The 57,671-nt window shown below is 55.9% G+C and carries 55 protein-coding genes and 2 tRNA genes (2 of these 57 only partly in view); 31 read left to right on the forward strand and 26 right to left on the reverse strand.

From position 1 onward, the window contains the following. The 7 genes from G583_RS15870 to G583_RS0112005 all read left to right on the forward strand — a co-directional run. Positions 1-738, forward strand: the 3' portion of a protein-coding gene (locus G583_RS15870) for an ABC transporter permease (RefSeq protein WP_022871420.1). Its footprint begins 102 nt before the window's first position; only the last 738 of its 840 coding nucleotides appear in the window; its start codon lies off the left edge, out of view; the stop codon is at positions 736-738. Continuing rightward, a complete protein-coding gene (locus tag G583_RS0111980; protein WP_022871421.1) occupies positions 735-1,394 on the forward strand; it encodes a sulfate/molybdate ABC transporter ATP-binding protein in 660 nt (219 codons plus the stop codon). The genes G583_RS15870 and G583_RS0111980 overlap by 4 nt, the downstream gene beginning before the upstream one ends. A gap of 145 nt (positions 1,395-1,539) precedes the next feature. Then, on the forward strand, positions 1,540-2,004 hold the full coding sequence (panD, locus tag G583_RS0111985) for an aspartate 1-decarboxylase (RefSeq protein WP_022871422.1): 465 nt from the start codon (positions 1,540-1,542) through the stop codon (positions 2,002-2,004). 223 nt (positions 2,005-2,227) lie between these two features. Next, positions 2,228-3,127, forward strand: coding sequence for a transporter substrate-binding domain-containing protein (locus G583_RS15875; RefSeq protein WP_022871423.1), 900 nt, complete (start codon positions 2,228-2,230; stop codon positions 3,125-3,127). Between the two features lie 95 nt (positions 3,128-3,222). Next, a complete protein-coding gene (locus tag G583_RS15880; RefSeq protein WP_022871424.1) occupies positions 3,223-3,975 on the forward strand; it encodes an amino acid ABC transporter permease in 753 nt (250 codons plus the stop codon). Then, the gene (ehuD, locus tag G583_RS0112000; protein WP_022871425.1) at positions 3,972-4,691 is read left to right on the forward strand and encodes an ectoine/hydroxyectoine ABC transporter permease subunit EhuD; all 720 of its coding nucleotides are present in this window, start codon (positions 3,972-3,974) and stop codon (positions 4,689-4,691) included. Before G583_RS15880 ends, ehuD begins: the two co-directional genes overlap by 4 nt. Before the next feature lie 10 nt (positions 4,692-4,701). Then, positions 4,702-5,475, forward strand: coding sequence for an amino acid ABC transporter ATP-binding protein (locus G583_RS0112005; protein WP_022871426.1), 774 nt, complete (start codon positions 4,702-4,704; stop codon positions 5,473-5,475). Between the two features lie 81 nt (positions 5,476-5,556). Here the strand turns inward: G583_RS0112005 and G583_RS15885 are convergent, their stop codons facing one another. Beyond that, complete coding sequence (locus G583_RS15885) at positions 5,557-6,735, reverse strand: YkvI family membrane protein (RefSeq protein WP_022871427.1); 1,179 nt, start codon at positions 6,733-6,735, stop codon at positions 5,557-5,559. A gap of 273 nt (positions 6,736-7,008) precedes the next feature. Between G583_RS15885 and G583_RS0112015 the strand changes: the two genes are divergently transcribed. After that, complete coding sequence (locus G583_RS0112015; protein ID WP_022871428.1) at positions 7,009-7,770, forward strand: hypothetical protein; 762 nt, start codon at positions 7,009-7,011, stop codon at positions 7,768-7,770. On the opposite strand, the gene ygfZ is transcribed toward G583_RS0112015, so the two are convergent. The 3 genes from ygfZ to G583_RS0112035 all read right to left on the reverse strand — a co-directional run bounded on the left by ygfZ (position 7,767) and on the right by G583_RS0112035 (position 10,638). Further along, complete coding sequence (gene ygfZ, locus G583_RS0112020; protein ID WP_051129724.1) at positions 7,767-8,966, reverse strand: CAF17-like 4Fe-4S cluster assembly/insertion protein YgfZ; 1,200 nt, start codon at positions 8,964-8,966, stop codon at positions 7,767-7,769. The genes G583_RS0112015 and ygfZ overlap by 4 nt on opposite strands. A 6-nt stretch (positions 8,967-8,972) precedes the next feature. After that, positions 8,973-9,635 (reverse strand): nitrobindin family protein, encoded by a 663-nt coding sequence (locus tag G583_RS0112025; RefSeq protein ID WP_022871430.1) that lies wholly within the window; start codon positions 9,633-9,635, stop codon positions 8,973-8,975. A 175-nt stretch (positions 9,636-9,810) separates the two neighbouring features. Continuing rightward, a complete protein-coding gene (locus G583_RS0112035) occupies positions 9,811-10,638 on the reverse strand; it encodes a hypothetical protein (RefSeq protein ID WP_022871432.1) in 828 nt (275 codons plus the stop codon). Between the two features lie 87 nt (positions 10,639-10,725). Here G583_RS0112035 and mshD point away from each other — a divergent pair, with 87 nt between their 5' ends. The 9 genes from mshD to G583_RS16755 all read left to right on the forward strand — a co-directional run bounded on the left by mshD (position 10,726) and on the right by G583_RS16755 (position 16,899). Next, the gene (gene mshD / locus G583_RS0112040; RefSeq protein ID WP_022871433.1) at positions 10,726-11,634 is read left to right on the forward strand and encodes a mycothiol synthase; all 909 of its coding nucleotides are present in this window, start codon (positions 10,726-10,728) and stop codon (positions 11,632-11,634) included. 8 nt (positions 11,635-11,642) lie between these two features. Continuing rightward, positions 11,643-12,659 (forward strand): NUDIX domain-containing protein, encoded by a 1,017-nt coding sequence (locus G583_RS0112045; protein ID WP_022871434.1) that lies wholly within the window; start codon positions 11,643-11,645, stop codon positions 12,657-12,659. A 51-nt stretch (positions 12,660-12,710) separates the two neighbouring features. Further along, positions 12,711-13,061: a GNAT family N-acetyltransferase gene (locus G583_RS0112050; RefSeq protein ID WP_022871435.1), complete on the forward strand. Its 351-nt coding sequence runs from the start codon at positions 12,711-12,713 to the stop codon at positions 13,059-13,061. Between the two features lie 44 nt (positions 13,062-13,105). Then, entirely contained in the window at positions 13,106-13,939 is an 834-nt protein-coding gene (locus G583_RS0112055) for a thymidylate synthase (RefSeq protein ID WP_022871436.1), read from the forward strand. Between the two features lie 13 nt (positions 13,940-13,952). Continuing rightward, positions 13,953-14,483: a dihydrofolate reductase gene (locus tag G583_RS0112060; RefSeq protein WP_051129725.1), complete on the forward strand. Its 531-nt coding sequence runs from the start codon at positions 13,953-13,955 to the stop codon at positions 14,481-14,483. After that, complete coding sequence (locus G583_RS0112065; protein ID WP_245540628.1) at positions 14,467-14,709, forward strand: NF038396 family protein; 243 nt, start codon at positions 14,467-14,469, stop codon at positions 14,707-14,709. The genes G583_RS0112060 and G583_RS0112065 overlap by 17 nt, the downstream gene beginning before the upstream one ends. A 6-nt stretch (positions 14,710-14,715) precedes the next feature. Then, positions 14,716-15,888, forward strand: a complete 1,173-nt coding sequence (gene asd / locus G583_RS0112070; protein WP_407635170.1) for an aspartate-semialdehyde dehydrogenase — start codon at positions 14,716-14,718, stop codon at positions 15,886-15,888. A 161-nt stretch (positions 15,889-16,049) separates the two neighbouring features. After that, positions 16,050-16,433, forward strand: coding sequence for a P-loop NTPase family protein (locus tag G583_RS0112075; RefSeq protein ID WP_022871440.1), 384 nt, complete (start codon positions 16,050-16,052; stop codon positions 16,431-16,433). Between the two features lie 118 nt (positions 16,434-16,551). Then, positions 16,552-16,899 (forward strand): hypothetical protein, encoded by a 348-nt coding sequence (locus tag G583_RS16755; protein WP_156832115.1) that lies wholly within the window; start codon positions 16,552-16,554, stop codon positions 16,897-16,899. 72 nt (positions 16,900-16,971) lie between these two features. On the opposite strand, the gene G583_RS0112080 is transcribed toward G583_RS16755, so the two are convergent. Further along, positions 16,972-17,589, reverse strand: a complete 618-nt coding sequence (locus tag G583_RS0112080) for a TetR/AcrR family transcriptional regulator (protein WP_022871441.1) — start codon at positions 17,587-17,589, stop codon at positions 16,972-16,974. A 134-nt stretch (positions 17,590-17,723) separates the two neighbouring features. Here G583_RS0112080 and G583_RS0112085 point away from each other — a divergent pair, with 134 nt between their 5' ends. The 4 genes from G583_RS0112085 to G583_RS15890 all read left to right on the forward strand — a co-directional run bounded on the left by G583_RS0112085 (position 17,724) and on the right by G583_RS15890 (position 23,324). Next, positions 17,724-20,027, forward strand: coding sequence for a YhgE/Pip domain-containing protein (locus G583_RS0112085; protein WP_022871442.1), 2,304 nt, complete (start codon positions 17,724-17,726; stop codon positions 20,025-20,027). A gap of 185 nt (positions 20,028-20,212) precedes the next feature. Beyond that, positions 20,213-20,725, forward strand: coding sequence for a DUF4442 domain-containing protein (locus G583_RS0112090; RefSeq protein WP_022871443.1), 513 nt, complete (start codon positions 20,213-20,215; stop codon positions 20,723-20,725). Positions 20,726-20,991: 266 nt separating this feature from the next. Next, entirely contained in the window at positions 20,992-21,747 is a 756-nt protein-coding gene (locus G583_RS0112095) for an isochorismatase family protein (RefSeq protein ID WP_022871444.1), read from the forward strand. Positions 21,748-21,899: 152 nt separating this feature from the next. Further along, the gene (locus G583_RS15890) at positions 21,900-23,324 is read left to right on the forward strand and encodes an MFS transporter (RefSeq protein ID WP_022871445.1); all 1,425 of its coding nucleotides are present in this window, start codon (positions 21,900-21,902) and stop codon (positions 23,322-23,324) included. A 51-nt stretch (positions 23,325-23,375) separates the two neighbouring features. Here the strand turns inward: G583_RS15890 and G583_RS15895 are convergent, their stop codons facing one another. The 13 genes from G583_RS15895 to glyA form a co-directional block, all read right to left on the reverse strand. Next, positions 23,376-24,191 carry an IclR family transcriptional regulator gene (locus tag G583_RS15895; protein WP_022871446.1) on the reverse strand — a complete coding sequence of 272 codons (816 nt, stop codon included), beginning with the start codon at positions 24,189-24,191 and terminating at the stop codon, positions 23,376-23,378. 151 nt (positions 24,192-24,342) lie between these two features. Then, on the reverse strand, positions 24,343-26,454 hold the full coding sequence (locus G583_RS0112110; RefSeq protein ID WP_022871447.1) for an acyltransferase family protein: 2,112 nt from the start codon (positions 26,452-26,454) through the stop codon (positions 24,343-24,345). A 169-nt stretch (positions 26,455-26,623) separates the two neighbouring features. After that, positions 26,624-27,730 (reverse strand): UDP-N-acetylmuramate dehydrogenase, encoded by a 1,107-nt coding sequence (locus G583_RS0112115; protein WP_022871448.1) that lies wholly within the window; start codon positions 27,728-27,730, stop codon positions 26,624-26,626. 4 nt (positions 27,731-27,734) lie between these two features. Further along, complete coding sequence (locus G583_RS0112120; RefSeq protein WP_022871449.1) at positions 27,735-28,202, reverse strand: MaoC/PaaZ C-terminal domain-containing protein; 468 nt, start codon at positions 28,200-28,202, stop codon at positions 27,735-27,737. 10 nt (positions 28,203-28,212) lie between these two features. After that, entirely contained in the window at positions 28,213-28,647 is a 435-nt protein-coding gene (locus G583_RS0112125; RefSeq protein WP_022871450.1) for an FAS1-like dehydratase domain-containing protein, read from the reverse strand. A gap of 2 nt (positions 28,648-28,649) precedes the next feature. Next, positions 28,650-28,928, reverse strand: a complete 279-nt coding sequence (locus G583_RS0112130; RefSeq protein WP_156832116.1) for a hypothetical protein — start codon at positions 28,926-28,928, stop codon at positions 28,650-28,652. A gap of 24 nt (positions 28,929-28,952) precedes the next feature. Then, positions 28,953-30,119 (reverse strand): RtcB family protein, encoded by a 1,167-nt coding sequence (locus G583_RS0112135; RefSeq protein ID WP_022871452.1) that lies wholly within the window; start codon positions 30,117-30,119, stop codon positions 28,953-28,955. Between the two features lie 90 nt (positions 30,120-30,209). Then, positions 30,210-31,601, reverse strand: a complete 1,392-nt coding sequence (locus G583_RS0112140) for an L-serine ammonia-lyase (protein WP_022871563.1) — start codon at positions 31,599-31,601, stop codon at positions 30,210-30,212. Between the two features lie 3 nt (positions 31,602-31,604). Next, the gene (locus G583_RS0112145; protein ID WP_029629560.1) at positions 31,605-32,192 is read right to left on the reverse strand and encodes a sarcosine oxidase subunit gamma; all 588 of its coding nucleotides are present in this window, start codon (positions 32,190-32,192) and stop codon (positions 31,605-31,607) included. Further along, complete coding sequence (locus tag G583_RS0112150) at positions 32,185-35,088, reverse strand: 2Fe-2S iron-sulfur cluster-binding protein (protein WP_022871453.1); 2,904 nt, start codon at positions 35,086-35,088, stop codon at positions 32,185-32,187. Before G583_RS0112150 ends, G583_RS0112145 begins: the two co-directional genes overlap by 8 nt. Then, positions 35,085-35,375: a sarcosine oxidase subunit delta gene (locus G583_RS0112155; RefSeq protein WP_022871454.1), complete on the reverse strand. Its 291-nt coding sequence runs from the start codon at positions 35,373-35,375 to the stop codon at positions 35,085-35,087. Before G583_RS0112155 ends, G583_RS0112150 begins: the two co-directional genes overlap by 4 nt. Positions 35,376-35,391: 16 nt before the next feature. Beyond that, positions 35,392-36,609: a sarcosine oxidase subunit beta family protein gene (locus G583_RS0112160; protein ID WP_022871455.1), complete on the reverse strand. Its 1,218-nt coding sequence runs from the start codon at positions 36,607-36,609 to the stop codon at positions 35,392-35,394. A gap of 2 nt (positions 36,610-36,611) precedes the next feature. Further along, complete coding sequence (gene glyA / locus G583_RS0112165) at positions 36,612-37,928, reverse strand: serine hydroxymethyltransferase (protein ID WP_022871456.1); 1,317 nt, start codon at positions 37,926-37,928, stop codon at positions 36,612-36,614. 159 nt (positions 37,929-38,087) lie between these two features. Between glyA and G583_RS0112170 the strand changes: the two genes are divergently transcribed. The 3 genes from G583_RS0112170 to G583_RS0112180 all read left to right on the forward strand — a co-directional run bounded on the left by G583_RS0112170 (position 38,088) and on the right by G583_RS0112180 (position 41,167). Continuing rightward, positions 38,088-38,747 carry a GntR family transcriptional regulator gene (locus G583_RS0112170; protein ID WP_022871457.1) on the forward strand — a complete coding sequence of 220 codons (660 nt, stop codon included), beginning with the start codon at positions 38,088-38,090 and terminating at the stop codon, positions 38,745-38,747. Positions 38,748-38,919: 172 nt separating this feature from the next. Then, a complete protein-coding gene (locus G583_RS0112175; RefSeq protein ID WP_022871458.1) occupies positions 38,920-40,263 on the forward strand; it encodes an MFS transporter in 1,344 nt (447 codons plus the stop codon). A gap of 139 nt (positions 40,264-40,402) precedes the next feature. Beyond that, positions 40,403-41,167: an IclR family transcriptional regulator gene (locus G583_RS0112180; RefSeq protein ID WP_022871459.1), complete on the forward strand. Its 765-nt coding sequence runs from the start codon at positions 40,403-40,405 to the stop codon at positions 41,165-41,167. 13 nt (positions 41,168-41,180) lie between these two features. Here the strand turns inward: G583_RS0112180 and G583_RS0112185 are convergent, their stop codons facing one another. After that, on the reverse strand, positions 41,181-42,161 hold the full coding sequence (locus G583_RS0112185) for a universal stress protein (RefSeq protein ID WP_022871460.1): 981 nt from the start codon (positions 42,159-42,161) through the stop codon (positions 41,181-41,183). Positions 42,162-42,249: 88 nt separating this feature from the next. Between G583_RS0112185 and G583_RS0112190 the strand changes: the two genes are divergently transcribed. After that, positions 42,250-43,602: a Na+/H+ antiporter family protein gene (locus tag G583_RS0112190; RefSeq protein ID WP_029629562.1), complete on the forward strand. Its 1,353-nt coding sequence runs from the start codon at positions 42,250-42,252 to the stop codon at positions 43,600-43,602. A 16-nt stretch (positions 43,603-43,618) separates the two neighbouring features. Here G583_RS0112190 and G583_RS17015 read toward each other — a convergent pair whose 3' ends face one another. Beyond that, positions 43,619-44,278, reverse strand: coding sequence for a YczE/YyaS/YitT family protein (locus G583_RS17015; RefSeq protein ID WP_022871462.1), 660 nt, complete (start codon positions 44,276-44,278; stop codon positions 43,619-43,621). A 348-nt stretch (positions 44,279-44,626) separates the two neighbouring features. Here G583_RS17015 and G583_RS0112200 point away from each other — a divergent pair, with 348 nt between their 5' ends. After that, entirely contained in the window at positions 44,627-45,880 is a 1,254-nt protein-coding gene (locus G583_RS0112200; RefSeq protein WP_022871463.1) for an aminopeptidase P family protein, read from the forward strand. A 321-nt stretch (positions 45,881-46,201) separates the two neighbouring features. Here the strand turns inward: G583_RS0112200 and G583_RS0112205 are convergent. From G583_RS0112205 to G583_RS0112225, 5 genes are all read right to left on the reverse strand, one after another. After that, a tRNA-Met gene (locus tag G583_RS0112205) sits at positions 46,202-46,278 on the reverse strand. Between the two features lie 62 nt (positions 46,279-46,340). Next, positions 46,341-46,412 (reverse strand) — tRNA-Thr (locus G583_RS0112210). An 82-nt stretch (positions 46,413-46,494) separates the two neighbouring features. Beyond that, a complete protein-coding gene (locus tag G583_RS15905) occupies positions 46,495-48,294 on the reverse strand; it encodes a DEAD/DEAH box helicase (RefSeq protein WP_022871464.1) in 1,800 nt (599 codons plus the stop codon). 175 nt (positions 48,295-48,469) lie between these two features. After that, positions 48,470-49,648 (reverse strand): cystathionine gamma-synthase, encoded by a 1,179-nt coding sequence (locus G583_RS0112220; protein ID WP_022871465.1) that lies wholly within the window; start codon positions 49,646-49,648, stop codon positions 48,470-48,472. 20 nt (positions 49,649-49,668) lie between these two features. Beyond that, on the reverse strand, positions 49,669-51,192 hold the full coding sequence (locus tag G583_RS0112225) for a pyridoxal-phosphate dependent enzyme (RefSeq protein WP_022871466.1): 1,524 nt from the start codon (positions 51,190-51,192) through the stop codon (positions 49,669-49,671). A gap of 57 nt (positions 51,193-51,249) precedes the next feature. On the opposite strand from G583_RS0112225, the gene G583_RS0112230 reads away from it, so the two are divergent. Further along, on the forward strand, positions 51,250-52,233 hold the full coding sequence (locus tag G583_RS0112230) for a DNA-3-methyladenine glycosylase family protein (RefSeq protein WP_022871467.1): 984 nt from the start codon (positions 51,250-51,252) through the stop codon (positions 52,231-52,233). Here G583_RS0112230 and trxA read toward each other — a convergent pair. Continuing rightward, entirely contained in the window at positions 52,230-52,613 is a 384-nt protein-coding gene (gene trxA / locus G583_RS0112235) for a thioredoxin (RefSeq protein WP_022871468.1), read from the reverse strand. The genes G583_RS0112230 and trxA overlap by 4 nt on opposite strands. 158 nt (positions 52,614-52,771) lie before the next feature. On the opposite strand from trxA, the gene G583_RS0112240 reads away from it, so the two are divergent. The 4 genes in view from G583_RS0112240 to G583_RS15910 are tightly spaced (at most 9 nt apart) and all read left to right on the forward strand, a layout consistent with a single transcriptional unit that may run on beyond the window. After that, positions 52,772-54,418: an ABC transporter substrate-binding protein gene (locus G583_RS0112240; RefSeq protein ID WP_022871469.1), complete on the forward strand. Its 1,647-nt coding sequence runs from the start codon at positions 52,772-52,774 to the stop codon at positions 54,416-54,418. A 9-nt stretch (positions 54,419-54,427) separates the two neighbouring features. Further along, complete coding sequence (locus G583_RS0112245; protein ID WP_245540629.1) at positions 54,428-55,363, forward strand: ABC transporter permease; 936 nt, start codon at positions 54,428-54,430, stop codon at positions 55,361-55,363. Then, complete coding sequence (locus G583_RS0112250) at positions 55,360-56,151, forward strand: ABC transporter permease (protein WP_022871471.1); 792 nt, start codon at positions 55,360-55,362, stop codon at positions 56,149-56,151. The genes G583_RS0112245 and G583_RS0112250 overlap by 4 nt, the downstream gene beginning before the upstream one ends. Beyond that, positions 56,148-57,671 carry the 5' portion of an ATP-binding cassette domain-containing protein gene (locus tag G583_RS15910; protein WP_022871472.1) on the forward strand. The gene runs 102 nt beyond the window's last position, so the window shows 1,524 of its 1,626 coding nt (coding positions 1-1,524); its start codon is at positions 56,148-56,150; its stop codon lies off the right edge, out of view. The genes G583_RS0112250 and G583_RS15910 overlap by 4 nt, the downstream gene beginning before the upstream one ends.

Raw genomic sequence — 57,671 nt, forward strand, 5'->3', positions numbered from 1 at the left:
TTTGTGCTGCCGTTTATTGCACTTCTCGTTGACATCACCTGGTCTGACCTCCCGGATCTTCTCACCAGCCCGTCTGCTCTGGATGCCTTGGCGTTGTCGCTTCGCACAGCGATCCCGGCAACCCTGATATGCATCGTCCTGGGGGTCCCCCTGGCCCTTGTGCTTGCACGCACTAACTTTCCTGGCCGCACCCTGACAAGGTCCATTGTGTTGGTTCCGCTGGTCATTCCACCCGTGGTAGCGGGCATCATCCTGACGGAGGCTTTTGGTCGAAGTGGGCTGCTGGGTGAGCAATTATCTGCATTCGGGATAGATATCGCGTTTACGACTGCAGCCGTGGTCATGGCTCAAACTTTCGTTTCCCTACCATTCATGGTCACCAGTTTGGAATCCCATCTCGGTTCTTCGGGCCAACATTTTGAACGTATGGCTCAGTCCCTTGGCGCATCGAAGTGGCGAACGTTTGTCACCATCACACTGCCATTGCTTCGTCCCGGTCTGATCTCTGGCACGGTACTCACGTTTGCCCGCGCACTCGGTGAATTCGGGGCGACCATTACCTTCGCCGGGTCTCTGCAGGGCACGACCCGGACTATGCCCTTGGAAATATACCTTGCCCGAGAAACAGATCCTGACGCCGCAGTTGCCTTATCTTTGGTCCTCATCCTGGTGGCCATTGCTGTCATCGCTGTCGCGTACTTCCGCCCAACCAAGAACACTGACTCAGTAGCGTCATGACATTCTCGTCGTCCAACACCAACCTCAACGTTCAGGTAACCATTCGCGAGCGCAACGTTGATTTGGCATTCAGCGTTCCGACCGGGCAAACGCTGGCCCTTGTGGGTCCCAACGGCGCAGGAAAAACTACAACTCTTCTGGCATTGGCCGGCTGGCTGATGCCAGATACCGGTTACGCCCACCTGGCAAACACCGTTCTCTTTGACTGCCCTGATCCACTGGCAAAACCAAAAAGCTGGCTGCCGGCCAGGCACCGCAGAATTGGCTACCTCTCGCAAGATCATCACCTATTCCCCCACATGTCTGTCCTCGACAACATCATGTATGGCATGGATCGAGCAGGGATCACCGGCCGCACCGCGCGAAAAGCCCAGGCAGAAGAGTGGTTAGCACGGGTCGACCTTTCGGGATATGGTCAACGAAAACCAACCCAACTTTCCGGTGGCCAAGCTCAACGAGTGGCGATTGCCCGAGTGCTGGCTTCCGGCCCACGGCTCGTTTTACTGGATGAACCCTTAGCAGCGCTTGATGTCGAAGCAGCCCCAGCCATTCGACAGCTACTGACCAAAGTGTTGCAAGACCATACGGTGGTACTTGTGACCCATCAACACGAAGACGTCGAAGCCCTGGCTGATCACGTCCATCGGATCCAGTAACCGGCCTGCATCTTCAGATTGCGTCCCAGAGTTCTCGCTGTGGGAATAATGCTGGGTTCTGCGACATTAATATAATCACGGTAGCCTTATACTTTGGCTACCCAACCGGCGACCTATTTTTCTATCACGCTGAGAGGCAGAATCTATGTTGCGCACCATGTTCCACGGCAAAATTCACCGTGCCACAGTAACCGAAGCCGATCTACACTACGTCGGTTCTGTCACTGTGGATCAAGACCTCTTGGATGCCGCCGGCATCCTGCCAGGTGAATTGGTGTCGATCGTGGACATTACCAACGGAGCTCGCCTCGAAACCTACACCATCGCTGGTGAACGAAACTCTGGCGTTCTGGGAATCAATGGTGCAGCTGCGCACTTGATCAATCCGGGCGATCTCGTCATCCTCATCGCCTATGCCCAAATGAACGACGCCGAAGCCGCAAGCTATGAGCCCAAAGTTGTGCATGTTGACAGCAACAACCGCATCATGAGTTTGGGACACGATCCGGCCGAGGCTATTGCTGAAGGAATGCAACGCCCACCGCATGCTCGCTCACTTCGTGATAGTCAAGCCGAACTCGTGGACCAGTTCACAACTTCGCACCGATAGAACTATTTCAGCGCCCTTTGGTGCCGATAAAGTTTTCATAACACCATCACAATAGTCCTCGAACTGTTGAGCTAGTCACACTCATCCCGTTATGGTGGTCAACATCCTGATGAGCAGGTGTTCTTAATCACTCAACCGAGGAATAATGCACCACAATCATCCGCGTGGCTGCTCTGACACAGGATCGTGGTTGGTCGGTGCATCATAAGGATGGTTATCTTTTATGCTTCGAAGCACATCGAGAATAAGTAAGGTCGCTGCACTGTCAGCTACAGCTCTGCTGGCCCTCACCGCTTGCGGTGGCGACGACAATGGCGAAGGCGCCGATAACGGGGAATCCGGTGATGTGATCACCGTGGGCATCGCTGGCGAGGTTCCCTACTCCTATCTTAACGACGACGGCGACCCAGAAGGTGCCACTGTGGCACTGGCCGAACGGATTTTCGGCGACATGGGTTACGAAGTCGAAGCAGAATTAGTCGACTGGGACAACTTGATTCCTGGTCTGAACGCAGAACGTTTTGATGTCATCTCTGCGGGGATGTCCATCACCCCAGAGCGCTGTGAAGAAGCCGCCTTTGCAGAACCAGAAATCATGTACACCACCGCGCTCTTGGTGGAAGAAGGCAACCCCCATGATGTCCAGGACCTCGACGATGTCCTGGAAGCCCAAGAAAATGGTGAGGACATCACGCTCGCAACACTCACGGCCGGCATCGAAGCAGGCTACTCCACCGACATGGGCCTGGACTACGACGGTGTAGGCAGTGCTGATGAAGGCATCGAAATGGTCCAAGGTGGCCGGGCCGATGTCTTCGCGCTCACCGCTATCTCACTGACCGAGATGGCCGGCGATGCAGACGGCGTTGAAGTCACTGACCCATTCGTTCAAGAGATCGACGGCGTAAAACAATATGGCGCCGGCTCCACCGTGTTCCGTCAGGATGACACCGAGACGCTTGATGAATACAACGAGCACCTCGCGCAGTTGAAGTCTGATGACGAGCTAGGCGAAATCATCGGTGAGTTTGGATTCACCGATGCCGAGGTCCCACCGGAGGATATGACCGCCGAAGCACTCTGCGCCGGCGACCTCGAATCCCTCCAGGATATCGAGGAATAATCGCATCCTTCCCATTTCCCTGACGGCTCCGTCCGGCCAATCAACCGGCCGGGCGGAGCCGCTCTTTTCATAGCAAAAGGAATTGGAGACCTCTCGTGGACTATCTCGATGCACTCTCCATGCACGCCTCTCGCCTCTGGGAAGGCCTGCTACTCACACTGCAGCTAACGATCGTCAGCGGAATACTAGCCTTCATTGTTGCTGTGGTCCTCGGCTTGATGGCAGGCAGCACAAAAAAGCTCCTCCGCTTCCCCGCGCGGATCATCGTCGAATTCTTTCGTGGCACCTCACTCCTCGTGCAACTCATGTGGCTGTTTTACGTACTTCCCCTCTTCGGTCCCAGCCTCGATGCGATGCTTGTCGGCATTTTTGCGCTAACCCTAAATTATGGTGCCTATGGCGCTGAGGCGGTCCGAGCCTCTATGACCTCCGTGCCCCAGAGTCAGTGGGAAGCCACCATCGCACTGTCTATGTCATGGCAACATAAGATTCGCCGGGTTATCTTTCCCCAGGCATGGGCCCTGATGTTGCCCTCCTTGACTAACCTCTGGGTACATCTACTCAAAGGTAGCTCGATCGTCTACATCATCGGCATGAGCGAATTTACCTTCGAACTTCTCCAACTTCGGCGTACGACCGATTGGTTCTTTGCGCTCGCCGTGGTCGGACTCGTTGTATATTTCCTCATTGCATTAGCCCTGACCCAACTGATGCGGCTGTTGGAAGTCCGTGCAAAGCACCGGCTCGGACGAGGCCCTAGCCTCAAAGAAATCCTCTCACCGATGCCTCCGAAGCCATCCGTTGCTGACGAGACACCGAAGCCCCATGTGACGGGAGGGTCCCGATGACTATTTTCGCAATGCTAACTTCCAAGGTCACAGGAACCGTCGATACACCTGACATTGATGACACCACCAGTTTCTGGCGTTGGGACTTCGCTTGGGAAGTCCTGCCGGAAATGCTGCGGTCCTTTATCCAGGTGACCTTGCTCGTCACTGTTGTCGGCACGCTAATAGCTGTTGTTCTTGGACTGGCAATCGCCATCCTCATACGGGTTTTGCCCCGGCCGCTGGCGTGGTTTATCACCTGGGTTGCAAACTTTATCCGGATGACACCGATCGTTGTTCAACTGCTCGTAGTGTTCTACGGCTTTGTCTGGATGGAGCCCATGACCATTGCCTTGCTGGTCTACGGTGTGCACTACTCCACGTATATGTCGGAGGTCTACCGCGCGGGTATTGATTCTGTACCTACCGGCCAGTGGGAAGCCACGACGGCGCTTTCAATGCCAGCCACTCGCGTATGGAGCCGGGTGATCATCCCGCAAGCGCTGCGTTCCACGGTGCCATCGCTCGGAAACTACGCGATCTCGATGTTCAAAGATACACCCTTTTTGATCGCGATCTCTGTGATGGAAATGGTGACCACCGCCTTGGAAATTGGTGGCTTCACATACCGCTACATCGAGACCATTACCATCGCCGGCCTGATCTTCTTGGTCGCCAGCTATCTCACCGCCGTCCTCGTCAATCGATTGGAAAAACGACTTGCCTACAAACACTGAGCACCAGCACATGCAACACGTTATCGAATTTCAGGATGTCGAAAAACGATACGGCGACAAGACGGTCCTCAAAGATCTGAGCTTTACTATCGAACGTGGCGAGCGCGTCACGCTCATCGGCCCCTCAGGTTCGGGGAAGACCACAGTCCTGCGCCTCGTGATGACTCTCGAAGAGCTCACTGGGGGCTACGTCTTCATTGATGGCAAGCCGCTAGCCTACGAGCAGCGCGGCGGAAAACGGGTCCCCGTCTCAAAACGTGACCAAAAACAGCTCCGCACCCGCATCGGAATGGTATTCCAGCACTTCAACCTCTTTCCGAATATGACGGTCATAGAGAACATGATTGAGGCGCCGGTACACGTGCTTGGAAAATCCAAAGCCGACGCCACCGAGCGGGCACATGAACTACTAGCGCAAGTAGGATTGCCCGATAAAGTCGATGCACATCCCACCTCCCTGTCTGGTGGACAGCAGCAGCGTGTCGCGATCGCGCGCGCATTGGCTATGGATCCTGAAATCCTTTTGCTGGATGAAGTGACTTCTGCGCTCGACCCAGAAGTTGTCGGGGACGTATTGCAAGTCCTCCGGGACGTAGCCGCAACAACAAATGTCACGATGTTGATCGTGACCCACGAGATGAGTTTCGCCCGGGACGTGTCGCATCGAGTGATGATGCTGGACGGGGGCAAAATCATCGAAACCGACGATGCCGAGACTATCTTCACCAACCCGAGCAACGAGCGAACCCAACAATTCCTTTCCGCCGTGCTGCGCAACGACTGAGACGGACAGTACCCCGCGTATGAGGCAAAAGCGGCCCATTCGGCATATACACCGAATGGACCGCTGACTTGTTTTGCTAGCTTAGCGAGCCTCTGATGAGCTTGACGTTGCGGCTTTCGTCGGTTCACCCTCTGCCTTGCGACGTTTTGTGCTAGCCCGCCAAATCGTCACAACAATCATGATGCCCAGCAGGACCGCACCAACATAGCCATTGAGTACGTAGACAATATTGACCATCTCATCAAACGGCAACCAGAGACCGACCACTGTACCCAACAATGCCAGCACGATTGTCAGGACTTTGTACTTCTGCGTACCGTCTGGGAAAAACCGTGACGAAACAGTCCACAGCAAAGGAATGGCTGTGGTGTAGATACCCGCCAAGATCATCAAGGAAATCAACGAAGCGACGAATGGTGCGATGTCTCCAGCCAGCACCAGCATCGGAATCTGCATTCCTGCTACGCGATCGATGTTCGCCAATAAGCCCATACCAACCACGATGCAGGCCAGTGAGAAGATCACACCGCCAACAATACCTCCGGCACGAGCTTCACGATGAGTCGGCACAGTCTTACCAAGAGCGGTCAGGAATGCCGCCAACCAAAGCATGCAGAAGCCCACATAGCTCAACCCAGCCACGATCCAATGATTCGAGGCCTGCTGAACGTCGAGATCGCCTACCATGTTATGACCAGCCAATAGGCCGGTCTCTGCGTTCAGAATACCCACGACACCCAGACCGATAGCCACAACAACGATGATCGGGCCGATTTTACCGATGACATCAACCAGGGAATTCAGGCCAAACAGCACGGTGATGGCTACCAAAATCGTGAGACCGAAGCCACCCACCCAACTTGGCAAATTATAGTGTTCGTCAAATACGGCTCCCGCTCCCGCGACCATCACCGTAAACGACAAAAACACAAACAGGATCGAAAAATAATCGAAGAACTTTCCGACATACTTTCCGGCATAGTATTCAAAAATCTGTGAGGGCTTTTCAAACTGGTGGCGGCGCCCCACAGTAAGAAACTGCACGGAAACAAAGCTAATGAGCGCCAAGACGATGAGCCCGGTCCCAAAGAGACCCCAGAAACCGTAGGACGCATAGTACTGCATAATTTCCTGACCGGTGGCGAATCCCGATCCAATAAGAAACGCCATAATAGCGCCACCGTATGTCAGCACACGCAAAACGCTAGATCGCTCCGTAGAAAACAGGTGCGTCTTCTTTCTTCGTGTTGTTTTTCCCATGTGAAACCTTCTGTGTTGAGTGATGGCTGATATATTGAAATGATGTTATGAGATATATCACGATATTCGCACTCTAGGCTAGGCAAAGGTGAGCGTCAACACTTTGATTCCTAACTGTCACGGAGACTGAGGAGGTTGAAGCTTGACCTGCGTCTGTCGTTGCAAAACCGGGCATCGCAAGGCTGTTACAACGCGGGAAGCGCCAGCTAAGATATGGACAATATTCACTACGTTGTCCAGGCGCGTGCCTGGTTCGACTGCTAGGAGGCACTATTGTTCAGAGATGCCCGTAGTTTTCCTGGTCTGTCGAAATCAAACCAAGATGTCATACTCGCAGCCTGGGCTCGTTCCTTGGGTGTGGATGTAGCTGAGTTTTACCGGGCCAATGAATCACTGGATCCCTTCTCTCGTCTTGAGGTCGCCGGCGAATCTCGGGGTGAAGGCTGGGATCCGCAAACCGCAACGTTCCTCCAACTGTTCGATGTGTCGCTGCTCTATGGGCCACAGTGGTTTCTCGATAGTGCGCGTCAGATTCCAAATGAAGTCTTAGCTCTTGAGTCGAGCATGCTGGAAGTCGGCTACGAAGCCCATGCTCGTTCTCATGGAGAAGAGGCCATTTTCTATGCCGAGGATATTCCGATTTACGATGATGCCCAGCTGAATATCACGTCGACGAGGCGCAACGCCCAACGCTTAGCTCGTGCATGCCCACCGGATGACACTGCGGTACTCTCGCTTGAGTCCATGGATCATTATTTTACAATTTCGACTTTCGAAAACCCTGCCCCGCCAATAGCTGGCGCAGGGTATGATGTTTTTTCAGCCTCGATCGGTCACCTGGCAGTACTCGTGGCCGCGGCTCAGCGCGCCAACGGATACGGCACTTTCACACTGGCGCGCGTTGCTGAAGAATGTATGTTCGATGGGCTCATCCCTCAGTGGGTATTACCCTTGGGCGATGACATCGGGGAAAAAATGGCCGCAGACGTTGGTTTCGTCCTTTCTGGGCTTCGAACCAGCGTCACGTTTACTTAGCGACGTCGTAGGTCGGTGAGGCCTTGGACACGCCCCACAACCTTGCCTGCACTTGGTGAAGTGAGAATCTCCTGTGACGCTGCAGTGAAGTTTGGCTTCTCTTGTTCAGCAGCATCTTGCGGTGGCACCTCGCGAATGATCAGTTCCGCATCCGGTTTAGTGTTGCGACGAATCATGGCAGTACCAATGGCACCCATCTCATGGTGCATGGCCACGGACTTGAGTGTGCCAACAGATCGTGCAGACGTCATAGCGGCTTCATCATCAGTTTCGGGACGGACGATGATCTCTGCCCCGACCTCGGGCAGGCCGTGGACGGATCCATCAATCATGAGACCGACAAGACGGCGTGGTGGATGCCCTAGGTTATGGACGCGTGCTACCGTTTCCTGTCCCTTATAGCAGCCCTTTTCCAGGTGAACTGCGGTGCGAAGCCAGTCCAGCTCGTGCGGTATGGAGCGTTCATCGGTATCGAAGAGTTGACGTGGTCGGCCTGCTGCTACGCGCAGCGCCTCGGACGCCATCGTCCCGGCAATACGGAAATCGTCAGGAAGACCCTCGATAGTCTCTACTAATTTCTCCGAATCAATGATGTAGAGCCGCCAGGCGTAATCCTCGTGGATGGCCGGATGATCAGCTGGATCCTCGGTGTACGCGTATCCCCCGGGCGAAATGCCTGGCCATGGGTCGACCCAAACAGAATCCGATAGTCCCGGTACAGCTTCGGTGGCTCCGATAAGTGCGAGTTCGCCGGTACGATCCGTCACTTCGACTCGGGCAGCAAACTGCATCCGAGTAAGCCAATCGACCAGGGTCGCGTTCATGGTCGGCTCGGTCAACAGGTAGGTTGTTTCGCCATCTTCATAAATTTTCGTGGCGATTTCGACGCGGCCTCGCAGGTCCAAAAAGAGTGCTTCGCTGCTAAACGGTGCGTTTAGGCCTTGCGATTGCTGAGTGGTCAGCGTCTGCAACCATGACAGGCGGTCTGAACCGGTAATGGTGACTATGCCGTAATGCGAGAGATCAACTACTGCTTTACCGTTGGCCAGTGCCCGTTGCTCTTGAACCGGGTGACCGTAATGGCCGGCAACGTATTGATCATACGAATCTGCCGCAACTGCACCGTGAATGGCATGTTCACCGCAGAGCAGCGGTGAGGTTTTGGGTATGTATTCGATGTGCGTTACGTCAAGCATTAACACTCACGTTTCATGTTTGCCGGGCAAATGGGGTTTGCCCGGTGGGAGGCGGCCATCATTTTCGGATGGCATTTTATCTAGGATCCCAGAAGCGTGCGGTTGGGGTTCTTCACCTTCTGCGGTGACGACATCCCAGCGCCAGAACATTTGTCCATTGACTAAACCGTAAATGCGGTTGGCTGAATGGTACTGGCCGCTCAGGGTCCCCTGCAGAACGGCATCGGCTTTCAACTGGATCTGTGGGCCGCGCACTATCCCGTAGTACAGCTCAGACATTGAGCCCGGGTGGGTAATGGTGGCGGTGATGGGAAAATCTGTTTCGTTCTTGCGTAGCTGCTCGACGTCTTCAGCAGAACGGTATGCCGGCACAACATCAGCCGGCGACATGCCTGGACCAACGTCGGCGGTATGGCGATCTCTGTCAAGCGCCCAATACCCGGATTCGAAGGTCAGCGGACGGATCAAGGTACCGTCTTCTTCCGAAAGCCAGGTTTCGGCGCGGTACTCCAGAAACGGCAGTCCCGTTTCAGCAATATCAACGCGCTGGTAGAAGATCTCTGTGCCTTCTTCGCCAGCGCCGAGGCGGCCTTGTCCCTCCCAGGAACCGATTAACCAGGAAAGTGGTGCGAGTTCCGGGAGGAGATCGTATGGAAGTTCAGTAGCCACCGGAGTATTTAGCGTTGACCTTTGTAGAGGTTCCGGATGACCAGCAGTGCGAACAGGGCCATGCCCACGCCGGCCAGGCCAACGAGGACAGTAAAGAAGATTTCTAAAGCTACAACAGACATGGCACTTAGTTTACTCACAAAGTTCGGCACTGACGAGTCAGTGCCACGGATTATTACCAGGGCAAAACATGGATAACGAAGTAACCGATCATTCCACTGACAATCGTTGTACCTGTGCCCACGGCAACAGCACTTGCTGGATGCTGACGTGCCGCCGCTGGGAGCTCACGGGTATCAGCAAAACTCTCGGTCAACGCGACCGTCAACGCAGCGATGATCCCAGCGAGGACCGCTGGCACCGACAGTGGGCCGGGGCGCAGAAATTGCAGAGCTACGGCAACAAGGGTTGCGATCACCACGATGGCAACCATCCGCACTCGCAGCCTCGTCTTCAGCAGGGTTGCCAAGCTAGCAGCCGCCACAGCAGCAAGGATGGTGAGCATCAACCAGGTCAACCCGGTGATCCGCTCGACTCCTAATACGCCGTCTGCGACTTCATACTTATTGCGCAGCAACAGTGCCCATCCCCCGACCGTAGCGACAACGACGGCTCCCATCGACAACATCGCGGTGGTCATGATGCGATGAACCCCGCCTGGCAGGGTGAAGGTTTGGACAACAAACATTGCCAGGATGCCCAATGCGCCTGCCCCGCCGATCGGTGCCAGCCATAGTTCCGTCGGCGCCGATGAGAAATCTGCGTGGGCGGGCAAGAAGGACACAGACCAAACAGCCGCTAAGCCGGTAGCTCCCAATATTGCCGAAACACCCAATCGTGTGCCTGCAGTACACAGGACGGGCCATGTCAATGCGAAGACAATCACCAGCGCAGAGACGACCAAAGGGCCGGTTAGGGCAGGCAGGTTGGGCAAAAACGCGGTCAATACTGCCAAGATTGTGGCTGCAGAGACCGTGGTGAAGACTGAGATTGTTCTACGCACCCCTCTATCATGTCACGTCAGTGCTCCACATCTTGGCTGGAAGACAGTTTCGGCCCGAGATTTGACCGGAACCGTTATTGTGGGGGCATGACTCATTTGCGTGTGCTTGCCCCGTCCGAAACCGTCAGTCAGCTTTCTCAGCTTCGCAAACTTGCAGATTCCTCCGTTGCGGTCGATCACAACGAACCGTTTGGCGATCAGACCTGGGTTGAACTCCGAGCCGGCAATGCATGGTTGGTAACGACCGGTGAACAAGAACTGACCGGCGCGTCAGCCGTTGTCATACCGACTGATGCAGAGCAGCCTATTTTGGTCGAGCTTGTAGTTGCTCCCGAAGCTCGTGGCAACGGTCTCGGCCGAGCACTCGTGGACGCCACCCAACAACTCGTGATTGACCACGCTCTCGATGATCAAAACATGACCGCATGGACGCACGGAGACCATCCAGCTGCGCGTGGACTTGCGACTTCGATCGGGCTAGAACCGGCACGTATTTTGTATCGCATGGCGTTAGAAATTGACCGCGAGTCTTTCGGGGAGGTCAAGCTCAATGACGCGTATACGATTCGCACCTTTATCCCCGGCGAGGATGACGCCGACTGGTTGGCGCTGAATGCGACCGCTTTTGCAGATCATCCTGAACAGGGTCAACTAACCCAAGCAGATCTAGATGCACGCAAAGCAGAGGATTGGTTTGATCCAGCGGGCTTTTTTGTTGCCGAGGACGCAGCCGGCACCATGGTGGGGTTTCATTGGACGAAGACGCCGGTAGGCTCGGCGGCCGGTGAGGTCTATGCGGTGGGGGTTCATCCAAGCACCCAGGGCACTGGGCTTGGCAAAGCACTCACGATCCGCGGTATGAATCATCTGGCCTCGGCTGGACTGGAAAAAATCGTGCTCTACGTTGACGACGAGAATCGACCTGCAGTCAACCTGTATACTTCCCTGGGCTTCGGTATTGAAAACACCGATGTCATGTTTTCCTCGAATAGCTAGGAACGTACATGCGCCCGGCAAAACGCATTGGCAAACTCACCACCGCACGCGTCACAGCGGCCACTAATGATCAAGGTACCAACGCCAAGATCGTAGCCGCAGGTACCGTCCCGTGGCGGATTAAAGCTGGCCAACTTCAAGTACTGCTCATCCACCGTCCCCAATACAACGATTGGTCCTGGCCCAAGGGACGGTTGGATCCTCACGAGACACTGCCCGAAACAGCTTGGCGGGAAACCAAAGAAGAAGTGGGGTTACGCCTCACCCTTGGTATTCCGCTGGGTGTGATCCGTTACAAAACCTCAAACGGCAATAACCGCAAAGAGGTTTGGTACTGGGCAGCACGAGTCATAGACCAACGGCCAAAACCGGATGCCAACGAAGTTGATGAAACCCGCTGGGCAACCGTTGAAGAAGCCAAGAAACTTCTCACCAAGAAACTCGATAAGAAGCCGCTCAAAGTTTTAGCCGAAGCCTTCGAAGCCCATCACCTCGCCACGATTCCGTTCATTGTGCTGCGACAAGCCAAAGCGATCCCCGCAGAGTCTTGGACTAAAGACGAAGTCGACCGACCACTGGCTGATTCCGGATATACCCAGGCGAAGGCGGTTTCAAAATTACTGCGCAGCTGGGCGCCTGCCCGGATCGTGACGTCAAAATATACGCGTTCTTTGGAAACTATCGCACCGTTCGTCAAGAAACACGGCGGCGCAGTTCGCAACAAGAAATGGGTAAACCTCAGAACGGTCAAGGCCCATCCAAAATTTATGGCCAAACGTTTGCGAACGGAGTTTAAACGCCACGAACCAACTCTCGTATGTGCCCAGCCCTCGGTCACGAAGCGGATCCTCAAGGAGATCAAGTCGTGGGTCCGCGAAGACCGGTATGCCGTCGTGAATCCCAAAGACGTCTATACGAAGAAGAAAGCAAACCTCTCCCCTGGCTCAATCCTGGTGGTTCATCGTGCCACCCATCTTTCCGGGAAGATCGTGTCGGTGGAACGCTACGAGCCCAACGTTCATTAGTGCAACCGGTTGCACCTATCAGGGCCACCATCGGGTTGGTAGGGTGAGAATATGATTACATCGCTGGGCGGGCAGCCAGAAAAGATCGTGCACACAAATCTTCGGCTCGTGGACGCGTCCGCAAAAGACCGGTTTGAACTATACCAAGACCATCCTGAATCTGGTGAGTCCTCATTCATCGGGTTTATCGGATACCGGATGCACGACGAAGCCGATAACGTTTATGTGTTGCAACATACTATTGTTGCCGAAGAATACGGCCGTCAGGGATATGCACGCGCCCTGACCACGCTTGTACTAGAACAGCTCAAGAACCAGGAACAAAAGTTCATCAATCAATGTTCCTACATTGAGAACTATCTCAGCCGGTACCCCGAATATTTGGGCCTCCTCGCCAAATAGCGTACGACCCCATAATCCCAACGCCAGACCACGAAATGATAAGCATGTATAACAACACCACCGGTATTGACACCCCGTATGAGCGGCTATTGGCGGACGTGTTAGAAAACGGCGTCCTGACAGGCGATCGCACTGGCACCGGCACGTACTCCGTCTTCGGCCGCCAAATGCGCTTCGACCTTGCACAGAACTTTCCGTTGATCACGACCAAGCGCGTCCACTTCAAATCTGCCGCCCTCGAGCTCATTTGGTTCCTCAATGGTGATTCAAATGTGCAGTGGCTTCAGGAACGCGGGGTTCGCATCTGGAATGAATGGGCCGATGAGGACGGCGAGCTCGGCCCGGTATATGGCGTTCAGTGGCGTTCCTGGCCGACCCCGAATGGTGAGTCCATCGACCAAATCAGTCAGGTCCTAGATTCACTTGCTACAAACCCGGGCTCACGACGGCACATCGTCTCAGCGTGGAACCCCGGTCAACTCGATGAAATGGCCCTCCCCGCGTGCCATGCCCTGTTTCAATTCCACGTCCAGCCAGAAGATGATGGTCCCGGGAAACTCTCGTGCCAGCTCTATCAGCGCTCGGCCGATATGTTCCTTGGGGTCCCATTCAATATCGCTGAATACGCACTCTTGACGAGGATGATGGCCCACCAGCTGGGCTACAACCTCGGGGACTTCGTCTGGACCGGCGGTGATGTGCACATCTACGCCAACCACGTCGAACAGGTGCGTGAGCAGCTTGGCCGTCAGCCATACCCGTACCCGCAATTACGTTTCAACCGCAAGCCACAAGATCTGTTTAGCTACGAATGGGAAGATTTCGAACTCGTTGAATACCAACACCACCCCACCATCAAAGCTCCAGTTGCCGTCTGACTGCCGAATCGGCATGGTTTGGGCTCAAAGCCTCAACGGTGTCATCGGTTTAGACGGGGGCATGCCCTGGGATGTCCCCGAAGATCTCCAGCACTTCAAGCAGGTGACCATGGGCGAAGTACTCGTTATGGGCCGCCGGACCTGGTCGTCTTTCCCCAAATCAGTCCGACCGCTCCCCGGGCGGATCTCAATTGTTGTCTCCAAAACCTTCAGCGAAGATCCCAGCGATCCTAACTTGCATCATGATGACGTCCATATTGTTGAAGATTTGGACAAGGGGCTGGAACTCGCCGCTCAGCTTAAGACCAGTCCAACGATTTGGGTCGTCGGTGGTGGCACCCTATATGATCAGGCCATAGATGTAACCACCGTGATCGAACGCAGCCTGTTCAACCTCGACGTTGACGGCGACACGTATGCCCCCGAACTTGATGGTTCTTGGACACTTGCCGAACAAGACCCAGTCGACGGTTGGCACACGTCCAAGTCCTCGGTCGAATACCGGTTTGAACGATGGGAGCGAACTCTTGAGCAAGACAACTAACACGGCCCCCGTGTCACAACGGCAGATGGTGTTGGCCTTCCTTGGTCTCGTCGCCGGTCCCCTATTGGCACTGGTTTGCGCCGGCATGGGGCTCTATCTCGTGCTCACCGGGAAAACGATCGCCGGGGTTATTTTTATCCTTGTGCTGACCCAGATCTTTATTGGTGTTGGCCTCTGGGCATATAACGCCCGCAAAAAACATGCGCTTGCGCAGAATGTAGAATAAACACTTATGACTCAACCCGTTTCGGAGGCCCCAATGAACGCAGATGCTGCAGCCCGTCCATCAGTTGGTCTAGTCGGCTGGCGAGGCATGGTCGGTTCCGTGCTCATGCAACGGATGGTAGAAGAAAACGATTTCACCAAGATCAATCCCGTATTCTTTTCCACCTCAAACGCCGGGGGTCCGGTACCAGAGCTCGCAGGTGTCGATACCTCCGAGACCCTGCAAGATGCCCACGACATTGACACACTGGCCAAGCTGCCCATCATTCTGACCACCCAGGGTGGCGACTACACCACAGAGGTGTACCCGAAACTTCGTGCAGCTGGATGGAACGGCATCTGGATCGATGCAGCATCAACCCTGCGCATGGACGACGAATCCATCATCGTGCTAGACCCGGTCAACCGCGACCAAATCGATGCCGGGCTCAAGAACGGCGTCAACCAGTTCGTAGGTGGTAACTGCACCGTCTCACTCATGACCCTTGGCCTCGGCGGTCTGCTTCGCAACGGTCTGGTCGAGTGGGGCACAGCCATGACCTACCAGGCTGCCTCCGGCGGCGGCGCACGCCACATGCGAGAGCTGGTCAAAGGTTTCGGCACACTCCATGACGTCGTGGCTGATGACCTGGCAAACCCCAACTCGGCCATCTTGGAACTGGACAAGAAGGTTATTGATGCCCAGCGCAACGGCAGTATGGACACCACACAGTTCGAGGTGCCCTTGGCCGGTTCGCTCATCCCTTGGATCGACGCCGATCTCGGTGACGGCATGTCTAAAGAAGACTGGAAAGGCATGGCCGAAACCAACAAAATCCTCGGACGCACCGGCGACAACATCATGCCCCTAGAGTCCGTGACCGTTCGCATCGGTGCATTGCGCTCGCATTCCCAGGCCTTGACCCTGAAACTCACCAAAGACATCCCCTTGGATGAGATCGAAGACCTGCTGGAAAACGACAACGACTGGGTCAAATACGTCCCGAACAACAAGGAAGCTTCCTTGGAGCAGCTCACCCCCGTAGCTGTTACCGGCACCATGGATATTCCCGTTGGCCGTGTCCGGAAGCTGTCCATGGGACCTGAATACATTTCGGCATTCACGGTTGGAGATCAGCTCCTGTGGGGTGCAGCAGAGCCTGTCCGCCGCATGCTGATGATTGCCACCGGCAACCTGTAAAACGATCTCGCGAGGCTGGTCATGAGTCCTATGCCCTGCGGCTCATGACCTGTTCACTACACTGACGTAGCTGAGCGACCAACCCAACCTCAGCAGGCCAACCCACGTAGAAGTTGGTAGGGATTGTCGGGGCCTCTGGTTCAGGCAAATCGTCATTGGCGATGGGAACACTGCATGCAGAAGGTTCCCGTCGCTATCTAGAAGCGTTGTCGACCTATACGCGTCGTCGTATGGCGGCAACCGGCCGAGCTGATGTCGATGCAGTCAGTCATATTCCGCCTGCCCTTGCTTTACGGCAACGCCCAGGTACCGCTGGTGTGCGGTCCACCTTCGGGACGACGACCGAAGTCTTGAATATTCTCCGGCTCATCTTCTCCCGACTCGCCGAACATCAATGCCCGCACTGTGGCACATACGCCGCACCGACGATCAATGTCGCCATCGAAGGACTCATTGGTGTGATGCAGGCCGCCAATTATGTCGTGGAAATCGGTCCCGGTGCCGGCGCCTACGGTGGCACAATTATTGCTACCGGAACTCCGTGAGACCTCGCTGCCGATAAACCGTCGGTCATCGGTCCACATCTTCGGGCAGCACAGCCCATGAGGGGCAGGCCCAAAGCATGTCAAAGATATTACCGACCAAATTGATCGAACCGTTGTCGTGGACGCCTCGCCCAATGGGATCAATGTCCGTTCGACGGTCGCGACCTATTCCGGCATCATCGACCAGCTGCGAGCAGAATTTGGGAAGGCCAGCGACAAATACACCGCCCGCGATTTTTCCTATAACACCTGCTCATTCAAATGCCCCGAATGTGATGGCAGTGGCCAAATATCTTTGGACGCGCAGTTTTTGGCTGATGTAGAAATGGTGTGCCCACGATGTAGCGGTACCCGATACCGCTCCGAGGCATCGGCGGTTCAGCTCGAAGGTTATTCCATGCCAGAAGTACTTGCCCTCACCGCTGCGGACTGGCGGTCACATTGTCGCCGCCGGCACACCCCATGATGTTGCAGCCGCTGAAACCATGACCGCTAAGTAACTGCAGCCGCACTTGCTTGCCAACGAGCATCGCGGGGTTTAGGCCTCCGCAATTCCTACCGCTGCGGCGAGCATATGGGCGAGTCGCTGAGCTAATTGTTCGGAAGACTCGGCCGCGTCGTCGCGCAACCAGCGTTCGGTTCGCCACAACGCCCCGGCGGCCAGAAACGTCGCACGTTCATGCACATCTTCTTCGGTCGGTTCAACATCCTGGATCGCTGGACCCAGCGCAGTGACATCTACGATTCTGGACGCCAGGAATTCAATCACATCGTCACGAACCTCACGTCCGGCTGTTGAGTCCAAGACCGCCAAGTAAAAACTGCGCCGACGCTCTAACTCAGCCAATAACGCCCTGAGCACGGCCGCAGAGACCGACGGCGATGCCCCTTCCACCTCCGGAGACGGTACCGATTCAAATAGCGCGACCAAGCGCACCATCGCGGCAGCACGCATGAGATTCGGCAAATCGCCAAAATGTTGGTATAGCGTCGGTCGACTCACGCCCGCTGCCCGAGAAATTTCAGAAATGCTGAGACTCGTGCCGGATTCATAGGCATCAAGGGCATCCGTCATTGCTGCGATTAGTGCCGCTTTCGACCGCTCTGCACGCGGATTGGAAACCGTTTCCTCCCAGTCCGAGACCGATGCTGCCATGCCAAACTCCCAACAAATCCGTTCGATCACACAATGTATCAGCAAATTGACTTTCGCTAACACAACACAGTAATTTTACAACTGTAATACTTACATTTGTAAATGTACCATTCTTGAGCGCAAACGGAGCGTGCATGTCTCGGCTCAATCCTCGAGTGCAACTGGGTATCATCCTAACGGCGCTAGCCGTTATCCCACTGATCTATGCCAGCCTGCTGGTCTGGTCGGTCAAAGACCCCACCGGTTCCCTCGACACCATGTCGGCTGCAATCGTCAACGAAGACTCCCCCGCTACCACCGACAATGGCGAGACGTTAGCGCTTGGTGATGATCTCACCAAGGAGCTATTGGACTCTGATACCGGCTTCACATGGACCACCATGGACAAGGTTGAAGCCTACGATGCGCTCCAAGCTGGCAACGCTAGAGCAATACTTATCGTCCCCGCAGATTTTTCGACATCCGCAACTTCTCTAGCTAATGAAGATGCGATGCAAGCGGCCACGTCTCAGCTCCAGATCATCTCAGATGACGCTTCCAACATCATTGCCGGCAACATTGCCGCAACCGTCGGAGAAGCGGTGCGCTCTACCACCTCGCAAAAAGTGGGGGAGGAATTTCTTGCCCGAGTCACCGTGGGTTTCACCAACATTGCTGAGTCCTTAGATGAGGCCTCGGACGGCGCTGGCCAGTTAGCTGATGGCACAGTAAACGCTTATTCGGGGACCGGAGAATTGCTCGTCGGACTCGAGTCACTCACCCAGGGCGCCGACAAGCTATCCGGCGGCGCTTCGCAACTGTCGACCAGCCTGACAACAGCGTCGGATGGCGCGGGGGAGCTCGCCGAAGGGCTCCAGACCCTGGATGACACCACGGCACCACTACCCGATAGGGCTCGAGCCATTGACGAAGATGCTCAGGAATTAGCAAAACGCGTTCATGGAGTTGCCGGCAACATCGACACGGCGGCGACACATGTCGAGAGTTTGTCAACTGGCCTCGAAACCGCGCTGGCCAATGCGCAGGAACTCGACGGCACAACGGGAAAACTGCTGGACGTGACCACACGTGCATCCGACGAAACGCAGGGTGTCGCCACCGATAGCCAGGCGTTACTTGACCAATGGGATGCTCTATCCGAAGAACAACGCAAAGCTGGCGTGGAACAGCTCGCTAGTGAGGCAGCTTCTGCCCGGCAGAGTCTCGACTCGCTTCAAAGTAGTGCTGACTCGATATCCCAGAACGTTACGACGCTATTGGACACTGGATCCAATGGATCGCCTGGTTTATCGTCACTATCAACCGATGCTGCAGACCTCGACACCCTGCTCGCTGAGGGAACAACACGCGCCCACGACGCTAGCCAGCTCATAAACGAGGGAGCCGACCGCCTCACGACAGCGACCTCAGGCTTAGCCGACGGGGCCGAGGAGCTGTCCCAAGCAATCGGTACCTCGGCCATCGCCTCAACCGAGTTGAGCGAGGGCCTCACGACACTTACCAAAGGCGCGTCTGAGCTCGACGACGGCACAAGTCAACTTGCGACCGGCGCAGACCAGGCTGCTGCAGGCGCCGGCGAGGCGCACGAGGGCCTCGGTGAGCTCAAGCAGGGCGCTGGTGATCTCGCATCTCAGCTGCATGCGGGCCGGGACGAAGTCCCACGATATACCACAGAAGAAGGCGACCACCTGGCTTCTAGTGCTTCCGATCCTGTGCGACTGAAGGAACAACGGCTGCACGAAGTCCCCGGTTACGGGTGGGGCCTTGCACCCTATTTCATGAGCCTGGCCTTATGGGTAGGCGCAATGGGTTATTTCTTGATGCGACCGGCTTTGAATCTTCGCTTGATTGCTCGCTCCGGTTCGACTCTGCGTGCCGTGCTTGGCAGCATGACTCCCGTGTTTGCCATGGCCTTCGTGCAGAGTACCCTCATGGTCACGTTTGTGCGCTTTATTATTGAGATCGACATGGCTCACACCGCTGGCGTGTATGCGCTGAGTTTCTTTGTCAGCCTCGCCTTCTTCCTGATCAATCAAATGCTGATTGCCGCATTCGGCCCACCGGGCAGATTTTTTGCACTGGTGCTTGTGGTACTTCAACTATCGGCGGCAGGTGGTACTTATCCCATCGAAACGGCACCTGAATTTCTCCAGCGGATTCACACCTGGTTACCACTGACGCATTCGGTAGATGGTCTACGGTCGCTTATCGCTGGCGGAACCTTTGATGCCCCAGGAACCCTGCTTCCGATTGCGGCTTGGCTAGCGGTGGGGCTGCTTGGGTTGAGCATTGCCGTGTTGACAACGATTCGTCGAACACGCCAGGACAGACCAAACCTATCGCCAAAAACGCGACGGAGGAAGTCAACGCCGATCAGGGGTCGTCGCAAGAAGCTACCGACACCTCGAAGGCACGGCAAGACCACGCGTACCGGATAATCCACTTTGCATTGATCAACCCGAGCATCAAACCGGCCGTCTCGCCCACACCGGGCGACGACCCACAAGCGGGGCCGCGCGTGTTGACAAAACTCTGCGTCAACGACTTTTCGCCGCTGCTGCACACGGCTCGAACGACGCAGAGATCGCCTACAATGTGAACCACGCTACACAGGAGTAAAGACTTGAAACCACCAAAATTCAAAATACCGACGTACGCCTCAATGCGTATCGGCCCAAAGTTTTTGCAGCGCTTCATGCGCATTTGGCCGCCGTATTTGGGCGCTGGCATCAAGCCCGAGTACATCTCAGAAGACGCTTCGCGAGCTGTTGTCACGCACAAACCCAACATTTTTACCCGCAACCTGGTTGGAACAGCCTTCGGTGGCACGATGCTGTCCATGACCGACCCGTTTTTCATGTTTGCCGGAGTGTATGGGCTTGGCAAGGAATATCTGGTCTGGGATGTTGGCGCAGAAGCGCAATTCATCAAACCTGGCAAAGGCAAACTCACCGCAGACTTTCAGGTTGCTGATGAAACATGGGAGCTGATTCGGCGCAAGACTGCGAACGGCGAGAAATACTTGCACTGGTTCGATGTAGCTATCACCGACGAAACAGGCGATACCGTGGCCATTATCCGGCGCCAGGTGTACTTCCGGAAAAAGCGCACAGCCTCCGTCGAAGCGCGAACATAAAACTCGGCCTGTTTTGAGCTAGCCCTTGAAGCCTTCGGTCACCACATGGTGGTCGAAGGCTTCTCTGTGTTCTGATGCTCTTACTTCAACCGAAAATGTTTCCCGTTGATCAGCGCCTGCTGACTTGCACACTTGCGGCCTCGCCGGCTCGAGGTCGCACGATCTTCCAATGGCCTTTTGGGCAACCTCTTGCAAGTTGCTATTCCAGCAACTATATTGATGACACAGCAACCACGTGTTGCGAGTCACATAATTTAGGAGTCGAAATGTCTAACGAAAAATACGAAGCACTTGAACAGGAAATGGAAACCGTTCTCGAGAAAATTTTCGAGGCAGGCAAAGAAGTTTACGCAGAGCGCGGCTTCAAACGTCGTGTAGGCTACGGTACTCGCCCAGCCGTTATTCACATCGATATGGCAAATGCGTGGACCCGTCCCGGCCACCCATTTTCTTGTGAAGGTATGGACACTATCATTCCAGCCTGCCAGGATCTGAATGCTGCTGCTCGGGCTAAAGGTGTCCCAGTAATTTTCATTACCACCGCATATGATGTTCTCGACGACAACCTGGCCTCCGATATGGGCCTGTGGGGTCAGAAGATTCCCTTGGAAACCCTGGATGCTTCCACCGGCGCGGCTGACATCGACTCCCGCATTGCTCCGCAGGAAGGTGAACTGGTCATCAAGAAGAAACGCGCTTCCGCGTTCCCCGGAACCAACCTGAACCAGTTCTTGACTGCTAACCGCATCGATACCTTGATCGTCACCGGCGTTACCGCAACCGCGTGTGTCCGGCACACCGTTGAAGATGCTATTGCGGAGGGCTTCCGCCCAATCGTCGTGAAAGAAGCTGTTGGCGACCGCGTCCCAGGTGTTGTTGCATACAACCTCTTCGACATGGATTCCAAGTTCGGCGATGTTGAACCACTCGACAACGTGGTCAACTACCTCAACGAACTGCCAAACTTCGAAGACCAGGTTCCTACGACATCCCTGCCAGTCAAGCAGTCAGTCACCAACTAATCGCTAAGCTATGACACGCTGACACGTGGGTTGATAGATGGGCTTGTTGAAGCATGCGCAAGCAGCTTCGACAAGCCCATTCTTTCTTCAGTCCCCACCTCTCATGTACTCTAGGGACTTTTGTGTTCCCGGCCCACCAGATATGGAACCCCATGACTACCAGCGACCAAAACCAAACAACCCAGCCCACCAATACTTCTGAAGTTTCCTCAGCAACGCTTCGACAAGTTACGTTCGCCGGATTCGCCGGAACAGTCGTCGAATGGTTTGACTTCGCCGTCTACGGCTTCATGGCAACGATTATTGCCACTCAATTTTTCCCAGAGTCCACCGGTGCGGTGGCCCTGCTTCAGACTTTCGCGATTTTCGCTGTGGCCTTTGCGCTACGTCCTGTAGGTGGCGCGGTCTTCGGCATGCTCGGCGACCGGGTCGGCCGCAAGTCCGTACTGATCCTGACAGTCCTATTGATGTCCGGCTCCACTGCAGCAATCGGCCTCCTACCAAGCTACGAACAGATCGGGATCTGGGCTGCAGTCCTGTTGACCGCTGCACGTTGTTTGCAAGGTCTCTCGGCAGGTGGCGAATATGCCGGCGCGGTCACCTACGTCATCGAGCACTCCCCGCCCAACCAGCGTGCACGGTGGGGCTCGGCAATGCCGACTGCAACCTTCGCGGCGTTTGCCGCAGCTGCCCTGCTGTCTTACGTGCTAACGACCGGACTCGGCGAAGCAGCAATGCAAGACTGGGGATGGCGCATTCCGTTCCTTATCGCTGCTCCCCTAGGTCTCATTGCCTTCTGGATCCGTCGGAAACTCGGCGAGTCCCCCATGTTCCAGGAAACTGAAGACGACGACACCACCGAGCACGCACCACTGCGGTCCACTATCCGTACTCAGGCCCGTCCAATGATGATCCTGGCCGGTTATATCTCGTTGACCGCGCTTAGCTTCTACATCTTCTCAACGTATATGACGACGTTCCTTCGTGAAGTTGTGCAGCTCGAGGCAGTTCCGGTACTTGCGTCCAACGTCATTGCCCTGACACTTGCCGCGTGCATGGCTCCACTGGGCGGCATCATCTGTGACCGCTTTGGCCGTCGTAAGACCATGTTCGCTTCAGCTATCCTGTTGGGCGGTACAGCGATCCCGGGCTACATGATTGCTGCAGGTGCCACCTTCACCACTGCACTGCTTGGTCAGCTACTGATTATGTTCGGCACCGTAGCTGCCAACGTGGTAACCGCTGTATTGCTCACCGAGGTCTTCCCAACTCGGGTGCGTTACACGGCATCGGGTGTCACTTACAACGTTGCCTACGCATTGTTCGGTGGTACAGCACCATATATTGCGACCTGGCTCATTGACGTTACCGGCAACCCACTTTCACCGGCCATCTACCTCACCGTGATTGCCGCTGGTGCCTTCATCGCCACCGTGCTCATGCCAGAAACCGCTGGTCGAGACCTCGGTGTTGGTGTTGATGATGAACCGATTACCTCCTCTATCCCGGTCTTACCTGCGGATAGCAAGGTCAAAGCATCCAAGCCCAAGAAGGAAAAAGCGACAACTCTCGCCTAAAGTTCAAACAGCAGAACTTTGGCAATACTCGGGGGCATAATCCGTTGCGGATCATGCCCCCGAGTTATTTTCGGAACTGATCGAGGCGCCCAAACGTGCGGAAATATCCTGGGCTGTTTGAATAACTGCGCGCTGCAGGCTCTCGGCAGCATTCTGGAATTCCACTCGGGAGGTCGGCGCCGACAAAATGACACAACCGGTCGCGGTTCCGCGCAGGTCAAACACGACAGCCGAAACGCCGAACTCTTCCGGGGTGGTTCCACCCTGGTTGGTTGCGTAACCGTGCTGCCGGATAAAATCGAGCTCGATTTCTACTTCTTCTCGACTAATGCCGCCTTCGGGCACCAAGACGCGTCCGGTTTCAATGAGTTGCTGCACGGCTTTGAGCGGCTGATAGGCAAGCATCACGCGTACCGACGAAGATTCCCATTGGTTATAGCGGTTCCCAATGGGCTGTGTGTGGCGCACCTGGTGGGGGCTGGCCACCTGTTCAACCACTATTGTTCCCCCATCACCCCACACCCCGAGGGCGGTTGTTTCCCCGGTGAGTTCAGTGAGGCGTTCTAGGTGTTCTAGGCCCGCAGCACGAATATCAAGATCTGCCAGCAACGGTGCCGAGAGTTCTAGCACGCTGAGCCCGAGCCGGTAGCGTCCACTGGTCGCTTCACGACGAACATACCCTAGTTCTGCCAACCCGTTGAGCATGCGAGATACTGTCGATTTATGCAGCCCGACGATTTCGGATATCTCCGTGACGCCCAGTGCCGGGCGTTTGATAGAGAACGCTTCTAAAATCGACAGCCCGTTGAGCATGGCTGCCGGTGCACCTTGGGGTTGTCGAACGACAGGTTCATCGGCTTCTGACAATGTTGCTCCTCAAATACATATGATTTGCCTCAATATTGTCACATTTTCTGTTTGTATGTTCGGAGCGTGCCGGGGCTAGCAAACTTCCAAGAGGCAACCAGGTGGACAGTGATGGCCAATACTATTTGTGGAGAGCAGGCACAGCATTGCGTTAGGACGTAAACAGTTCTGGGTAGAGATTCCGTATCTCATGCTCCATGACAGGCGCTAATGTGGTGGCATATTGAGGGGTTATGTGGGAGTTGTCGTACCATACCGCCACGTTGCCCACCACGGCGGAACAAGCCGTATCCGGACCCTGTTCAACGCCGGGACAGATGTATGGGTTCATGTCTATGGTATGTGTCGTTTCAGCTAAATCTTCTGTTTCAATCGGATTGGGACCATGCGCGTCGCCAACCATCCCTCCGCATTCTTCAGGTGGATTTCCTGATGCCAAACAATCTGCGGTCCCGGCAGTTCCTCCTGGACGAATCAGGCCTCGGATCAATAACAGCGGGGTATCCGTTGCCGCAATCTGGTCCCAACGATCCTGAGCACCTTCGGCAAAGCCTTCTTCAGCAGGGCGGCTATACATTTGGGTGCCTGGGGCCACCACAAGATCAATGTCTTCGGATCCCAGGTAGTCCATGAAATTGTCGTTCCACTGGTGGCAGTAATCATTGCCTGGTTGATCCGGTACGCCGGTGAAATTACATCCGGACTTGATTGCCAAAATTACTTCCCAGTTGTATTCACGGCCAAGTGTCCGGAACGTCTGTTCCCAATGTCCTGCATGCGAATCTGGAGCCAATACGATGGTTGCCGATGGATTCTCCGGGACCTCTGGATCTTCACACAGGGTGACTTCATAACTGCCTGGTTCATTTCTTCCATCCTGGCGACAGTCCTGGGTGATGTAATCTTGCTCCACCGCGGCAAGTTCCTCACCATGCGGTTCAAAAGTGTCAACTTCAGGCGCCTGTGGTCCGTCTTCAAGTGTCGTCAAAGCTCCCGGATACGTGTCAGTATCCAGCGTATAGCCAGCCTCTTGAGCTTGGGCTGCTTCCTGCTGTTTCGACATCGTGTAGTTGGCCACGACATTGCTAAACACCAGCATGACAACCAGCCCAACCGCTACCGGTATCGTGTTGGCTCGCTCACCGGGGGCCCGACGGCCCCAGGATTGTATTGGACGTTCCACTAGGTGATTCAACAGCATCGCTAAGACAATTGCCGCCACAAGAATCACCAGACCCCCACGGATACCTACCGCATCACGATCGCGCAGCGCCAGATAGAAAATCAGTAACGGCCAATGCCACAAATACAACGCGTAGGAGTAATCGCCGATCCAATTAAAGATCTTGTTATTGAGTAATTTCGTCACCGAACCGCGTTCAGCCGTTCCATCCTGAGAGGCGGCCAGCAGTACAAATGCCAGTCCCAACAGCGGCCACAGTGCAAGTGGGCCAGGAAACTGTTGTCCCCCGTCAAAAAGAAATCCGGTCGATACGACCATGAAGAGTCCTGCCCAACCCAGGACGAGACGGACTCCCTGTACCAAACGAAGATGGTCTATGACGATCGCTAGTAACCCACCAAATGCCAGTTGCCACAGTCGCGTACTCGTGGCCAAGTACGCTTCGTCTTGCAATTGAGCACCGTAGACAACGGCCCAAAGCATCGAGATCGCTAGCGTGGCGACCAACACCGTGCCGACCCAGAACACAGCCGGTTGATTCCGTTTTCTAGCCAACCAGACGAGCCCGACAATAATAAACGGAATCACCAAGTAGAACTGTCCCTGCACGGACAGCGACCAAAAATGTTGGAACAGCGATGTTTCTGGTCCCGCTGCGTCGTATGATAGCTGGGAATTAATGAGTTCTAGGTTCTCGTAGTACAGCAATGACGCAACCGCTTCGCATAGCATTTGCGTGTGCTGGGTATACGGCAGGATAAACACCCCGGCAATCGTCGTTATCACCACGACAATGGCGGCGGGCGCAAAAATGCGACGAAAGAGCCGGCCGAAATATGCCAGGAAGTTGATTCGCCCGTGGTTCTCCGCAGCCTCTCGCAGCAACATCGCAGTAAATAAGAAACCGGAAACCGTCAGGAAGATGTCGATACCGCCAGAAACGCGGCCGTTTCCGAAAAGGTGGAACAGAACGACACCCAGGATCGCCAGACCTCGAATACCGTGCAAATCTGGTCGGTATTTACGCTGGGGTGTATGCCGTGCGACTCGTGATGCTTGCGATGTCTGCTGCAAGGACATGGACTCAACTCCGAATCGATCTCACAGTGCCGTACTGAACGTTGGGATCAGCCAACTGAGAAAGGCTACTGGGCGGATGGGACTAAATTATCTTCCCAACGAAACATCCGCATGGCAAGCTGAAGGAACACGCTGGCCTCCCTTGAACGCTGTTGTTGCGATCATTGGGCTAAGCGCCCAGTTGCACTCCAATAAGTACCGGTTCCGGTACCAGGTGGATCCCCCATTTTGCGGCCACACCATCACGCACAACGGTAGCGATCTGCACCAAATCTTGGGTGCTGGCAGCACCCCGGTTCGTCAAAGCCAGCGTGTGTTTCGTCGACAGACTTGCGCGACCGTTGACCGTGTTGGGTTCGTCCTGCAGGCCAAACCCCTTATTGAAGCCCGCATGATCGATTAACCAGGCGGCTGAGAGTTTGACCGTTTCGGTGGTATCTCCGGCTTCGTGGTGCGGGAATCGTGGAGCATCTGCTGGCAGGCTAGCCGCCACGTCGATGGGGACGATGGGGTTGGTGAAAAATGAGCCGGTCGACCACGTATCATGGTCGTACGAGTAGAGCACCATACCTTTGGACCCACGCAAGTCCAACACAGTTTGCCGGATTTGTTCCAAGGGGGCGCTTTGTTCGAGTTCAAGATCGAGCGCACGTGCCAACTGCGGGTAGCGAATCGGTGCCGATGTTCCGGTTTTCACGAGCTGGAGGTCTACAGAAAGCACAATCCAACGTGGTGATGCGTGATAAAAGTTCGTCGTGGATGACGCGATGGTGCGTTTGATTATCGAATCGCGGTAACCAAACTCCAGCTCATCACCGGTCAGCGTCACGATGCGGTTGACCTGACGGTCCCAGGCGCGAATGCTCACGAGCGTTTTTGAGATATCCGCCCCGTAGGCCCCGACATTTTGCACCGGAGTTGCCCCGGTTGAACCGGGAATGCCCGACAGCGCTTCGATCCCGGTCAGTCCTTCTGCAACCGACCAGGCTACGACCGCATCCCATTCGTGGCCAGCAGCGATCCGTACATAGACGTATTCCTCGGTTGATTCGAGGATCTCGATGCCTTGAGTAGCAAGGTGCACCACGGTTCCGGGGAAACCTGCATCGGCGACCAACATGTTGGAGCCACCGGCCAGTACCAGAAGTGGTGTGTTGGCAGCATCGGCGTCGGCGATTGCCGTGGTGAGCTGTTTTTCAGTCGAAACAGTGACCCAGGTGGTTGCAGGGCCTCCGACGCGAGCGGTCGTGTGGTTGGCCAGGAGGTTTTCAGGCATGGGGTTAGAGCTGGACCTGTACTTGTGCACGAGTCAGCACGCGCGCATCATCATCTGCCGGGTTGGTGACCGAGAGGTCAACGCGGACGACTCGTGTTTCTTCGTTGATCGCACCAATCTTGGCGGTGACGTTTAGGGCGGCACCCGGATTGGGGTTTTCGAAGGGGCGAGCTGGGTCGAAGGTCTGGGTGGTTTCTACCACCGGAACCATGGCAGAAAAGCGCGTTTGGTAGTCGATGATGGCCGTCGGATCTTCTGTCCATTCGGTGACCACATCAACGGCTAGCCCCATGCTCAGCATGCCGTGTGCGATGACGCCCGGCAGCTCGGCTTGTTGGGCCGTAGCGTCTGACCAGTGGATCGGGTTGAAGTCTTTGGATGCCCCCGCGTATCGGATCAAATCTGCACGATTGATGTCGATGGTGCGGGTGGCGATCACATCGCCCTTGGTCAGGTGTTCGATAGCAGGCATAATAACGTCCTTATCCGCGGATCAGCAGCGTGGAAGTGATCGTGGCAATGGGAGCACGATCAGCGTTGGTAATCTCGGTTGCGGTGGTGAGCAGTCGGTTCCCGGCAAGTTCTTTGGCCGAGGTGACGGTTGCTTGAGCGAATAATTCGTCACCGGCGACCACGGCACGGTGGTGGGTGAAGCGCTGATCGGCGTGCACCACCCGAGAGAAGTCGACTTCTGCTTCTGGATCATTGACCATCAGTGCTTCGGCACGCTGGGCAATGGTCACCAGGTAGGTCGGCGGGGCCACTAAATCTTTATGGCCGGCCGCACGGGCTGCGTCAATGTCGTGGTGCAACGGGTGCATATTTTTGACGGCGTTAGCAAAGTTGCGGATATCTTCGCTTCCGACGTGGTACGGGCCAACGGCGGGATATTCGCGGCCGGTGAGGTCAACAGTCATGTTTAGTCCTTTCCACGCTGTTGGCGACGCTTATTGTCGGCTTCTAGATTTTCTCGGAGTTCTCTGCGGCGTCCGGTCATACGGATAACCTGCGCAACGACGTGGGTTACCAATCCGGTGCCGATGATCACCGCGGCCACGATAGACAGCTGCCGGGTTGAGGTCACACCACCGACTATGGCGGTGATAAAACCGATGCCGAGGATGATCATGCCGGCGATGAGCACCCGCTGATACGTGCGGGAGCCGGTGCTATACGGGTTCTGATCCATCCATGACATAGCTTCTATTATCCACCAGCCGGGCTATTCGCCCTTGACGTTTACGATTTGGCGCAGGGTGTGGCGGATTGTGACCAGATCTTTGGAATCTTCCATGACTTGATCGATTGGTTTATACGCCTGGGGTATTTCATCGATGAATTTATCGGTATCCCGATATTCGATGCCAACCATCGCTTGTCGCAGGTCATCCTGACTGAAGTTGCGTCGGGCTGCTCGGCGCGAATATTGGCGACCAGCGCCGTGGGGAGCAGAATCTAAGGCCTCGGCGTTCCCCTTACCCTGCACAATGTAGGAGGCAGCACCCATGGAACCAGGGATCGACGCCATATCACCATTGCGAGCTCGGATGGCACCCTTGCGCGTTACCCAGACGGTTTTACCAAAGTGTTCTTCTTGCTCCGTGAAGTTGTGATGCGAGTTGATCCGCTGAAGGTCTTGTACGGGTTCGCCTGCCCAGTGCCCTAACTGGTGGTTGACCCGGTCCATCATTTCTTCACGGTTGAGCAGCGCGAAGTGTTGGGCCCAGCGCAGGTGAGCGATGTAGGCGGTGAACTCTTCGGTTCCTTCGTCCAGCCATGCCAGATCTGGGTGTGGCAACTGGTCATCAGCCTGGTGTCGCAGGCCCTTGGCGAGGCCAATGTAGTGGGTCGCAATTTTATTACCGATACCGCGTGAACCGGAGTGCAAGAAGGTCCAGACCTGTTCGTGTTCATCGACGCAGACTTCAATGAAATGATTCCCACCGCCCAGTGTGCCCAGCTGTACCCGCCAGTTTTTGTCAAACGCATCGGGGTCAACATCGTTCTGCAGTGCGAGTTCTTCAAGTTCGTCAACGCGAGGTTTTGCGGTGGATAAGACCTTGCGATTGTATTTTCCGGCTGAGACCGGGATAGCACGCTCGATCTCTTGGCGTAGTGTGCGCAGGTCTTTGGGTAGGTCGGCCAAGCTAAATTGTGTTTGGACAGCGATCATGCCGCAGCCGATATCAACGCCGACGGCAGCGGGCATGACCGCACCCAGTGTTGGGATGACAGATCCAACGGTAGCTCCGTACCCCAGGTGCGCATCAGCCATCAGCGCTACGTGTGGGTAAATGAATTCGAGTTCCGCTGATGTCACGGCCTGTTGGCGAGTTTGGTCCTCGAGCATTGAAGCCCAAGAAACTAACCGATCGTTGAGACGTTCCATATGGCTGCAGTGTAGTCGAGAACCGCTAAGACAACGAGACACAGCAGCCGGCCCGAAACGTTTCGGGCCGGCTGCTGTTGGTGAGTTTTGCTAGCACTCTGGAATGGAAACTGCGACGGCCAAACCGCCGCGTGAGGTTTCCTTGTACTTGTCCATCATGTCTGCTCCAGTGGCACGCATCGTTTCGATGGCTTCGTCGAGGCTGACTTTATGGGAACCATCACCGTGTAAGGCAAGCCGTGCCGCGTTGATCGCTTTGACCGAGGCAATCGCGTTGCGTTCGATACAGGGAATCTGCACGAGTCCGCCGATCGGGTCACATGTCATGCCCAGGTTATGTTCCAGCGCTACTTCTGCGGCATCCTCGATTTCCACCGGGGTACCGCCCATTACTGCGGCCAGGCCGGCTGCAGCCATGGCGCATGCTGAACCGACTTCACCTTGGCATCCGACTTCGGCTCCCGAAATGGACGCCTGTGTCTTAATGATGATGCCGATGGCGCCGGCGGTCAGCATGAACTCCACGATTTTGTCGTCGGTGACGTCATCAAGGAATCTGCTGTAGTAATGCATGACCGATGGAATGATCCCAGCGGCCCCATTGGTTGGTGCGGTGACTACCCGTCCGCCCGAAGCATTCTCCTCGTTGACGGCGAGTGCATACAGGTTGATCCATTCGATGCCGCGCAAGGCGTCGTTGGTGTCACCGGTGCGCTCCGACGCGCCGCCTTCGGTGAGCTGCTTATACAGTTTGGGCGCCCGACGGGTCACTTTCAACCCACCGGGTAGTGTGGTTTCGGTCCGTTCAATACCGGACTGCACGCAGTCCTGCATGACCTGCCAGATGTGCAAGATCTCGGAACGAATCTCTTCTGGCTCACGCCATAGGATTTCGTTCTCCCAGGTCAATTCTGCAATTGATTTGCCTTGCTCCTTGCACATGGCCAACAGTTCAGTTGCGTTGCGATAATCGTGTTTGACTTCCAGGTCGGAGGTCAAGGGTTTATCGAGCTCTTGTTCGGTTACCACGAATCCACCACCGATGGAGTACGAGATTTCCGAAGCCAGTTCCTGACCGTCGGCACCAAATACCGTGGATTTCATGCCGTTGGGGTGTCCCGGCAGTGATTCCTTCAGGTTGAGAATGACATCTTGTGTTCGATCAAAATCGATAGTTTTCTTACCGGCTAGCTCCAGAGTTCCAGACGTTTCGACACCGGCAATAATGTCATCGACTTGTTCGGGCACAATCGTGGCTGGATCATGTCCAGCGAGTCCAAGGATCACTGCGGTGTCGGAGTGGTGCCCAACACCGGTGGCGCCCAACGAACCAAAGAGTTCGACTTTGGCGCGCGTGGTGGCCGCGACGGTATCGGCGTCCAGTCCGTTGATGAACTGGGCCGCTGCCCGCATGGGACCAACGGTATGGGACGACGAAGGTCCCAAACCAACAGAGAACATGTCCAGCACACTTAATGCCATGGGTTACACCTCCTGGTGTGAAAACTCGATCATCGCGTCGAGCAACCAGCTGACCACGTGGTCAGCAAATGAAGTGCGGGGTGCGATCCGCCAGGTGAATTCGCCAACTTTCCACAAAATCACAGGTGTTTGTGCGATTTCGGTGGCGTAGGCCTGGTTGACCTTCCAGGTTCTTGGGTGCAGATCCAGCGGGCATGATTTCCGCAGTACCAGCTCAGATGCTGGACCGGAGATCTCGATGAACGCGCGGTTCGCAGAAAGATCCAAGACCTGACCTGAGTGGTCACCCAACACCTTCGTCAGGGTTTCTGCCAGACCGGAGTCTGGTTCGTTGACCGCTAAGAACTCGTCCGGCGACAACCACAGCACGGCTGTGGAGTCGACGTCACCGACGACGTCACCAACGCGCTCTGGGAGTCCGCCCAGGTGAGTTTCCAGTGCCGCATAGCCCGCTGTTCCGGGTTCGGCGCGCAGGCCTACCTGTGTGGTGAAGCGTACTTCTCGGATGGATACTGCAGACCCGGAAGCCTGTTCCATTTCTTGTGTTCGATTGACCAGCGGCGAGCGCCGCAGTTCTTGTACATCAGCCATCGCGACGTGCTCCTTGTGGATCGTAGAGAACAGTTGGCCCAATCTTCATGGTGACGATCTCGTCGCCCACGAGAGCCTTGAGGGATTCTCCTTCACGGGAGAAACCATTTTTGATCAGGGCAAGCCCGAAGGTGCGCCCCAGGTTTGGTGAGTCGTAGGAAGCCGTGACCCAGCCTTCTTGTGCAACCGGCCCGGCGGCAATATCAATCGGAGTATCCATGGCCACCAGTGCTTCGCCTTCTTCGAGGCGGAAGGTTGGATCATCCGGTAGGACCGAAACGAGCTGCTTGCGGTCTTCGCGCACGTTATCCGCACGTGAGAATGAACGCTTACCGATGAAGTCCTTGTGTTTGGCAAGGATCCATTCGAGGTTGGCGTCTTGCGGGGTGACGGTACCGTCGGTTTCTTGTCCGACCACAATGAGACCTTTTTCAGCACGCAGCACGTGCATGGTTTCGGTGCCATACGGGGTGATGTCGAATTCCTTACCGGCCTGAGCGACGGCTTCCCAGACGGCTAGGCCGTACCAGGATGGTATCGCAATTTCCCAGGCCAGTTCACCGGAGAACGAGATACGGCTGACGCGTGCGGCAATACCCGAGTCCAAGGTGATGTCACGGAATTCCATGAATTTGAAGCCCTCTGCCGAGAAGTCCTCGGTCGTGGCGAGCTTGGCCATCACGTCGCGGGATTTTGGCCCAACAACCGCGATGGTCGCGTACTGTTCGGTCACCGAGGTGGCATAGACGTCAAGTTCTGGCCACTCGGTTTGCAGCCATTCCTCGACCCACTCCATGACATCTGCAGCACCCGAGGTGGTGGTGTGCATGAAGTAGCGGTCCTCTTCCAGACGTAAGGTCACACCGTCGTCGAAGATCATGCCGTCTGCAGACAGCATGACGCCGTAGCGGCCCATGCCTTCTTTGAGCTTGACCCACCCGTTGGTGTAGAGCCGGTTGAGGAACTCTGGGGTGTCTTTACCACGCAGTTCGATCTTGCCCAGTGTGGTGCCGTCGAACATGCCAACCGAGTCGCGTGCTGCCGCTGATTCGCGGTAGACGGCCTCGTCCATGGTTTCGCCGGGTTTCGGGTAGTACCAGGCACGTTTCCATTGGCCGACATCTTCAAAGACGGCTCCGGCGGCCACGTGTGCATCATGCATTGGTGTGGTGCGGGCTGCTTCGAAAAGCTTGCCGCGGCGACGACCGGCCAGTGCGGCAAAGCCAACAGGCGTAAACGGCGGACGGAAGGTCGTGGTGCCAATTTCTTGGGGATTGTCGATCCCCAGGATCGAGGCCATGACACCGATGGTTGGGACACCGGAAGTTTTGCCCTGATCAGCACCGGTGGAGATCGAGGTGTACCGCTTGACGTGTTCAACCGAGCTCATGCCCGCACCGGTGGCGCGCAGCACATCGGCAACCGTCTGATCACGCTGCAGATCAACATAGTGGCTGTTGTAGTGTTCAACTTCAGTGCCATCAGGTGACGGTACCAACCACAGCGGTTCGACCGGACCGTATGGGCGGTCGATCGCGCGCGAAGCCTCTGCCTGTGTTGGGAAACCTGCAGCCGTTGCCGCTGCGGCACCCGCTGCGGCACCCGAGCTCAGTGCGGTGGCGGTCGAGTATTTTCCGGTCAACGAACCGGCCAGGTGCATGTCCTCAACGGAGTCCACGGCCACGAAGCCCTGGCGCTGTTCGTCCCAATCAATGCGACCCTTGCGTCCCGAATGGAGGTGAACGACCGGTGACCAGCCACCCGACACTGCCAGAGTATCGACTTCCAGGCGCTGCGACTTACTGAAGTCGACTTCACCGTTGATCGGGGCCACGGTAATGGCGTTGAGCTGATCGTCATCATCAATGTGGGTGTCAACGACTGCCGAGCCTATGAGGACATTGACCCCGTTGGCTGCGGCCTGCTGTGCAGCCGGCGAAGCGGTCGACCGTGAGTCGACAACGGCGACGACTCCCCCGGTTTCTTGCAGCTCGTGGACCAGCGGGTAGACCGAATCATTCGTTGTGAAGACAGCGATCCGTTTGCCGGCACGAACAGCATAACGGTTCAGGTAGGTGCGAACCGCCGAAGCAAGCATGACGCCCGGGCGGTCGTTGTTTTTGAACACTAGGGGGCGTTCGTGTGCACCGGTGGCCAGTACGACCTGCTGAGCGCGCACATGCCAAATGCGTTCCCGGGAGATGCCTTTACCCGGGTGTTCATCGAGCGTATGGGTTCGGCGTTGTGCAGCAATCACGTAGTTGGAGTCATAGACACCGGTCACGGTGGTACTGGAGAGGACCTCGACGTCGTCGTTGGCTTTGAGCGCTTCAACGGTGTCGGCGATCCACTGCGGGGCGGCAACGTCATCGATGGATTCGTATGGGCTATCCAGCAGGCTACCGCCGGTCCAGGGTTTTTCGTCCATCAGGATCACGCGAGCACCGGATTTCGCCGCGTTGGCAGCCGCGGAGAGGCCAGCCGGGCCGGCTCCGACCACCAATACATCGGTGTGGACGTGAACGTGGTCGTAATAAGCCTGGTCCTCGGTGGGGTCAAGCGTACCAAGCCCACTGAGTTTGGTGGCTTCTAACCCGTTGGTCACCGGAACAGTGGTGGACGTCATCATGGATTCTTCGACGTCGCCTTTGTGGCGTGGTGACAGATGCACCAGCGAGTTTGGCTCTTCGACTCCGGCGGCAAACACACCGCGTGGACGGTCGAAGTACAGGGAGTTGGCGGCCGTTTTGAAACCTGAAGCCAGCATCGCCGAGGCTACGGTGTCGCCACGCAGAGCACGGGATTGTTTGCCATCGACGACAAGATCCACCTTGTCGTTGTGATCAACGACGGCGTATGGTGCCTCGTCGACGGGTAGACGGTAGGAGTTCGTCACTGGGTACCTCCGGATACATTCGGGCGGGCCGAGCCTGCCGGGTAGGTGGCTTTGAATTGGTAAGTGAGGGTGTCACGGACGGCGTTGAACCATTTGCGGCATCCGCCGTTGTGTACCCACCGTTCGGCGAAATCGCCCTTGGGGTTATCACGGTAGAACAAGAATTCGGCCCATTCGGCGTCCGAAAGCGCATATGGGTCTTTCGGATAGGCGATGTGGGCTTCACCCCCGTAACCAAATTCGGTTTCATTTCGTGGCCCGCAGTACGGGCAATCAATAAGCATCATGGCAATTGCCTTTCGTTTAGTGGGCCACGGCAGCTGCGCCGTGTTCGTCAATCAGGTGACCGGTTTCGAAGCGCTCAAGACCAAATGGTGCGTTGAGTTCGTGCGGTTCGTCATGAGCAATGGTGTGAGCCAGCGCGAAGCCTGCACCCGGTGTGCCCTTGAAACCACCGGTACCCCAACCACAGTTGACGTACAGGCCACCAACTTCGGTTTTACTGATGATTGGTGAAGCGTCCGGGGTGGTGTCCACGACGCCGCCCCAGGTACGCAAGACGTGAGCGCGAGCAAAGATGGGGAACAGTTCGACTGCCGCTGCCATTTGCTCTTGAATCACGTGGAATGCGCCGCGCTGTCCGAATCCGTTATAGGTGTCGATACCTGCACCCATCACGAGTTCGCCCTTATGCGCCTGCGAAACATAGACGTGGATGTGGTTTGACATGACCACGGTTGGGTGGACCGGTTCGAACAACTCGGAAACCAGTGCCTGCAGTGGGTGTGACTGGATCGGCAGTTTCACCCCGGCCATTTCGGCCAACTGGGTAGAGTGTCCAGCACCACACAGCGCAACCTGACCAGCCAGGATCTTGCCGCGAGTGGTCTCAACACCGGTGACTTTGCCGCCCTCGACCAGGATGTCGGTGACCTCGGTGTCTTGGATGATGTCGATGCCAGCGTTATTCGCTGACCGTGCCAGTGCCCAGGCAACATGGTCGTGCTTGGCGATGCCTGCGCGTGGCTGATAGGTCGAGCCCATGATCGGGTAACGGATATTGTCCGATGTGTTAATGATCGGGCAGACTTCTTTGACCTCATCTGGTTCCAGCCATTCGGAGTCCACGCCATTGAGCCGGTTGGCGTTAACACGGCGCTTGGAGTCGCGGACTTCGGAGACGTGGTGGGCCAGGTTCAGCACACCGCGCTGAGAGAACAAGAAATCGTAGTCGAGTTCCTCTGGGAGTTCTTCCCACAGTTTCAGCGAGGTGTCATAGATATTTGCTGATTCGTCCCAGAGGTAGTTGGAACGAATAATGGTGGTGTTGCGGGCCATGTTGCCGCCACCGAGCCAGCCTCGTTCAATGACCGCGACGTTGGTGATGTCGTGACGTGAAGCCAGGTAGTGTGCGGTTGCCAGCCCGTGGCCGCCCGCGCCCACGATGATCACATCGTAGGAGGACTTGGGCTCCGGATTATTCCACAGGAAATCGGGGTGCTGTGGTAGTAGTTCTGCCATGGTTACGCTCCGAACGGTTCCAGGTTTGGGTACAGTGGATGAGCATCGGCAAGCGCTTCGACGCGCTTCGCTAGCCCAGGTAGGTTTTCGCGGTTCCCGGTCGCACCGGCAATCAAAGTCAACGCGATGATGTCGGCGACCTCGGCAAAGGCTTCGGCACCAAAACCACGTGTGGTCAGCGCCGGCGTCCCAATGCGCAGACCAGAGGTTGTCATCGGTGGACGTGGGTCCCACGGAACGGCGTTACGATTCACGGTGATCTCTACTTCTTGCAGCAGATCTTCACCTTGTTTCCCGTCAAGTTCTGAGTTTCGTAGATCGACCAGCACCATATGTACATCTGTGCCACCGGTCAGGATAGAGATCCCGGCTTCAGTGACATCTGGTTGCGACAACCGTTCCGCCAGAATATTGGCACCTTCGAGTGTGCGACGCTGACGCTCTGCGAATTCCTCTTCGCCAGCAACCTTGAAAGCAACGGCTTTACCAGCGATCACGTGCATCAACGGGCCGCCTTGCTGTCCAGGGAAGACCGCCGAGTTCACCTTCTTGGCGATCTCTGCGTCATTGGTCAAAATGATGCCACCGCGTGGGCCGGCAAGAGTTTTGTGAGTCGTTGAAGTGGTCACGTGCGCATGTGGGACCGGGGAAGAGTGGAGACCAGCTGCGACCAAACCCGCGAAGTGCGCCATATCCACAAACAGGTATGCGCCGATTTCGTCGGCAATTTCACGGAAGCGAGCGAAATCGAGCTGCCGCGGGTAAGCAGACCAACCGGCAACGATCATCTTCGGTTGGTGTTCACGTGCCAGACGAGCGACCTCGTCCATATCGACTTCGTATGTTTCTTCGTCGACCGAGTACGGCACGATGTTGTACAAGCGGCCTGAAAAGTTCAATTTCATGCCGTGCGTGAGGTGACCGCCGTGAGCAAGGTTCAAGCCCATGACGGTATCGCCGGGACGAATCAATGCGTGCATGACGGCGGCGTTTGCCTGAGCACCCGAGTGCGGTTGGACATTTGCGTATTCGGAGCCGAAGAGACTCTTCACTCGGTCAATGGCCAAACGCTCTACGGAGTCGGCGTGTTCACAACCCCCGTAGTAACGGCGCCCGGGATACCCTTCAGCATATTTATTTGTCAGAACCGAACCCTGGGCCTGCATTACAGCCAACGGGGTGTGATTCTCTGACGCGATCATTTCGAGACCACGTTGTTGACGAGTGAGTTCCTGGTCGAGGAATCCAGCAATTTCTGGATCAAGTTCCACCAAATCCTGCGTCAGAGAGGCAGAAACCTGCGAGGTAATACTAGTCATGCAACTTCCTTCAAAATTTCTGAACGACACTTGATATATCAGCTACCGATCACAGAATATGGTGCTCGTCACAGCAATGTCAAGCAGATCACATAAAATTTTTGAAACGCTGCAGTTTTGCTTCTTATAGTGCACAATGAGATCAACGAAAGGACATGAATGACCACGTTGCACAGCGTTGACTCCACCAGCGAATCCCTCTCATCGCGCGCCTACCGCGTCCTGCTTGATCGGCTAATCATGCTGGACATCCAGCCGGGCGAGCCGATCATGGAAAAGCAGTTGGCCGAAGAGATGGGGGTTGGTCGCACGCCCCTGCGCGAAGCACTGAAACGCCTCGAGTCCGATCACCTCGTGGTGACATACCCGCGCCGCGGAACCTTCGCCAGCCAGGTCGATGTCACGGAACTGGCGCATGTCTCCGAAATTCGGCAGGCACTCGAGCCGCTCGCTGCCCGACGTGCCTCAGAAGCTCAGGGTGGCGCCATGCGCGAACAGCTCCTGGAAGTTCTCGTGAGCCTCAAAAGCCTGAGCCCGAATCAATCACAGCGCGACCTACTGTCCTACGACCTCTCAGTCCACCGCATGATTTATAGCGTGACACAAAACGATCACCTATCCGAAACACTCATACGCCTAGACAATATCGCCACCCGCATCTGGGCCGCGCTTTCGGATCGCCTCCCGTCGCTACACGAGCACATCATCGAACACACACAGCTCATCAAGCACATCGTGGCTGGCGAGGCGGATGCGGCGGAGCGAAACGCAGCCGAACACGTCGAAAACTTCTACTCCATGGTTCGCGAGGCACTCTAGTCGCACCGCCCCGGTCGCCACAACCCGACGCCCGGGCCGCAAATACACCCGAGCCCGGCCCCCAGACCGACAAGCGGGCACCCACCGAGCCCTTGACTGTGACCTGAGTCACCGCATATGGTTGTGCAACATCGTTGCGATGAACGCAACATTCTCAGGAAGGCGGTGCACCATGCCCCACCCAGACTCTCAACAGGAGCTCGGCCCCACTCTTTCCGGGCAGGAAAGAACGCATCCCACAGGTATCGGCCCAAAAGCGCGACGCAAAGTAATCATCGCCAGCTTCATTGGGAACTTCGTCGAGTGGTTCGACTACGGAGCATACAGCTATCTTGCAGTCGTGATTGCTGTAGTATTTTTCCCTTCAGATAATCTCACCGACGGTCTCGTCTGGACCTTCGCACTCTTTGCAGTCTCTTTCCTCGCCCGCCCAATCGGTGGTTTCATTTGGGGACACATCGGAGACCGCGTCGGGCGACGCACCGCCCTGGCCTGGTCGATTTTAATCATGTCGGCATCCACAGTGTGTATTGGTCTGCTGCCGGGCGCAAGCCAGATCGGCATATGGGCACCAGCACTGCTACTCGTCTTCCGCCTCATGCAGGGATTCAGCGCATCGGGCGAATATGCCGGCGCTTCCGCCTACTTGGTCGAATACGCACCTGAAGGCAAACGTGGCATCTACGCCGCAGTCGTTCCGGGATCAACTGCCGCAGGCCTCCTCTTTGGCTCGCTCATGGCAACCGTACTCACAGCAAACCTGTCAGATGCTGACATGGAATCGTGGGGTTGGCGCTTGCCGTTTCTGCTAGCCGCGCCCCTGGGACTGATCGGTGTTTATATTCGTCGCAAACTTGAAGACTCTCCCGTGTTCCAAGAAATGGCTCAGGAAGACGAAGTCATCGAAGCACCAGTGTGGTCGCTTTTCCGCGATCACTGGCGTGCACTGGTACGTGCAACAGCCGCCGTGCTTCTTAACGCAGTAGGGTTCTATGTAATTTTGACATACATGCCCACCTACCTGTCCCAGACTGTGGGCTTAGACCCAACCCTGGCAAACGTCACAACCACTGTGTCACTCGTGACATACATAGGCTTCATCTTCCTTACCGGATACCTGTCAGACAGGTTTGGACGTCGGAAAATTCTCATGAGCGCATCGGTCCTGTTTATTCTGTTCACAGTTCCCGCGTTTATGCTTCTGGGCACCGGGAGCATTGTAGTGATTCTGTTAGTCCAGATTCTTCTCGGCGCGATGCTGACACTTAACGATGGAAGTTTGGCCAGCTTCTTGGCAGAGAACTTCCCTACGAAGGTTCGCTACACCGGCTTCGCGGTTTCCTTTAACGTTGGCAACGCAGTATTTGGCGGCACGGCTCCAGCGATTGCCACGCTATTGATAGCGACTACAGGCAGCTCGATTGCTCCGGGTTGGTACCTCATGGGTGCAGCCGTGATCGCATTAATCGCAGTAGCCCTGTCTCCAGAAACCAGCCACAAGCCCCTGAAAGACTAACCATCCGCCTGCTGCGTCGGGGTGGCGTATTCGTCCCGCCCGACGCAGCAGGTTTTTATTGCACCATGGAGCCACAGAATGAACTACGTCAGATTTAATAGCGTAAGATCCAAACAGGCTCATTCAGAAAGGAAGCACCGTGAGTTCACCTCGCAACTCTGTTGTACACAATGTCGTTGATGTGCTGCGTTGCTTCTCTACAGGCGAGCCCCTGGTCGGCGTCACCGAAATTGCTCAACAGGTTGGCTTACACAAATCTTCTGTTTCTCGACTCCTCACCACGTTGGAGTCAGAAGGCTGGGTCGAGCAGGAACCGACCACGAGGAAATATCAGCTAGGACTGGGCCTCATCGCGATAGCCGGCCCACTCTTAGCTAACCTCAACGTGCGCAAAGTCGCTCACCCGTACCTGCAACAACTGGCGGCGCAGACCAGAGAGACGACCGTCCTGGCCATATGGGAAGACTCCGCGGCGGTGACGGTAGAACAGATCGCCTCTGATCGGACCGTTAAACATACTTCACCACTGGGGTCCCGCTACTACTCAACCGGCTCCGCCACCGTGCAAATCTTTCTGGCCGATATGGAACCGGATACAGCCACGGCGCTGATAGAAAGTGGCCACATCCGCCTACAGGAAGGCTGGACCGTGACCCAGGCCAGACAACGACTCGCCGACACCCGCGAGCGCGGTTACGCCACGAACCTTAGTGAGACATTTGAAGATGAAATTGGGATCGCAGCACCGGTCTATGATCACCGCCGGAAAGTCGTTGCGGCAGTCTTGATCGCAGCCCCCGCATATCGCGTCGACGAACACACCACCGAGCGACTCCTCGAACAATGTCTTGCCACCGCCGCAACCATTTCAACGCGCTTGGGAAGTCCTGACGCGGCGCAATAACCCGTGCGGCGAGCTACTGAGTTCTTCGCGTTTGAGGGACCACTAAGACCGGCGCGACGGCGCGGTTGAGCACGGCTTGGCTGATAGAGCCGAGCAGGAGCCCGGTAAATCCACCACGACCGCGGGTTCCCACCACCACAAAGTCAGCTGTTTGCGACGCCTCGGCGAGCACATCAGCAGGATGGGCATCATAAAATCGCCATTCGACCGGCACATCAGTCTGACTGGCGACTTGGGCCGTCACAGCTTCCAGCTGCGAGGCAACTTCGCGACGCATATCGGGTATTTCTGCTCGATATATCGGTGACACTGGAATCCATAAGCTGCCGCTCAACGGTTCCGCGGCCACCAGAATGAGCTTCAGCCCGTGATCTTGAGCATAACGCGCGCCATGCAAAGCCGTTTCGACCGGCTCGGCATCGACGTCGATACCCACCACGACACTGTCCCGAAAAACCGTGGCGTCCTCGATGCCATCTGCCGTAATCACACCGGTCTCTGCCCAACCAGGACTGTCAGGCATCTTGGCGTACTGCGCCTCAGGAAGTTCCTTAGCATCATACTTGGCCGGCACAATAAGGCTTGGACAACGAGAGTGCGCCGCAACTGACGCAGAAACACTCCCCAGGAAGCGACCTGCAAAACGGCTTCGGCCACGCTTACCAACAACAACTAATGAGGCGACATCCGAAGCTTCAATCAAAACCCCTGCAGCATCGCCTTCTGATGCCACCGAGGTCACCTGGACGCCGGTCCCCTCGGCTCGTGCAACAAAGTCTTCGAGTACGTGTTCAGCCTGTTTCCGTGCGATGCCGTACACGTCAGCTGGAATATATTCGTAACCTGGCTCAGTAAAGGCCGCCACGATCTTCACCTCACGCTGATGCAGTTGAGCTATAGACAACGCAAAATCGAAGGCTCGCTTACTATTTTCCGACCCGTCAACGCCGACAACGACGTGACCTGACTTCCCATTACCCTCTACGTGTTCCATGTCACCATGATACCAAGGTTTGATTTAATATACTCAAAACCACAAATAAAATCGATCAATCGCACGAAGTGGTCTATGCTTGTCGATCGTGAATGCTGTAGTTATTGCCGTAGCCGTCATGCTGTTGCTGGCCCTGTTACGAGTCCATGTTGTCATCGCCCTCTTCATCGGCGCACTCGTTGGCGGCCTCGCGGCCGGAATGGGCATAGAGGCCACAATGCTGGCGTTTCAGTCCGGTCTGGGAGATGGTGCGAAGATCGCGCTTTCGTACGCTCTACTCGGAGCGTTCGCCATGGCGGTAGCTGCATCCGGCTTACCGAAGGTTCTGGCCGATACCCTTATACGAAAATTGGACTCTGATGCTGAGCAGGCTTCTGAAAAGGTTGTTAAAGTAACGGCCTACCTATTGATCATCGGCATATTGGCGATGTCCATCATGTCCCAGAACCTTATTCCCGTGCATATCGCTTTTATCCCCTTGCTTATCCCGCCGTTGTTGTCAGTGATGAACCGACTGAAGCTTGATCGGCGCCTGATCGCTTGCGTGCTCACATTTGGTTTAGTCACCACATACATGACCCTGCCTGTCGGGTTCGGCAAAATCTTCTTGGAAGATATTTTGCTCAGCAACATCGAAAATGCCGGGCTAGCCACCGATGGCATCAACATCATTCAGGTCATGGGCATTCCAGCCATGGGTATGGTTCTGGGCCTCTTGGTTGCCATCTTCGTAAGTTACCGTAAGCCGCGCCAATATGAGGACCGCCCAATTATCGGTGGCACGACCACAGAGCCTACACCCACCCGCTACAGCGTGATCATGTCCTTAGTCGCCATTGTCGCAACATTTGCGATTCAGCTCATTGTGCAGTTCAGCGGTTCTGAAGCCGATGGTCTGCTCTTGGGTTCTCTTGTGGGACTGGGGATCTTCCTCATTTCTGGTGTGGTGAAGTGGAATAAGGCCGACGATGTTTTCACCGCTGGTATGCGCATGATGGCGCTTATCGGCTTTGTGATGATTTCTGCACAGGGATTCGCAGCGGTTATCAACGAATCGGACCAAGTCGAACCCCTCGTTGCGGCCGTCCAGCAGTTCTTTGGTGACAATCAGGCCATGGCCGCGCTCGCCATGTTGATCGTCGGACTGATCGTCACGATGGGCATCGGTTCATCATTCTCGACGCTGCCAATTATTGCGGCTATCTATGTGCCACTTTGCGTCTCACTCGATTTCTCGGCAATGGCCACCATCGCTTTGATTGGCACCGCAGGTGCACTCGGCGATGCTGGATCTCCTGCCTCCGACTCCACGCTGGGGTCAACGGCCGGACTTGCCGCTGACGGCCAGCATGACCATATGCGCGACACCGTCATTCCCACGTTCATTCACTACAACATCCCACTCACCGGCGCAGGCTGGGTTGCGGCAATGGTCCTCTAAGGCAGCCAACAGGGCACTACTCGCCTACCGCTTTGCCACGCCCGCGGCCACTGCCCAGGCGCTTATGCACTGCACTGATGAGGCGAATGACTAACCCCACGCCAAACGCCGCAAAAACCGTCCCCTCGCGCACCCCTTCTAGTCCACCTAACAGCACTAACGAGGCGATGACCGCGAGGATGACTAAGCCCCAGTCAAAGACCATCTTGATCGTCCCAAACGAGATGTTTTGCAGAACAAGCGTCAGGGTAAATACAATCCCGTCACCCGGAATATATGAGAGTCTGGGCTGCGTCTCTATATACACACCAAGCGCGACCAAGACGACTCCTACCAGCGTCCACACCCACTGCATAAAGTAACTGGTGGGATCTATCCAGCTGGTCAAGTACATCCCAAAATCGGCGAAAACACCGAACACGAGGGTAATGGGGAGCTGCACTAATTGGACCTTTGGGAACTTTCGCCGCAAAATCAAGACTTGCATGAGAAAGAACATCAAGTTGAATAGTGTCAAATAGCTGCCCACAGTCAAAGGTGTTGCAAACGACAGCACTGTGGGCAACGAAGCTATGGGTGAGGTACCAAGATTGGCTCTTACGGATATCGCGATACCCAAAGCCAAAATAAAAATGCCAACGGTAAATACGGCGATGCATTGGAGCTGACGTATCACAGAGGCCGCACCGCCGTTTCAACCCCTGGAAACCCTCGCCCGAAGGGCCAAACCACCGCGCATCCTTTGCAGATATAACTCACCATATTCTCAATTTCCAAGCCCCTATAAGGCGGTGCTGTCAGTCAGCACCATTTCGAATGTATCAGAGGTTCGAGAAGACTCAATTGGCAGCGGCCCCGGAAAAATTGTGATGTTGTCATGCTCGCGTTACAACTGGTGTGCTAAGAAGTGAAAGAGAGCACCGTTCCTGTTATCTTGAAGTCACTTTTTGGCGACGCATAAGATGAGATTGAACGGCGCTTAGCCCATCCATGACCCCGAGAGCTCAATTGGAGATTCAATTCCATGACAAACTCAGATAAACCTCAGATGACAGACCATCAGACTGTCCCGCACGTTTTCACCCAGTACAACGGTGAGCAGCTGGATCTCACCTTTTCCAACGCTGAATTCGAACGGCGTCTGACTCGCGTTCGCGAGCTGTTATCGACTCACAACCTTGATGCCTTCGTGCTGACGAGTATGCACAACATCAAGTACTTTTCTGATTTCGTGCCATCTCCATTCGGTCGCACATTTGCCGTGGTCATTACTCCAGAAGGATCGACCACGGTAACCCCGTGGGTTGATGGTGGCATGCCATGGCGCACCACCTACGGCGATAACATCGTCTACTCCGACTGGGAAAAGAAGAACTTCTTCCGAGCTATCGACCGCGTCCTTGCAGAACATCGGATCAAGCCCTCCCGCTTGGGCATTGAGTTCGACGGTTTGAAAGTCGAAGAATATCGTTTATTCCAGGGCTGGTTCGAAAACGTTGAACTGGTCGACATGGCCGAGCCAATCATGCTGCAGCGTTTGCTGAAATCTGATGAAGAGGTCTATCTCATTCGGCAGGGCGCACGTATCGCTGATATCGGTGGCCGCGCAATCAAAAACGCTATTCGTGAGGGCATCACCGAATATGAGCTCGCATTTATCGGTACCGAAGCCATCGTTCCCGAGATAGCAAAGGTTTACCCAAGCAAAGAGCTACGCGAGACCTTTTGTTTGGTGCAGTCGGACATCAACACCGATGGCGCTCACAACTGGCCCACCACACGTCAGTTGCAGAAGGGCGACCTCCTATCGATTAACTGTTTCCCGATGATGTCAGGTCATTACACAGCCATGGAGCGCACCATGACGCTGGGTCAGCCGGATCAGGCAACGCTGGATCTCTGGAAGATCAATGTCGAGGCCTATCAGCTTGGACTCGAGCTCATCAAACCGGGCGCAATTGCTCAAGATGTTGCTGCGAAGATCAACCGGTTCTTTGAAAAGCAGGATCTATTGAAATACGCACCGATCGGTTATGGCCACTCCTTCGGCGTCATGAGCCCGTACTACGGACGTGAAGCAGCCATGGAATTCCGCGAAGACATTGAAACCGAGCTACAGCCGGGCATGGTCATCTCCATGGAACCAATGTTGACGATCCCAAATAACATGCCGGGCGCTGGCGCGTACCGAGAGCATGACACCCTGTCGATCACTGAAAACGGCGTCGAGAACTTCACTGAATTTGAAGTGGGTCCCGAGCACAACATTATCGACTAAGACACCGTTGCACTGAGAAATCGGACGGAAGAGCCACCGTAGCGAGTTCCGTCCGATTTCTTTATCGAAGCCTGCTGACGATCTTCAACAGAATACGAAATCTTCATATTGGCAACCCTCCAACATCCCGTCCGCAGCCCCTTTTTGTCCGCTAACCCAGATTGTAAGTAAATAGTGACTACGCCGTGTCATTCCATCCTGTACCCGGAATATGCAAACATTCTGCAAAGGCTACAAAGATGGCTACACTAAAGCAGTTTTTCAGGAGGCAAGCATCACCTAAGAAAAGCAAAACTCCCCTGCTATTGCAAGGGAGTCTCGTGGTAGCTGTGCCCGGACTTGAACCGGGGACCTCACGATTATGAGTCGTGCGCTCTCACCAACTGAGCTACACAGCCATGCCAGTCAAACTGGTCTTGGATAAAAATAGCCTGCGAAGCTCGCAGGCTATTTCGATCAGAGCCCCGACCGGGAATCGATCCCGGGACCTCCATCTTACCAAGATGGCGCTCTACCACTGAGCTATCGGGGCAACGAGATAAGACTTTACCAACAAATGATCGAAAGGCAAAATCGCTTTACTCGTTTATGAGCAACGTCACCTAAGCAGCACGTTAGTACTGTTGTTCTTGACGTTTCTTGGCTTTCGACCACCGTTGCTTCTTCTTTTGACCACGCTCTGGGGAGTCAAAACCGCCCCCGTGAGAGCCACGCGACGCGAAGGACGACTGCGGCGCACCACGGTCCAAACGTAAGTTCAGTTTGCGTCCAGCGACGACAGCGTTCTTGAGTGCATTTTCCTGTTTGCCTGACAACTGCTCTGGCAGTTCCACCAACGAGAATGTCGGACGGATCGTGATGTCGCCGATTTCAGAAATGTCCAGGTTGCCTTCATTGGCGATTGCACCAACGATGTTCCCCGGCTTGACGCGGTCCTTGTGGCCAACAGCAATCCAGTAGGTCGCATGGCCTTCTTTGGTGGCGCGTTTTGGTCGGCTGCTGCGCTCAGCACCCTGTTCTTTACGACGGCCGCGCAAGTTCAGTGGTGGTAGGTCTGGCTCTTTGGCCTCGAGTGGACGACCGTCTTGCACCATCAGAGCCAGCGCTGCCGCAATGTCTACGGCTGCCACATTGTGTTCGTCGATATAGTTCGAAACCAGGTCGCGGTAAACTGTCAGTTCTGTGTCTTCAGCGTGAGCTGCCATGGTCTGGGTAATGTTTTCTGAGAAGGCGGCCCGACGAGAAGCGTTTACTTCATCTAGTGTCGGTAGCTGCATCTCTTCAACCGGCTGCTTGGTAGCTTTTTCAATAGAACGCAGCAGGTACCGTTCACGTGGTGTCATCAACAAGATGGCATCCCCTTGACGGCCGGCACGACCGGTACGACCAATGCGGTGTACGTAGGAAGAGGTGTCGTGTGGAATGTCGTAGTTGACGACGTGGCTGATGCGTTCTACGTCGAGTCCACGGGCTGCAACGTCTGTGGCGACCAAGATATCGATGCGGCCGTGGCGAAGATCTTCGACGGTCTTTTCACGAATATTCTGCGGGATATCACCGGAGATAGCCGCTGCAGTAAAACCGCGCGCCTTCAACTTCGTGGTGAGCTCCTCGGTCATGTTGCGTGTACGCACGAACGCAATGATGCCGTCGGTGTCTTCGGTTTCCAACAGGCGGGTCATGGCTTCGAGCTTCCATGGTTGCGCGACCTGCAAGTACCGCTGGCGAATGTTCTGTGCTGGCTTGGACTGGCCATCAACGTGCACCTGGACCGGGTCTTTGAGGTAGTCACCGGTGATACGTTGGATGGCTTTTGGCATCGTTGCTGAGAACAATGCGGTTTGTTTTTTCTCTGGAGCTGAAGACAAGATGCGGTCGACGTCTTCAGCAAAGCCCATGCGAAGCATTTCGTCGGCTTCGTCGAGGACCAAGTATTTGAGGTCGCTCAGATCAAGGGAACCGCGTTCCAGGTGGTCAATGACGCGCCCCGGCGTGCCAACGACGATGGCTGCACCACGGCGGAGGCCCGCAAGCTGTGGGCCGTATGATGATCCACCATAGACCGGCACAACCGATACCGAAGGCACGTTAGCTGCATAAGAGTTGAATGCCTCGGCGACCTGCAGGGCGAGTTCACGAGTTGGAGCGAGTACAAGCACCTGTGGTGATTTGTATTTTTGGTCTGCTTCGGCAAGTTTCGAAAGAACCGGCAGCGCAAAAGCTGCGGTTTTCCCGGTACCGGTTTGTGCAAGGCCTACAACGTCGCGACCTTCGAGAAGCAGCGGAATGGTGCGGGCCTGAATCGGTGAAGGGGTTTCATAGCCGAGTTTTTCAATTGCTGCGTTCACAGGATCAGCAAGATTCAGCGAAGCAAATGAGATTTCGGTTTCGGGCAGCGAAGATTTATCGGTCAAGAAGACTTCCTAAGGTTTCGTAAGGTGTTTGAAGGATCCGGATGTATTCCTTGCAATCACGCTACGCACACTCAACAGTCCCATTGACTGGAGTAGAAGTTAAAGGAAGAAGCCGGATCTGGCTGAACTCTTCTAGTCTAGGCCAAATCCGGCTAATCGTATAATCGGTGCGAGCTTAGAGGCTCTTCAATGCTTGGTCGAGGTCACCGATGAGGTCATCGGCATCTTCGATGCCCACCGAGAGTCGAATCAAGTTTTCCGGTACCGCCAATTCAGTGTCAGCCACCGATGCGTGCGTCATGGCAGTTGGGTAATTCAGCAACGATTCAACGCCACCGAGTGACTCTGCGAGTCGGAAAACATGGGTTGACTCGGCAACTTTGCGAGTTGCCTCAACTCCTGCTTTGAACTGCACCGAAACCATACCGCCGAAACCAGACATTTGCTTCTTGGCAATCTCATGACCGGGGTGGTTTTCTAAACCTGGGTAGTGAACTGCTTCAACACCGGGGTGGTCAGACAGCCAGTGGGCAATAGCTGTGGCATTGGACACGTGACGGTCCATGCGTACACCAAGGGTCTTCAGACCGCGCGTGACCAGGTAAGAATCCAGAGGCGAATTCGAGGCCCCTGCCGCAAACTGCTGGAAGTTGACCGCTTGGGCGATTTCTTCGTTCTCGGTGACCACCGCACCACCAATGGTGTCGGAGTGACCACCCATGTACTTGGTTGTGGAGTGGACGACGACGTCTGCACCCAACTGGAGTGGCAGCTGGAGATAAGGAGTGGCAAACGTGTTGTCGACAACGAGCAAGGCGTCGAATTCGCGTGCCAATTCAGCCAGGGCTGCGATATCGGCAACATGCATCATCGGGTTGGTTGGTGTTTCGACCCACAGCATACGAGCTTTGCCCGCGGATAGTGCGTCGCGCACCTGATCCAGGTTGGACATATCCACGACCTGGTGTTCGAGTTTCCAAGGACGCAATACCTTGTCGAGGAGTCGGTAGGTTCCGCCGTACACGTCGTTACCTACGATCACGCGATCACCAGGTTCGCACGCCGCCATCAACAATGCTGTTTCTGCGGCCAGACCGGATGAGAAGGTGTAGGCAAAACCGGTTTCGGCGTTGCCGGTTTCTAGGGCTGCGATCTGGTTCTGTAAAGCGTCACGGGTTGGGTTCGTCCCGCGTCCATAGTCGTAGCCTTTGCGAAGTTTGCCGATCGCCTCTGGGGCGTAGGTCGACGACAGATGAATCGGAGGGACCACGGCGCCATAGACTGGGTCGAGATCTTGTCCCGAGTGAATTGCGCGCGTGTTGAACCCTGAGTTGTGTTTATCAATAAACGTCATGGAAGTCTCCTGGACTGGTCTTAGTTGTCGATCAGGTGCATCAATAGGTCGTGGGCCGAAACGATGCCGGCGATATTTCCGTCTCGGGTAACCAGTGCTGCCGGTGCATCTTCGAGCACAGTTTTCACGTCGCCAACCGGGGTCTGGACGCCCACCATCGGCAATGCGGCCAACTGAACATCGGACAGCACGGTCTCGGCAGTGATGGCACCGGAGACCAATTGTTGCATCAAACCGGCAACGGTAACGGCTCCGCGGACTTCACCAATCCGGTATTGGTCTTGTACTCCTCCAACAACTGGAACCGCATCAATGCCATAGCGATTCATCGTCGAAATCGCGTCCTTGACCGGCGAATCGAGCAGTGCAACGACGACCTCCGGTAGTGAACCGGGCAACCAGGCAGCCTTATTGTCCACCAGTTCGCCAACCTGATCGGCCAGACCGGCAATATCAGTCGGTGTCGTCGAAGTATCTTCCGCTGCGGGGTCGGTCCCATCGAGGTAGGCGGTACCAATGCGTTGCGGGGCAACGGGAGCTGGTGCGTCGATATCAAAACCGTGGGTCTGCATCCAGGTTTCAGAGAAGATTTTGCCCAGGTAGCCACGGCCCGAGTCGGGCAGGATAACCACCATGAGATCGTCTTCGGTCAGATGCTCTGCTTCTTTAAGCGCACCGGCAATGGCCATACCCGAAGAGCCACCGGCCAGAATGCCTTCTTCTGCTGCCAGACGACGTGCGTAATGGAATGCTTCGGCATCGGTCACAGCGTGGATTGAGTCTGGGACTTCTGGGTCATAGTTCCCAGGCCACATGTCTTCCCCCACACCTTCAACAAAGTATGGGCGGCCTTTGCCTCCGGAGTACACGGAGCCCGATGGGTCTGCGACGACGACTTTGACGGGGCCTGATGCGCGGTCGGCTGACACTTCATGGAGGTACCGGCCGGTTCCTGTCATCGTGCCACCGGTGCCGGCACCGATCACCACGTGGGTTAGCTGCCCGGCGGTATCTTCCCAGATCTCTGGACCAGTGGATTCATAGTGGGACTCTGGTGCCGCAGAGTTGAAGAACTGGTTTGGCTGGTAGGCGCCGTCAATGGCCTCTTCCAGCTGATTGGTGATGCCGTAATATGAGTTCGGGGAATCTGGAGCAACGGAACTTTCCGATACTACGACGTCGGCCCCGTACGCTTTGAGCACATCGCGTTTTTCTTGGGCGACCTTATCCGGGGTGATGAACACCGAGCGGTAGCCCTTTTGCTGCGCGACCATGGCCAATCCAACCCCGGTGTTACCGGAGGTCGGTTCCACGACGGTACCGCCGGTGGTCAATTTGCCTTCAGCTTCGGCTCGCTCGATCATCTTTAATGCAATACGGTCTTTGATGGATCCGCCCGGGTTCATGAATTCACATTTCACCAGGATGGTAGGTTTCACTTCAGCTCCAATGGAGTTGAGTTTGACCAGCGGGGTGTTCCCGATCAAATCCAGGATCGTATCTGCGTACTTGGGCGTGACTGACGTAGGCTGTTTTTCGCTCATAGGGTCCACGCTACCCTCTGTAGCAATTTCGATGTGTTCGGGAGGTTATAAATCGCCATGAAGTTTACACAGCCACCAGATTATTCTGGCGTGCTGCTACCTTCCGTTCCCGTGGACGTTGCTGCCAATGCTGCACCACTGGTCCGTGGTGCAGGTGATCCGACCGCAGCGAGCGGTAGTGGTCTGACATGGTTGTCGTTTCAGCGGACCACAACCGGACCCGTCACCGTGGCGATTGCCCACCCCAAAACAACGGTGGCGCCAGCTGAGATTCACTACCACATCTGGGCGAATGGCGATGTTGCAGCACGAGAAGCCGTGATGAAGCGGATGCCGCTGCTCTTGGGTATTGATGAAGCCGCTCTGGCCGGTTGGGCTGCATTTGATGAGCTCTTGGAAGCCACCGCGCATCTGCTACCACCGTCGGTCGTGGCGGCACGGCGGCACAACCCCGGTATGCGATTGATGTCGACGGGCCAGTTGATCGATGAACTCTACACCGTAGTTTTGGAACAAAAAGTCACGCAGCGACAGGCCAGAGCGACCTGGCGGTGGTTAGCCGATACGTTTGGGCAGCCCTCCCCCGCTGGTGAACCAGCACCCAAGATTGCTCCACACCCAGAGTCGATTCTGCAGATTCAGTCGTGGCAGTGGCATGCCGGCTGGGTCCAACCGTTTTTGGCACGAACGTTGAAAACTGTGGCCTCTCGAGCCACGGCACTGGAGCGGTTAGCAACGAAGCCGCTCGAGGAGATCTCTACGGGCCTGTTGTCGTTGCCCGGCGTTGGCCCGTGGACGGTCGCCGAAACACTTCAGCGGACCCACGGGGCTGCTGATTTGGTGTCGGTCGGTGATTTTCACCTAGCCCACCACATCGGCGAAGCACTGACCGGTCGACGGACAGACGACGCAGGGATGCTCGAATTACTCGAGCCCTGGCGTGGCCATCGTCAACGTCTCGTCAGGCTTATCTATGCCTCGGGGATCCGCTTTTCGCGTTTCGGACCGCGTTTAGCGGCTACCGATTTTCGAGATCGTTAGTTGGGGTTCTGCTCGGCCTGTTGGCGGGCTTCCTCAACCTGCTTGTGCACGTCTTCCATATCCAAACCACGAACCTGCTCGATCAGCTGATCCAGCTGCTGGGCATTAATTGCCCCCGGCTGTGAGAAGACGAGAACGTTCTCACGGAATGCCATCAGGGTTGGAATCGACGAAATACCGGCGGCTGCAGCCAACTGCTGCTGGTCTTCGGTATCAATTTTGCCGAACACAATGTCGTCGTGCTGCTGAGAGACTTCGTCATAGACCGGTGCAAACATTTTGCAGGGTCCACACCAGTCGGCCCACCAGTCAACGAGCACAATGTCGTTGCCTTCGATAGTCTCTTGGAAAGTTTCTTGAGTCAGATCAGTTGTTGCCATCTAGCCAGCCTAATGTCGGGCTCAGAATCTGCATAGTAGTTTGCTCCCCGTGACCCCGGTGTGACGGCAAAGAGCTAAATTTTCGCAGGTACCGAAATAGGTCCAGATGTGACAACGTATAGCGGCGTGACGGCATGCCTCGTCGTAGAGTTATCGCTATGCCAAAACTCTCATCACATCTGAAGATTCTGGCCACCGCGGTAATCGGTGGCCTCGCGCTCGCTGGCTGTGGCAATACTGACTCGGCCGACGGCGAAGCAACCGGAGAACCACAATCCGGCGGCACACTCACCTACGCATCCGGCGATGCCGAACCGGATTGCCTTGACCCCCACTACGGTGGCAACTACCCGCAGGGTCTGATCGCCACACAGTACCTGGAAACGTTGTTTACAAAAGACGAGGACGGCGAAACCATCCCCTGGTTGGCCGACACCTCCGAAGTTTCCGACGACGGACTGACGCACACGATCAGCGTCACCGATGGCATTACCTTCCACGATGGCACACCGCTCACCTCTGAAGCGATCAAAGCCAATATCGAACACCTCCAGGACCCGGAGACCGCGTCTTCAACCGGCTTCCTTGCCGTAGAAAAAGTCGAAGAGATCGAAATTGTTGACGAGCTGACCGCTGACCTGCATCTGTCGGCACCGGATAACGCGCTGGAAGAATCGTTATCCATGCACTGGACTGCCATCCAGTCCCCCGAAGCCCTGGACCGTGATGTCCAGGAGAATTGTGCTGATCCAGTTGGTACCGGACCGTTCATGGTGGATTCCTGGGAGCGTGAGCAACAGATCAATCTGGTACGCAATGACGACTACGTCCTGCCGGTGGAGTCTGACCGCGAAAACGCTCAGGCCTACCTCGAAGGCATTACCTGGCGTATGATTCCAGAAGCTGCCACCCGGTATGCCGCACTGCAGTCAGGTGAAGTCGACGTCATCGACAACGCTCAACCCGACACCATCCAGTCTGCCGAAGACGCGAACATTGGCCACTTGGATGCACCGCGTCCAGGCGCATCAAACCGGCTCGAGCTCAATTCATCGCAAGCTCCATTCGATGACGCGGCGGTTCGGGAAGCCTTCATGCGCTCCGTGGACGTTGACGGCGGCATCGAGGCCCTGTACTTCGATACCGCTCCCCGCTCACATTCATTGTTGTCCTCGGTTGAGCCACTCGGTTACTCTGATGACTCCCTGTTTAGTCAAGATGTTGAGCAAGCCAATGAGCTGCTGGACGAGGCCGGTTGGACCGAGCGCGATGACGACGACGTCCGCATGAAGGACGGCGAGCGCCTCGAAATCGTGATGCCGGTGTCGACCAACCAGTCGGTACCCGCAGAGCAGTCGCTATTCGAACAGTTCCAGGCCCAGGCTTCCGAAGTCGGCTTTGACATGCAGATCAATCTGCTGGATCTGTCCAGCTGGTACGCCGAGCTCAGCGAACACAATTACGATTTGGTCTCTGCCCCGTACACCAAGGTCGGGCCCTCGGTATTGCGTATCTTGTACCACTCCGACTCCATCGAACCAGCTCCTTCCGGCTATTTTGCCAATAACGCCCAGGTAGATATCCCCGAATTGGATGAGACACTGGTCCAAGCCGAAGAGACCACGGATGAGGACGAGCGGGCCGAGCTCTACGAGCAGGCACAGCAAACCGTGTTGGAGGGCTACTACGTTCTGCCGCTCTATGATCAGCAAAACCATTTCCTGTACTCCGCCGAGGTCCAGAACATGGGCGAGACCTCAGCCATTGCGGCTCCGGAATACTACAACGTATGGCTTGATCAGTAACTTATGCGCATGGCAAGTTGGTTGGCACGCCGGGTCGGCGCCGCAGCATTTTTGCTGTGGGTCGTGGCCACCGTCATTTTTATCGCCATCCGGATGATTCCGGGCGATCCAGCAGAGGCCATTATGGGAGGGCCCGGCTCCCAGGCTTCAGCCGAAGCATTAGAAACTGCACGCGAGCAGTATCATCTCAACGAACCGATCCTGGTGCAATATGTGTTGTACCTGGGACAGTTGATCACTGGTGATTTGGGAACCTCTTATGCTCAGCAGCGGCCTGTTGCCCAGATCATGGCCGAGATGTTGCCGGCGACCCTGCAGCTCACGCTGATTTCGTTGGCGATTGCGTGGCTCATCGCATTTCTCATGGCTGCCATAGCCGCCCGTTCGAGTCGGCTCGGCCAAGCCATGGGCACCGTGATCGAAGTGGTGGCCGCGGCCGTACCGCACTTCTGGTTGGGCGCCATGCTTATCATTATCTTTTCCACGTGGCTGGGATGGTTACCCGCCGTGGATACCGGAACAGTCCAAGGGATCATTCTGCCGGCGCTGACCCTGGCCATCCCGCTGGCTGGGTTCCTTGCACAACTGATGCGAGACAGTTTGGTCACCGCCATGAGTTCGCCGTTCGCTCTAGCTGCGCGCGCTCGCGGCGCCTCCGAGGGACAAGTATTTTTCCGCCACGGATTCCGCCATGCTGCACTGCCGGCTCTGAATCTCACCGGTTGGGCTGTGGCAACCTCCATCTCCGGTGCCGTGGTCGTTGAAGAAGTCTTTGCCAGACCGGGACTGGGCCGGTCGCTCTTGGGCGCAGTCCTCTCGCGCGACATGCCAATGGTCACCGGTATCGCACTATTTTCAGCGTTGATTTATATGGTCGTCATGTTGCTTGTGGAAGCTGTCGAAGCCATCATTAATCCCGCTGCTGCCCGAGGTCATGATGTATGAGCCGCACCGCAAGAATCTTCGCGGGGCTCTTCGTCGGCCTCATCTTTATCGCCGCGTTGTTTCCGTCGCTTCTGGCGCCCGGGGACCCTCTGGCCGTCAACCCTTCCGAGGCATTCCAAACGCCCTCGCTCCAGCATCCGTTTGGTACCGATGAGTCCGGCCGCGATGTATATACCCGTGTGGTGCATGGGACCGCTGATTCGTTGACGATAGGGCTCGCCGCGACGGCTTTGGGCATGGGGATTGCGATTCTGCTGGGTGTCATGACAGCGTTTGGGCCGCGGTGGATCGACTCCATGATTCTCCGGCTCCTCGAGGTGCTGTACGCGATTCCAGCGTTACTCATGGCCCTATTGATCATCGCTTTCACCGGGCCTGGCACCACCCCGGCAATCATCGCCGTTGGGTTATCCACCGCTCCGGGCTACTCCCGGCTGATCAGAACCCACCTGCGCACCCTGGTCAACTCCGAAATGTTCGACGCCGCCACCGTGTTGGGCCATTCACGATGGCATAAAATCCGGAACCACCTCATCCCCAATACCCTGTCCACCCTGTTGGCACTCATCACACTGGGCATCGGCCAAGCAGTTATTTGGGCGTCGGCATTATCCTTCCTGGGGTTGGGGACTCCCCCGCCGGCACCAGAATGGGGTGCCATGTTGGCCAACGGGCGCACCTACCTCCATTTCGCCTGGTGGCTCACGGTGTTCCCGGGTGCAGCCATTGTCACCATCGCCGCAGGAGCAACCCTGCTGGGCCGAACCGCAACCCGGAGCCGGATATGAACACACCCGCCGTTGAAATCCAAAACCTTTCGGTGACGTTCACCGGTCCCGACAAAACACGTGTCGAAGCGGTCAAGAATATTTCGCTCACGCTGACCCGTGGCAAAGCCTTAGGTATCGTCGGTGAATCGGGTTCGGGAAAGTCTGTCACCGCGCGCAGTCTCTTAGGGCTCACCGGTGGACATGTCACGGCGGATACCCTCAATATTTTAGGCACCGATGCCACCCGGCTGACGGAAAAGCAATGGCGTGCAATCCGCGGCACCAAGGTCGCGATGATTCTGCAAGACGCGCTGAACAGTTTGGACCCCCTGCGTCCGATTCACCGCGAAATTGCTGATGCGCTCCCTGGGTCACGGAAGCATCGAAAACGAGCCGCCGTTGAGGCTCTACACGCTGTAGAGATGCCCGCCCCGATCCTGCGTGCTGATCAGCGAAGCCCTGAATTGTCCGGCGGAATGCGGCAACGCGCGCTCATTGCACAAGCGATGATTAAGAATCCTGCTGTCGTGGTTGCCGATGAAGCCACCACAGCGTTAGATACCCGATTGACACGCATGGTGCTGGACCAGCTCGCCGAGCTGAAAGACCGCGGCATTGCGTTTGCGATGATCTCGCATGATCTCGCCCAAATCGCGCAGGTGGCCGATGACATCATCGTGATGCGTCATGGAGAAATTGTGGAGTCGGGGCCAACCAAACAACTGCTGTCCGACCCGCAGCACGACTACACCAAACAGTTGCTCGCTGCGATTCCCCGCGGTGTTGCACGTTTTGCCCCGCTGAGTCAGGTGGCAACGTTTGACGATACAACCGCCACGTTTGAAAACTTCAAAGACCCGGTCGATGTCAGAGAACCATCCGATATCTCGGCTATTGAAGTCCACGGGTTATCGAAAGCTTTTGGCGACCACGCCGCGGTCTTTGGTGTTTCATTGTCCGTGCCACAGGGCTCCACGCTGGGACTAGTTGGTGAATCTGGTTCGGGCAAGACCACGACCGCAAGAATGATTCTCGGGTTGGAACGCCCTGACCAGGGAAGCGTTCGCATTTTCGGTCAGCACTTCGCTCCCGCAAAGGAATCCGAACGCCGCGATCTGCGGGATCGGCTCGGGGCAATTTACCAGGACCCACTGGCGTCTTTTGATCCCCGCTATACGACATCGCAGATCCTCATCAATGCCCTATCTGACGGAACGACATCACGCTCCCGGCAGTACCTCAAACGTGCACGGGAACTGCTGGATCTGGTTGAGCTGAACAGTAGTCTGCTGTCCCGTAGTCCAAGAGAGCTCTCCGGTGGCCAGCGACAGCGCCTGGCGATCGCCCGAGCGTTGGCGCCTACACCAGATATTTTAGTTTTGGATGAGCCGGTCTCAGCCCTCGATGTTTCCGTTCAAGCCACCGTGTTGGATTTGCTTGACCGGCTTCAGCTTGAAACCCGGACCAGCTATCTCTTCATAACCCACGATTTGGCGGTGGTTGAACACATGTCTGACCGGATTGCTGTGATGACCCAG

Origin of the sequence: Yaniella halotolerans DSM 15476 (assembly GCF_000420805.1) — a bacterium.
GTDB classification, from domain to species: domain Bacteria; phylum Actinomycetota; class Actinomycetes; order Actinomycetales; family Micrococcaceae; genus Yaniella; species Yaniella halotolerans.

What these genes read in the sequence shown, in the direction of transcription:
- G583_RS0112115 (WP_022871448.1), bottom strand. Translation starts at nt 27,730, where the DNA reads ATGCCTGAAAACCTCCTGGCCAACCACACGACCGCTCGCGTCGGAGGC.
- G583_RS0112220 (WP_022871465.1), bottom strand. Translation starts at nt 49,648, where the DNA reads ATGACGTTTATTGATAAACACAACTCAGGGTTCAACACGCGCGCAATT.
- G583_RS0112175 (WP_022871458.1), top strand. Translation starts at nt 38,920, where the DNA reads ATGCCCCACCCAGACTCTCAACAGGAGCTCGGCCCCACTCTTTCCGGG.
- G583_RS0112080 (WP_022871441.1), bottom strand. Translation starts at nt 17,589, where the DNA reads ATGGCAGCATCGGTCTCGGACTGGGAGGAAACGGTTTCCAATCCGCGT.
- G583_RS0112085 (WP_022871442.1), top strand. Translation starts at nt 17,724, where the DNA reads ATGTCTCGGCTCAATCCTCGAGTGCAACTGGGTATCATCCTAACGGCG.
- G583_RS0112185 (WP_022871460.1), bottom strand. Translation starts at nt 42,161, where the DNA reads ATGGAACACGTAGAGGGTAATGGGAAGTCAGGTCACGTCGTTGTCGGC.
- G583_RS0112060 (WP_051129725.1), top strand. Translation starts at nt 13,953, where the DNA reads ATGGTTTGGGCTCAAAGCCTCAACGGTGTCATCGGTTTAGACGGGGGC.
- G583_RS0112045 (WP_022871434.1), top strand. Translation starts at nt 11,643, where the DNA reads ATGCGCCCGGCAAAACGCATTGGCAAACTCACCACCGCACGCGTCACA.
- G583_RS0112055 (WP_022871436.1), top strand. Translation starts at nt 13,106, where the DNA reads ATGTATAACAACACCACCGGTATTGACACCCCGTATGAGCGGCTATTG.
- G583_RS0112125 (WP_022871450.1), bottom strand. Translation starts at nt 28,647, where the DNA reads ATGACTGTTGACCTCACCGGCCGCGAATATCCCGCCGTTGGCCCGTAC.
- ygfZ (WP_051129724.1), bottom strand. Translation starts at nt 8,966, where the DNA reads ATGCTTGACGTAACGCACATCGAATACATACCCAAAACCTCACCGCTG.
- G583_RS0112230 (WP_022871467.1), top strand. Translation starts at nt 51,250, where the DNA reads ATGAAGTTTACACAGCCACCAGATTATTCTGGCGTGCTGCTACCTTCC.
- G583_RS0112110 (WP_022871447.1), bottom strand. Translation starts at nt 26,454, where the DNA reads ATGTCCTTGCAGCAGACATCGCAAGCATCACGAGTCGCACGGCATACA.
- G583_RS0112155 (WP_022871454.1), bottom strand. Translation starts at nt 35,375, where the DNA reads ATGATGCTTATTGATTGCCCGTACTGCGGGCCACGAAATGAAACCGAA.
- asd (WP_407635170.1), top strand. Translation starts at nt 14,716, where the DNA reads ATGACTCAACCCGTTTCGGAGGCCCCAATGAACGCAGATGCTGCAGCC.
- glyA (WP_022871456.1), bottom strand. Translation starts at nt 37,928, where the DNA reads ATGACTAGTATTACCTCGCAGGTTTCTGCCTCTCTGACGCAGGATTTG.
- G583_RS0112160 (WP_022871455.1), bottom strand. Translation starts at nt 36,609, where the DNA reads ATGGCAGAACTACTACCACAGCACCCCGATTTCCTGTGGAATAATCCG.
- G583_RS0112140 (WP_022871563.1), bottom strand. Translation starts at nt 31,601, where the DNA reads ATGGCATTAAGTGTGCTGGACATGTTCTCTGTTGGTTTGGGACCTTCG.
- G583_RS15890 (WP_022871445.1), top strand. Translation starts at nt 21,900, where the DNA reads ATGACTACCAGCGACCAAAACCAAACAACCCAGCCCACCAATACTTCT.
- G583_RS0112240 (WP_022871469.1), top strand. Translation starts at nt 52,772, where the DNA reads ATGCCAAAACTCTCATCACATCTGAAGATTCTGGCCACCGCGGTAATC.
- G583_RS0111980 (WP_022871421.1), top strand. Translation starts at nt 735, where the DNA reads ATGACATTCTCGTCGTCCAACACCAACCTCAACGTTCAGGTAACCATT.
- G583_RS0112200 (WP_022871463.1), top strand. Translation starts at nt 44,627, where the DNA reads ATGACAAACTCAGATAAACCTCAGATGACAGACCATCAGACTGTCCCG.
- G583_RS0112170 (WP_022871457.1), top strand. Translation starts at nt 38,088, where the DNA reads ATGACCACGTTGCACAGCGTTGACTCCACCAGCGAATCCCTCTCATCG.
- ehuD (WP_022871425.1), top strand. Translation starts at nt 3,972, where the DNA reads ATGACTATTTTCGCAATGCTAACTTCCAAGGTCACAGGAACCGTCGAT.
- G583_RS0112250 (WP_022871471.1), top strand. Translation starts at nt 55,360, where the DNA reads ATGAGCCGCACCGCAAGAATCTTCGCGGGGCTCTTCGTCGGCCTCATC.
- trxA (WP_022871468.1), bottom strand. Translation starts at nt 52,613, where the DNA reads ATGGCAACAACTGATCTGACTCAAGAAACTTTCCAAGAGACTATCGAA.
- G583_RS15885 (WP_022871427.1), bottom strand. Translation starts at nt 6,735, where the DNA reads ATGGGAAAAACAACACGAAGAAAGAAGACGCACCTGTTTTCTACGGAG.
- G583_RS0112225 (WP_022871466.1), bottom strand. Translation starts at nt 51,192, where the DNA reads ATGAGCGAAAAACAGCCTACGTCAGTCACGCCCAAGTACGCAGATACG.
- G583_RS0112050 (WP_022871435.1), top strand. Translation starts at nt 12,711, where the DNA reads ATGATTACATCGCTGGGCGGGCAGCCAGAAAAGATCGTGCACACAAAT.
- G583_RS0112145 (WP_029629560.1), bottom strand. Translation starts at nt 32,192, where the DNA reads ATGGCTGATGTACAAGAACTGCGGCGCTCGCCGCTGGTCAATCGAACA.
- G583_RS0112135 (WP_022871452.1), bottom strand. Translation starts at nt 30,119, where the DNA reads ATGGAACGTCTCAACGATCGGTTAGTTTCTTGGGCTTCAATGCTCGAG.
- G583_RS0112075 (WP_022871440.1), top strand. Translation starts at nt 16,050, where the DNA reads ATGGGAACACTGCATGCAGAAGGTTCCCGTCGCTATCTAGAAGCGTTG.
- G583_RS0112095 (WP_022871444.1), top strand. Translation starts at nt 20,992, where the DNA reads ATGTCTAACGAAAAATACGAAGCACTTGAACAGGAAATGGAAACCGTT.
- G583_RS0112245 (WP_245540629.1), top strand. Translation starts at nt 54,428, where the DNA reads ATGGCAAGTTGGTTGGCACGCCGGGTCGGCGCCGCAGCATTTTTGCTG.
- G583_RS15875 (WP_022871423.1), top strand. Translation starts at nt 2,228, where the DNA reads ATGCTTCGAAGCACATCGAGAATAAGTAAGGTCGCTGCACTGTCAGCT.
- panD (WP_022871422.1), top strand. Translation starts at nt 1,540, where the DNA reads ATGTTGCGCACCATGTTCCACGGCAAAATTCACCGTGCCACAGTAACC.
- G583_RS0112120 (WP_022871449.1), bottom strand. Translation starts at nt 28,202, where the DNA reads ATGCCTGCTATCGAACACCTGACCAAGGGCGATGTGATCGCCACCCGC.
- G583_RS0112005 (WP_022871426.1), top strand. Translation starts at nt 4,702, where the DNA reads ATGCAACACGTTATCGAATTTCAGGATGTCGAAAAACGATACGGCGAC.
- mshD (WP_022871433.1), top strand. Translation starts at nt 10,726, where the DNA reads ATGACTCATTTGCGTGTGCTTGCCCCGTCCGAAACCGTCAGTCAGCTT.
- G583_RS0112130 (WP_156832116.1), bottom strand. Translation starts at nt 28,928, where the DNA reads ATGTCATGGATGGATCAGAACCCGTATAGCACCGGCTCCCGCACGTAT.